Origin of the sequence: Kitasatospora sp. NPDC088264, from assembly GCF_040685715.1 — a bacterium.
Lineage (GTDB): Bacteria > Actinomycetota > Actinomycetes > Streptomycetales > Streptomycetaceae > Kitasatospora.
Window position 1 is genome coordinate 1 of record NZ_JBFBIR010000040.1, and the last position, 57,671, is coordinate 57,671.

Below are 57,671 nucleotides of genomic sequence, written 5' to 3' on the forward strand. Positions count from 1 at the left end.
CCCGGCGGTTTTGCCTCTTTCTCGGGCCGCCGCGGGGGTGCGCCCGGAGCGCGCCGCGATCGTTCTCCGGGCCCCGCCCCGCCCCCCTCCCTCCTCCCCACCCCCACCCCTTTCCCTTCCCCCACCTGATGGCTGGGAGGAGAGGAGGGCGGGGTCAGCCGGGCGGGGCTCGCGGGGTGTGCGAGCCCTGCCCGGTACGGGAGTCGGGCGCTCCGTCCGCAGCGCGCGAGCGGGGCTTGCGCGCCTCGTGCGCCGTCTGCGGGTGCACGGACACCCCGAGGACGGCCGGCGAGCCGCCCGTCACCGCGATGTCGCCCACCCGATCGGTGCGCAGCACGCTCGCGCCCAGCGCGCGCAGCCGGTCCACCGTCCGCACGGACGGATGCCCGTACGCGTTTCCCTCGCCGCACGAGATCAATGCCAGCCGGGGACGCAACGCACCGGTCAAGGCCCAGTCCTGATGCGCGGATCCGTGGTGCGCCACCTTCAGGACGTCCACCCGCCCCAACCGGCCCAGCAGCGCCGACTGGGCGGGCGGTTCGAGGTCCCCGAGCAACGCCATCCGCAGTCCGCCCGCCACCGACACCACCAGCGCGACGCTCGCATTGTTCGCCCCCGGTGCCTCGGCAGCCGCCCCGGCGTCGGGCCAGACCACCTCCCAGGACAGCCCCGGCCCCACCGAACGCCGTTCACCGCGCCCCGCGCGCAGCAGCGGGACTCCGGCACCAGCCGCCCAGCCCGCCACCCGGGCCGCCTCACCCGGTGGATCGTCCAGGGTCGTGCCCTCGATCGCTCCGACCCGGCGGCCCCGGAACACCCCCGGCACACCCTCGACGTGATCGGCGTGGAAGTGCGTCACCACCAACAACGGCACTTCCGTGACACCCAGATCCCGCAGGCACCTGTCGGCGGCGTTCGGATCCGGCCCCGCATCGACCACCACCGCACTGTCCTGTGCACCGGCCGCGAGCACCAGCATGTCCCCTTGGCCCACGTCGCACATCACCATCCGCCACCCCGGCGGCGGCCAGCCGGTCGCGATCCGGGTGAGCTGCGGTGGCCGCAGCAGCACGGCCAGCAGGACCACGAGCAGGACCCCCGCCACCAGCGCCCGCACCCACCGCCGCCGGGCGCGGACGGGCTTGCCGGACGGCGCCCGCCGTGGCAGCAGGAGCGGCATCACCCAGCAGACCGCCAGGGTGGCCAGCGCGACCGTCGCCGTCCCGAACCACCCGCCCGGCCAGGAAAGTTGGCTGCCCGGAAGTTCGGCACCGCGCCGCGCCACCAGGGCGAGCCAGCCGACCGGCACGCCGGCCGGCCCCGCGAGCAGCCGGGCCAGGTCCGGGAGGAGCGGCTGCAGCACGAGCACCCCGAAGCCGAGCAAGGTCGCCGGGGCCACCGCCAGTTCGGCCAGCAGGTTGCACGGGATCGCGACCAGGCTGACGTGCCCGGACAGCACCACCGTCACCGGCGCGCACAGGGCCTGGGCGGCGGCCGTCGCCGCCAGGGCACCCGCCAGGTGGTGCGGCCAGCGCCGGGACCGCAGCGCCTCGGCCCAGTGCGGCCCGAGGACGAGCAGCCCGGCCGTGGCGAGCACCGAGAGCAGGAATCCGAAGGAACGCGCCAGGAACGGGTCGAGCAGGACGAGCACCAGGACCGCCCCGGCGAGCGCGGGCACCGCCTGCCGGGGCCGGCCGGTGGCCAGCGCGAGCATGCCGATCAGCCCCGTCCCGGCCGCGCGCAGCACGCTGGGCTCCGGCCGGCAGACGGCGACGAAGGCCAGCGTCAGCGCCGTCCCGAGCAGCGCGCTGGTGCGCAGCGAGAGCCCCAGCAACGCGGCCAGCCCGCGCCGTTCCGGGGTGCCGGCCTGCCCCGGGGCGCCCAGCAGCGCGCCGAGGACGATCGCCAGGTTGGCCCCGCTCACCGCCACCAGGTGCACCAGGTCGGTGGCCCGGAAGGCGTCCTCAAGGTCATCGGGCAGTCGCGAGGTGTCGCCCACGACCAGGCCCGGGAGCAGTCCGCGCGCGTCCGGCGGGAGCCCGTCGCTGGCCGTGCGCAGACCGGCACGCAGCCGCCCGGCGATCCGCTGCGGCAGGCTCGGCGGCGCGAGGTGCCGGGGAGGGCCGTGGACGACCAGCAGCGCCGCGCACGAGGTGTCGTAGCCGTCTCCCGCGGGCCGCACCTCGGCCTCCACCGCCAGCCGCTCCGACGGGAGCAGCCCCTGCCAGGGCCCGGATTCCGCGCCCCGGACCATGACGGTCACCGGGGTCCGCGTCCGGGTGCTCCGCCCGTCCGGCAGGAGCGTGACCCGGTCGGCCACCGCGTCGACGGTGAGGAGGGTCTGCCCGCCGGTGGTCCCGCCCCGGGCCGCGTGGGCCTTCGGGTCCCCGGCGACGGTCAGCTCCACCTCCACCATCCGAACGGGCTCGCCCTGGGACCGCGGCGGGGCGTGCTCGGCCGCTCGGACGAGCTCCGGCAGCGGCCCCCGGTGCAGATCGGCGGTGTGCAGAGGGGTGGCCACCGCCGCGGCGGCTCCGGTGAGCAGGACGGCGGCCAAGGTCACCGCCGCTGCGCGTCGGCGCAGGAGCGCGGGCCTGACGAGCAGCAGGACGGCCGCCGGCGCGGCGGCACCCGCCAGGCCGAAGGCGAGGACGTCGTACCCCGGCTCCAGGCCGAGGAGCGCGGCCGTCACCACCCAGGCCGAGACGGCGGGAAGCAGCAGCCGGAAGTCGGCACCGGTGGAGCGGTTCGGCAGGTTCGGTTCGGTGGTGGCAGGCACGGCGGTACCTCCCTTCGGCGGGTGGCGGCGACGGACGAAGGACGACGGACGACGACGGACGGACGACGACAGACGGACGGGAGAACAGGCGGGCAAGGGGACGGACGGGGAGGTCAGAGGGTCAGCAGCGGACGGAGTTCCGCGAACGTGCGCGCCCCGATGCCGCTGACCTGCCGGAGCTGGTCGAGCGTGCGGAACGAGCCGTGCGATGTGCGGTAGGCGAGGATGCGCTGGGCGAGGGTCGGGCCGACGCCGGGGAGGGCGTCGAGCTGTTCGAGGCCTGCGCGGTTGAGGCTGACGGGCGGTCTGGACGTGCCGGCCGCCGGCGGTCCGTTGCCGGCTCCGGCGCCCGGGGCGGAGGCCTGAGCCGGCTCGCCGACCAGGATCTGTTCACCATCCGTCAGTACCCGGGCCAGGTTGAGGCTCCGGGTGTCCGTCTCCGGCAGCGGACCGCCCGCCGCCCGCAGGGCGTCGGCCACCCGCGAGCCGCCGGGCAGGGTGTGCAGGCCTGCGAGGTGCACCCGCCCGCCGATGTCGACCACGACGACCGCCCCGCCCCCGGCGCCGACGGGATCGGCCGCCGAGACCGAGTCCGGGCCCGGGCCCGAGGCCGGAGCCGGCACGGACGCGGATGTCGCCCCCGGTGAATCCGGTGAATCCGGTGAGACCGGGGCGGAGGCCAACGCCGGCACGGCCACCGCCTGCGGTCTGGCCAGCCAGAAGTGCTGCACGGCGTAGCCGACCGCGAACAGCAGCAGGACGGCCAACCCGGCCACCGCCCGCCGGTCGAGTGCCATCGCCGAGCCGAATCGAAGACCCGACCCGGCCTCCGGCTCCGGCGGATCCACGTCACCGCCCGCCCTGACCGAATCCAACGGCACAGGTGGCACAGGCGGCGCAGGCCCCGCCGGCGGAGGCCGTTCCCCCGCCCCGGACGGAACCGCGCCCGAAGGCTGCCCGGTCGACGCGAGCGCGCCCACCGCGGCACCGAAGCCCACCGGCCCGCCAGCCCCGACCCCGACCCCGACCCCTGCCCCACCGCCCACGGCGCTGCTGCCGCCGGTCGGCAGCAGCGCCGCCATCCGCAGCCGGACGGTCTCGTTGATCTCGTGGCGCTTCGCCGCGCCCAGGCCCATGGTCGTCATGCCGAGGACGGTAGGAGTCCTCGGCAGAGTGCGCAGAAATTACCGAACCCCTGTGGATAACTCGGGGGTTGTGGACAAAACAGATCACTCACACGAGTGATCGGTGCCGCGAAAAGTTGACCAGAGCCCGCGACGCGGCGCGACCGGCCCGCTCAGCGCGGCGCGACGACCACCGCGAGCAGCCCCGGCCCGACGTGCGCGCCGATCACCGCCCCCACCTCGCCCACGTACAGCTCCCGCAGCCCCGGCACCCGGGCCCGCAGCCGCTCCGCGAGCGGCTCCGCCCGTTCCTCCGCCGCCAGGTGGTGCACGGTGATGTCGACCTCCCCGCCCCCCGACCGCTCGACCGCGATCTCCTCCAAGCGCGCGATCGCCCGCGACGCGGTGCGCACCTTCTCCAGCGGTTCGATCCGCCCCCCGTCCAGGTGCAGCAGCGGCTTGACCGCCAGCGCCGACCCGAGCAGCGCCCGCGCCGCCCCGATCCGGCCGCCCCTGCGCAGGTGCTCCAGGGTGTCGACGTAGAAGAACCCGCTGGTCACGGCCGCCCGCCGGGTGGCGGCCTCGGCCGCCTCCGCCAGGTCCCGCCCGTCCGCGATCGCCTCGGCCGCCGCCAGCACCGCGTATCCGAGGGCCATGCCGACCAGCCGGCTGTCCACCACCCGCACGGGTACCGGCGCCTCGGCGGCCGCCAGCCGGGCGGCCTCCACCGTGCCGGACAGCTCGCCGGAGATGTGCACCGAGACGATGCCCTTCGCCCCGGCCTCGGCGGCGGCCCGATAGGCGGCGGCGAAGGCCTCGGGGTTCGGTCGGGAGGTCGTCACCCGCTGCTTGTCGCGCAGCGCCTCGGCGACGTCCTTGGGGGAGATCTCAACGCCTTCGCACAGGACCGCGTCACCGACCGCGACGCTCAGCGGGACCACCGTGATCCCGTACCGGTCGAGGGTCTCCTGCGGCAGGTAGGCCGTGGAGTCGGTGACAAGTGCGAGGTCAGAGGGCATGAGGCGGAGATTACTCCCCGTTCGTCCGGGAGGACAGCGCCCGGGTGCGAACCCCGAATGGCCCCGAGGGCGCCGCCGGGACAAGCACGCGGCACCCGCCGAAACACGGCCGCAGCACCCGACGCGGGGTGCTCAGCCCGCCGTGGGCCCCGCCGACGGCTTCCGCAGCCGCTGGGCCAGTTTGGCCAGCGGGTCGGCGAGCCCGAGCAGTTCCTCCGCGCTCGGGCGCCCCTTCCCGTCCGTCAGCCCAGCCCGCGCAGCACCGCCGGAGGCCGCCCCTGAACGCGTACCCGCAGACGCGGACGCGGAGCCAGAGGAGCCAGCGGAACCAGTGGCAGCAGCGGAACCAGCGCCAGCAGCGGAGCCAGCGGCGGCAGCAGAGCCTGCGGAACCGGCGCCGGCAGCGGAGCCACCGGAGGAGGGCGCGGACGACGACTCCCCCGAGGTGTCCCAGTGCCGCAGCGCCCCCGCCTCGCTCTCGCACTCCTGGCTGAGCCGGCTCAGCTCGTCGTCCGCGAACCGGTGCATCCGGTCCTGCGCGGCCCAGCGCATGGTCTCCGCAGAGTGGGTGATCCGTTCAGCGCGCTCGCGCAGCTCCGGCAGCTTGGCCGCGATCCGCGCGGTGTCCGGCTCCCGCTCCAGCATCCGCAGTTCGCCGTCGAGTTCGGCGGCGTGCGTGTCGAGCCTGCCGAGCAGGGCGAGGGACTCGCCGAGCTGGCCGTCCTGGGGGAGGCCGCTCTCCAGCACCTGCCGGGTGCCGTCGAGCGAGGTGCGCAGGCCGAGCCGGACGGCGGCGATCTGGCCGGGCGGTCCGACCTTGGTGAAGGTCTTCGCCTTGAGGGTCGCGTTCTCCACGGCACGCCGGGCGTTGGCCTCGTGCCGCCCGATCTTCGTGGCTACGGCCTTCGCCGCCTTGACCGTGCCGACCACGGCCAGGACGAACGCCGCGATCCCGAAGAGCAGGACCAGGCCGATCATCACGCCGAACGCGTCCATCGCGAGCCACCTTCCGCCACCGTTTCGGCCCCCACCGGACCCAACGCGGGCCGTACTGCCGAGGGTTCCACGGTAGCCGCCGGATCGGGCCCGGAGCGGACGGAACGGGCCCGGGCGGCGGAGATCAGGGACAGATCGGGGATCTCCCCGAGGGTTCGCGGGTCCTCCCGGGGCTCCGGGCACGAGCAAGGGCGGGCGTCCCGAAGGACACCCGCCCCAGCAGCCTCAGCCGACCGACTACCAGTCGACCGACCTGAGCCTCGGCCTCTCAGCCTCAGCCGGTAACGATGTTCACCAGCTTCGGCGCCCGCGCGATCACCTTGCGCACCGGCGCCTCGCCGATCGCCGCGACGACGGCCGGGTCGGCCAGCGCCAGCGCCTCCAGCTCGGCGTCCGAGATCGTCGGCGCGACCTCCAGCCGGGCCTTCACCTTGCCCTTGAGCTGCACCACGCAGGTCACCGTCTCGTCCACCACGTACGCCGGGTCGGCGACCGGGTAGTCGGCGTGCGCCAGCGACTCGCCGTGGCCCAGCTGGCGCCACAGCTCCTCGGCGATGTGCGGGGCCAGCGGTGCGACGACCAGGACCAGCTGCTCGGCCACGGCGCGCGGCGTGGAGCCGCGCTTGACCAGGTAGTTGTTCAGCTCGATCGCCTTGGCGACGGCCGTGTTGAACCGCAGCCCGGCCATGTCGCCGCGGATGCCGTCGATCGCCTTGTGCAGGGCACGCAGCGTCGCCTCGTCCGGCTCCTCCTCGGTGACGACCAGGTCACCGGTGGCCTCCGAGACGACGTTGCGCCACAGCCGCTGCAGGAAGCGGTACGAGCCGACGACGGCGCGGGTGTCCCAGGGGCGGGAGACGTCCAGCGGGCCCATGGACATCTCGTACAGGCGCAGCGTGTCGGCGCCGTACTCGTCGGCGATGTCGTCGGGCGCGACGGCGTTCTTCAGGGACTTGCCCATCTTGCCGGCCTCGCGCTTGACGGCCTCGCCCTGCCAGAAGTACTGGCCGTCGCGCTCCTCGACCTCGGCGGCGGGCACCGGGAAGCCGCGCTCGTCGCGGTAGACGTCGGCGGTGATCATGCCCTGGTTGAACAGCTTGTGGAACGGCTCGACGGACGAGACGTGGCCCAGGTCGTGCAGCACCTTGTGCCAGAAGCGCGCGTACAGCAGGTGCAGCACGGCGTGCTCGGCACCGCCGACGTACAGGTCGGCGCCGCCGGCCGGCTTGGTGGCCGTGGGGCCCAGCCAGTACTTCTCGTTGGCCGGGTCGACGACCGCCGAGGAGTTCGACGGGTCGACGTAGCGCAGCTCGTACCAGCACGAACCCGCCCAGTTGGGCATGGTGTTGGTCTCGCGCCGGTACGTGCGAACGCCGTCGCCCAGGTCCAGTTCGACGTTGACCCAGGCCTCGTTGCGCGACAGCGGGGTCTTCGGCGAGGAGGTGGCGTCGTACGGGTCGTAGGTGTGCGGCGAGTAGTCCTCGACCTCGGGGACCTCGACCGGCAGCATCGACTCGGGCAGGGCGTGCATGACGCCGTCCTCGTCGTAGACGATCGGGAAGGGCTCGCCCCAGTACCGCTGGCGGCTGAACAGCCAGTCCCGCAGGCGGTAGTTGACGGTGCCCTCGCCGATGCCGCGCTCGGCCAGCCAGGCGGTGACGGCGGCCTTGGCGTCGACGACGCTCAGCCCGTCCAGCGTCAGCCCGTCCCGGGAGGAGTTGACGATGACGGAGTCGTAGGTGTCGAAGGCGTCGTCCCAGGCGGCCGGGTCCTCGCCGCGCCCGTCGGTGGGCTGGACGACGCAGCGCATCGGCAGCGCGAAGGCGCGGGCGAAGGCGAAGTCGCGGTGGTCGTGGGCGGGGACGGCCATGATGGCGCCGGTGCCGTAGCCCATCAGCACGTAGTCGGCGATGAACACCGGGACGGACGCGCCGCTGACCGGGTTCACGGCGTAGGCGCCGGTGAAGACGCCGGTCTTGACCTTGGCCTCGACCTGCCGCTCGACGTCCGACTTGGCGGCGGCGGTGGCCCGGTAGGCGGCGACGGCCTCGGCGGGGGTGGCGGCGCCGCCGGTCCACTCGGCGGGCACGTCCACGGGCCAGGCGGCCGGGACGATCGAGTCGACCAGGCCGTGCTCGGGGGCCAGCACCATGTAGGTGGCGCCGAACAGGGTGTCGGGCCGGGTGGTGAAGACGGTGATCTTCTCATCGGAGCCGACGGCGAAGTCGACCCGGGCGCCCTCGGAGCGACCGATCCAGTTGCGCTGCTGCAGCTTGATGGCCTCGGGCCAGTCCAGCAGGTCCAGGTCGGAGATCAGGCGGTCGGAGTACGCGGTGATGCGCATCATCCACTGGCGCAGGTTGGACTTGAACACCGGGAAGTTGCCGCGCTCGGAGCGGCCGTCCGCGGTGACCTCCTCGTTGGCCAGGACGGTGCCCAGGCCGGGGCACCAGTTGACCGGCACCTCCTTGGAGTACGCCAGCCGGTACTCGCCCAGCAGTTCGTCGCGCTCGGCGGCGGACAGGTCGGCCCACGGGCGCCCGTCCGGGGTCGGCTTCGCGCCGGACTCGAACCGGGCGATCAGCTCGGCGATCGGCCGGGCCCCGCCGGCCTGCTCGTCGTACCAGGAGTTGAAGATCTGCAGGAAGATCCACTGGGTCCAGCGGTAGTACTCCGGGTCGATCGTGGAGATCGAGCGGCGCGGGTCGTGGCCCAGGCCCAGCCGGCGCAGCTGCTGGCGCATGTTGGCGATGTTGGCCTCGGTGGAGACCCGCGGGTGGGTGCCGGTCTGCACCGCGTACTGCTCGGCGGGCAGGCCGAACGCGTCGTAGCCCAGCGTGTGCAGCACATTGTGGCCGGTCATCCGCTGGTAGCGGGCGTAGACGTCGGTGGCGATGTAGCCCAGCGGGTGGCCGACGTGCAGGCCCGCGCCCGAGGGGTACGGGAACATGTCCATGATGAAGCTGTGCGGCTTCGCGGCGACGTCACCGGCCTCCGGGTCGGCCAGCGCACCGGCGGGGTTGGGGGCGTTGAAGGTGCCCTCCTTCTCCCAGAGGTCCTGCCAGCGGGACTCGATCTCCGCCGCCAGCGCGGCGCTGTACCGGAACGGCTCGGTCGCGGTCTCGGCCGTGCCGGACGCAGGGGTCGTCTCGCTCATGGTCCTTCAAGCTCCATCGATGTCAGTTGGCGAACCGCGCACACGGCCGGCCCGTGAACGGGGGCGGAAAACAAAAAATCCCCTCGCAGGAGGGGACGCCACGCCGACTCCGGCACCGCCCGAGGGCGTAACCGGTCCTGGTCAGCGCGGCCGGCTAAGGAGCAGGCGCACGGTTCGCATGGGCTCAGGGTACCGCAAGCAGATCAGCGCGCTCCCGGGTATCCGCCGGGGCCCGACGGCCCCGGGCCCGCCCCCGCACGGGCCTCACCGCCCCGCCGACGCCGCCGCCCGCGTCGCCGCGTCGAAGTCGCGCAGCGCCCGCGCCAGCCGCTCGGACTGCATGCCCGCCGCGAGCGCCCGGGCGAGCGACGCGGTGCGGGCGGCCTCCCGCTGGTCGCCGAGGCGCCGGTGGGTCTCGGCGAGGCGGACCATCAGCAGCGCCTTGGACCGCCCGCGGCCGGCCCCCAGCCCGGCGACGGCCTCGGCGAGCAGCGCCTTGGCCATCCGGTGCTGGCCGAGTGCCAGCCGCCCCTCCCCCACCATCCCGGCGAGTTCGGCGCGGGCCGCCTCCGTGCCGGGCACGCCGTCGAGTTCGGCGAAGGCCCGGGCGGCGGCGGCCTCGGCCTGCTCGGCCTCGCCCCGGCGGCCGTGCGCGCGGGCGATCCGGCCGAGTTGCCGGGCCCGGCCGGCGGGGCTCAGTACGGAGCCGTGCCGGGCCAGGGCCGTGTTGAGCGCGGCGACGGCGTCCAGGCCGCGTCCGCCGGCGCCCTGGGTGGCGAGCACCACCAGGCCGCCGAGCACGGCGACGCCGAGCCGGGCGTCGCCGCTGACGTGGGCGGCCCGCAGGGCGGCGACGAAGGCGCGCTGGGCGGCCGCGTCGTGGCCGAGGTCGTACGCGGCCCAGCCGGCCAGCCGGGCGAGCCGGCTGGCCGTGCCGTACAGCTCGCGGCCGACCCGTTCGTCGTAGGCGCCGAGTTCCAGCAGCTTGGCCAGCATGGCGAGTTCGGCCCGGGTGGGGCCGAGGACGAGTCCGCCGCCGCAGGAGCGTTCGAGCCGCTGCTTGCTGCGGTAGGACAGGCCGAGGTCGCCGACGAGGCCGGGGTCGATGCGCAGCGCCCCTTCGCCGCCCCCGACGGGCGGGGGCGGGGAGGCGAGCCGTTCGGCGGCCTGGTCGAGGTCGGCGCCGCGGAAGAGGTCGGTGAGGCGGACGGGCCCGGCGTCGGTGGCGGCCTCGCGCAGCGCGGTCTGGGCGGTGTCGGCGGTCCACGGGTCGGTGAGCAGCCGGGGCGAGAGGATCTTGGCGCCGCGGTGGCCGCCCATCCGGCCCCAGAGCTGTTCGTAGGTGACGGCGATGCCGAGGGTGCGGCTGAGCACTTCGCAGACGGTCTGGTCGTGCGGGCTGCGAGGCACCATGCCGCGGTCGCGCCACTTGTAGGGGGCGGTGGAGCTGATGGCCAGGCCTGGCGGCAGGGCGAGGCTCACCTCGCGGGCGAGCCGTTCCGGACTCCAGCCGAGCTGGTGCAGTATCCGGGCCAGTTCCTCGTTCCGCCTTCTCTCCAGATCGGCCATGGAACGACGGTAGCGGTCTTTCCCGCCGTTCCGCCGGTGGCATGCGCAGAACGCCGAAGGGCCGCCTCCCATTTCGGGAGGCGGCCCTCGACTGCTGTGGAGCTACGGGGAATTGAACCCCGGACCTCTTGCATGCCATGCAAGCGCTCTACCAACTGAGCTACAGCCCCTTGACCTGCGATGTCACCGGGGGCTTTCGACCGTTTCCGTCCGGTTTCCCTCGGCGACATCGACTACTTTACACGGTCCCGGGGGTGCTCCACGAATCCGCTCCCGGGGGCCCGCGTTCCCACTCCCTCGGACCCGCGCTCGCCCTCCCCGGAGCCCGCGCTCCCCCACCCCGGGCCCCGCACTGCCGCCCCCACTCCAAGCCCCGCACTGCCGCCCGCGCCCCGCCCCGGAGGCGGCCCGGCAACGCGAGAGGCCGCCACCCGGTGGGTGACGGCCTCTCAACTGCTGTGGAGCTACGGGGAATTGAACCCCGGACCTCTTGCATGCCATGCAAGCGCTCTACCAACTGAGCTACAGCCCCGCGACACGGGCGCTCCTGATCGAACAGGAGCGCTGGTGCGGAGTGGAGCTATGGGGAATTGAACCCCAGACCTCTTGCATGCCATGCAAGCGCTCTACCAACTGAGCTATAGCCCCGCAGTCGTCGGATCTCCCGCTTCCCTTCCGGGCCGCGTTCCTTCCCTGCGAACGAGGAAAACTCTAGCTGGTCAGGCCCGGAACTGCGAAATCCGCCCCCGCGGAGCCCCTGCAAGCCCCCTGCGAAGCCCCTGCACGCCCCTGGCGAGCCCCGGCAAGCCCCTGCGCGCCCGCAACCCAGCCCCGCCCCACCCCGCGACGCGCCCGTCGCTCAGGTGTCGTCGCCGATGACCGGCTGCGGGAGCGTGCCCGCGTTGTGCTCCAGCAGGCGCCAGCCGCGCGCCCCCTGCCCGAGCACCGACCAGCAGCAGTTGGACAGCCCGCCGAAGCACTCCCACTGGACCGGGTCCAGGTCCAGCAGTCGCCCGAGCATGGTGCGGATGGTGCCGCCGTGGCTGACCACCACCAGCGTCCCGTCCTCCGGCAGCTTGTCGACGGCCTCCAGCACGACCGGCACCGAGCGGTCGGCGACCTCGGTGGCCAGTTCGCCGCCGCCGCGCCGCACCGGCTCGCCGGCCGCCCAGGCCGCGTACTCCTCCGGGAAGCGGTCGCGGATCTCGGCGTTGGTCAGGCCCTGCCAGGAGCCCGCGTAGGTCTCCCGCAGGCCCTCGTGGTGCTGCACGTCGAGGCCGGTGACCTTGGCCAGTTCCTCGGCCGTGCGCTTGGCCCGGGTGAGGTCGGAGGAGATCAGCAGGTCGGGGCGCAGGCCGGAGAGCAGCCGGGCCGCCCGCTGGGCCTGGAGGACGCCCTGACCGGTCAGTTCGATGTCCGTGGTGCCCTGGAAGCGGGACTCCAGGTTCCACGAGGTCTGGCCGTGGCGCCAGAAGACGACGCGCGGCCCCCGCCCGTCCCGGCTCAGTGCAGGTCCTCGGGCTTGCCGAAGTCGTCGGCCGGGGCGACGACGTTGCCGGCCTCGTCGGTGTGGGCGTCGGGCCGGTTGCGCGTGGCCAGGGCGTCCTCGGGCAGCGGCAGCTCGGGGCAGTCCTTCCAGAGGCGGTCCAGCGAGTAGAAGGAGCGCTCCTCGGAGTGCTGGACGTGCACGACGATGTCCAGGTAGTCGAGCAGGATCCAGCGGCCGTCGCGCTCGCCCTCGCGGCGCACCGGCTTGATGTCCAGCTGCTCGCGCAGCTGGTCCTCGATCTCCTCGGCGATCGACCGGACCTGGCGGTCGTTGTTGGCGGAGGCGATCAGGAAGGCGTCGGTGATCGACAGCACCTCGCTGACGTCGAAGGCGATGATGTTGTGCGCGAGCTTGTCGGCCGCCGCCTGCGCGGCGACGGTGATGAGCTGCTGGCTGTGGTCGGTGACGGTCACGGTGTTCTTCCGGCTCGGCGGCTTGGGGGCGACCCCCGGCTCCTGGCCGGGGGTCGCCTTCCAGGATCTCACGCCGCCCGGGCGGCCCCGGAACGCTTTTCCGGGGCCGCCCGGGCCGGAGGCCGCAGCCTACTGGCTCTTCGGCGGCTGGTAGTCCTTGCCGAGCACGACCACCAGGTCCGCGTTCTGGGCGTCGCCGACCTTCTTCACCGCCGTGTCCGGCAGTCCGAGGCTGATCGCCAGCGACTTCGCCGCGGCCTGCCGGGCGTCGTCGGTGTAGCGGATCTCACTGGCGGCCTGCGCGGCGGTCTTGGAGCCGCCGGGCAGGAAGGTCAGGCCGGAGTTCACGATCTGGACCTGTGCGGCGGCCGCCGCCTGGTCGTTGCCGGTGGCGTCCTGGAGCGAGACCCGGGCGGGGGCGTCGGCGGAGGCCGCGGACTTCACGGTGCCGCCGAGCACGTCCTTGACCTGCTTGCCGGCGGTGGCGTCGTCCAGGCCGCCGTCCGGTTTGACGGTCAGCGCGGTGGTGCCGAGGTGGCCGTCCTTCGCCTGCTGGGCGAGCTGGGCGAGCACCCCGGCGAGGGCGTCCTCGGGCAGCGAGGGGTCGAGCACCGCGTTCATCCGGTGCACGTCGTCCTTGGCGTCCTTGAACTCGGTGGGCATGGCGCGCACCACCGCGTCCATCACCTGTCCGAACCGGGCCAGTTGGGCGTCCCGGTTCTCGCCGGACGCCTGGAGGGTGGCGTAGGCGACCGCGGCCTTCCCGTTCAGCAGGGTGTTCTTGCCGGCCGCGGACAGCAGCTTGCCGTCCGGCTTTCCGCCCTCGTGGGTCTCCGCGTTGGTGTCCACCCGGACGCCGCCGAGCTGGGAGACCAGCATCTCCAGGTAGGGGGTGTCCAGCCGCCAGGTGCCCGCGACCGGGGCGCCGAGCACGGTGGACAGGCCGTCGCGGGTCGCGGAGGCGCCGATGCTGTCCATGGCCTGGCCGACGGTGGTGACCGGCGGGTCGCCGGGGCCGGGCAGCCGCAGGGTGTCGGGCAGCAGGAGCACGGTGCCCTTCTTCCCGGTGGAGTCGTTGACCAGCAGCGCGCTGGAGACCTTGCCCTGGAGGTCGCGCAGGTGGACCACGTTGACCTGGCGCGGACCGGCCGCGTTCGCCGCGGTCTGCTTGTCGCCGGTGAACCAGAGGTAGCCGCCGGTGCCGGCCGCCGCGAGCGCCACCACCACGCCGAGGCCGATCAGCCGGTTGCGCAGCCGGCGGCGGCGCTCGGCGCGCACCTCGCTGCGGGACTCGGCGAACTTCAGCCAGTCGATGACGTCCTCGGACTCCTCCCCCTCCTCGTCGACGAAGGTGAACTCGTCCGTGGGGTAGCCGTCCTCGGCGGCCTTGCCTCCGGCCTTGCCGCCGGACTTCCCGGCCCGGGCCCCGCCGACCAGTTCGGACGGCGGCTCGGGCTTGGCGCCCGCCGCCTCGGCGGCGGGCCGGGGCACGCGCGGGCGCGGCGGCGCGGGGGCGACGGGCGCGGGCGCGACGACGGCCTCGGGCTCGACCGCCGCCTGTGCACCCGCCACAGGCGCGGCCGGGTAGGCCTGCTGCTGGTAGCCGCCCCCGGCCTCCGGCCCGGACGACCCCCATCCGCCGTACGCCGGGTCCTGGTAGCCGTAGCCCCCCTGCTGCTGGTACGCCTGCACGGGCTGCCCGTACTGGTCGTACTGCTGGTCGTACTGCTGCGGGGGCTGCTGGTGCGCCTGGTAGGGCTGCTGCTCCTGGTAGCCGCCGTACGGGTCCGCCGCGTACACCGGCTGCCCGTACTGGTCGTACTGCTGCTGGTCGTACTGCTGCTGCGGAGGTTGTTCAGGCTGCTGCTGGTAACCCTGGTACTGCTGGTACTGCCCGGTCGACCAGTCCTCCGGCTGCTGCTGGTGCCGCTGGCCTCCGCCGCTTCGCTCGGTCACGCCCGCTCCTGGTCAGGTCCGGTGCGGCGCGTAGAGCGCCCGCTTGTCGATGTAGCGGACCACGCCGTCCGGGACGAGGTACCAGACCGGTTCGCCCTTGGCGACCCGGTTGCGGCAGTCCGTGGAGGAGATGGCCAGCGCGGGGACCTCGACCAGGGAGACCCCGCCCACCGGGAGCCCGGCGTCCGACAGGGTGTGTCCCGGGCGGGTGCACCCGATGAAGTGCGCGAGCGAGAAGAGCTCGTCGGAGTCGCGCCAGGAGAGGATCTGGGCGAGCGCGTCGGCGCCGGTGATGAAGAAGAGGTCGGCGTCCGGGTGCTGGGAGCGCAGGTCGCGCAGGGTGTCGACGGTGTACGTCGGTCCCTCGCGGTCGATGTCGATCCGGCTGACCGAGAACTGCGGGTTCTCGGCGGTGGCGATGACCGTCATCAGGTAGCGGTCCTCGGCCGGGGTGACGTGGCGATCGCTCTTCTGCCACGGCTGCCCGGTCGGCACGAAGATCACCTCGTCCAGGTGGAACGCGCTCGCCACCTCGCTGGCGGCGACCAGGTGGCCGTGGTGGATCGGGTCGAAGGTGCCGCCCATCACCCCGAGGCGCTTCTTCACCGGTTCCGGTCCGCCGGGATTCCCGGCCTGCTCTCCCATGCCGCCACACCTTACGCGACGCCCGTTACGGTGCGGGAACGCCCGGGTGGGGGTTGTCCGAAGACGCGTGAGGGAGCGGCCGGCCGGTACGCCGGACGCTCCCCGAGCGGCCCCGGGAGGCGGCTCAGCGGTCCCGGTTGAAGCGGGTGGTCACGAAGAGCAGGAGCGCCAGGATGAACAGTGCGGCGCCACCCGTCAGGTACGGGTTCAGGCTCTCGTGATTGCCCCCCTCGCTCTCGGCGAGCAGGTTCAGGACGGGGAGTGCGGCGGCAGTGTTCATGGTCGGCGGGACCTTCTCGGCTCGGGTGAACGGACCAGGGGTTCTTCCGGGCCGGTGAAGGCCCACCTGTCATCGTACGGGGGCTTACCCGGCAACCGCTCGGCGGCCCACCGCCGCTGACCGGGCGTGAGCCTGAACCGGGGCGGCGGTGCTCAGTTGCCGCGGAAGGCCCGCGCCATGATCCAGACCAGCAGGCCGACGCCGACGAACGACGCCACCACGATGATCCGCAAGAACAGGCCCGGGCCGGCCTCGTTGGAGATGGGCGCGGCCAGGCTGACAAGCGCGTCGGTGGACATCTGCGGGGCTCCTCGAACTGCTCGGTACCGGGGCCGGGTCCGGTCTCGGTTCTCCAGGGCATTCAGGGTAGACCGGCCTCACACCGGCGGCGCCCACCGGCCCCTGCGGCGTGGCCCGGCCCGCGCGTACGCTGGCCGCGGGGACGAGTACGCAACCGCGGACGTTGCAAGGACAGTCGTTGCAGGCGTAGACCAGCGGGGGCCGGCCGCCGGGCCGGGGCCGCCGTCGACCAGGAGGTACTCAGACCATGACCGACCCGACCGCGAAGACCCCGAGCCGGCGCCGCCAGCGCTTCCCCGACATCTCCACCCGCGCCTGGGAGCACCCCGCGGACCGTTCCGCCCTGGTCGCCCTGCGCAAGCTCACCGGCTTCGACGACGTCCTGAGGAAGCTCGCCGGGCTGGTGTCCGAGCGCTCGATCCGGCTGATGTTCCTGGCCACCGCCGTGAAGACCTCCGAGCGCCAGTTCCCCGAGCTGTACGACATGGTGCGCGACGCCGCCTACGTGCTCGACCTGGAGCAGGTCCCGGACCTGTACGTCACCCAGGACCCGACGGTCAACGCGTACTGCATCGGCATCGACACCCCGATCATCGTGATCACCAGCGGCCTGATCGAGCTGCTCGACGAGGAGGAGCTGCGCTCGGTCATCGGCCACGAGGTCGGCCACGCGATGTCCGGCCACGCGGTCTACCGGACGATGCTGATGATCCTCACCAACATCGCCACCCGGGTCGCCTGGGTGCCGCTCGGCAACCTGGCGATCATGGCGATCGTCACCGCGCTCAAGGAGTGGTTCCGCAAGGCGGAGCTGTCCAGCGACCGGGCCGGCCTGCTCGCCGGGCAGGACGTCCAGGCGTCCATGCGCGCCCTGATGAAACTGGCCGGCGGGCACAACCTGGCCGAACTGAACGTCGACGCCTTCCTGGAGCAGGCCGAGGAGTACGACAAGGCCGGCGACCTGCGCGACGGCGTGCTCAAGCTGCTCCAACTGCTGCCGCAGAGCCACCCGTTCGCGGTGGTACGGGTCGCCCAGCTGAAGAAGTGGGCGGAGAGCGACGAGTACCGCTCGATCCTGGCCGGCGCCTACCCGCGTCGCACGGACGACCCGGACACCTCGGTCGGCGAGCAGTGGAAGGCCGCCGCCGACCACTACACGACCTCGGTGAAGGAGAGCAAGGACCCGCTGATGGGCCTGATCCGCGACGTGGCCGGCGGCGCCGCGACCGTCGGCGGCAAGCTCCGCGACACCTTCGCCGACACGTTCACCGGCGGCTCCCGCGGCGGCTCCGCCACCCGCGAGGACGGCCGCACCGACCGGGGCGAGCGCACCGACGGCTGACCCGCCGCACCCGCGCCGACGGCCGGTGCGCCCCGCCCGGGGTCACCGGCCGTCGGCCTGCCGGGGCCTACCCCGGCTGCCAGTGGTACACCGCCACCCCGGCCCCGTCCGCCACCCGCCGGTACCCGCCGCCGTCGACCAGGCCGGCCAGGAACCGCCGCTGCTCCGCCACCGGCACCGGGAAGGCGTCCGGCTCCTCCAGCACCGCCACCCACTCCGCCACCGGCCGCCCCCAGCCGCCCGGCCCGCCCACCCCGCCCGGCGGCGTCAGGTACGGGAACAGCGACACCGTGCAGCGCCCGGTCAGCTGCGGCGCCAGGCGGTTGGCGGCGGCCACCCGGGCGCCGTCCGGGACGACCGCCAGCACCCGGCGCACCTGCGCCGCCCGCCCGTCGCCCCGCCGGGCCTCCCCCGACAGCACGCCCGCCACCGGGCCGGTCGCGGTCAGCGCCACCGTGACGGCGAGCATCCCCGCCGCCACCGGCAGCCCCCGGCCCAGCCGGCCCAGCCGGGGCAGCCGGGGCAACAGCAGGCCCACCCCGTGCAGCCCCGCCGTGCACAGCAGCGGCACCAGCACCGCGTCGTAGTGCTGCCCGGTGCGCCAGAACGCCGGATTGACCACCCAGAACCGGGCCGCCAGCAGCACGCCCGCCAGCAGCACCAGCGGCGAGCGCAGCGCCAGCAGCAGCGTCGGCGCCAGCAGCAGCAGGACGGTCAGCGCCTTGACCTCCGGGAACAGCAGCCGGACCACCGGGTTCCCGCCGTCGAACTCCCCCATGTGCGCGTACGTGTACTCGCCGCCCGGGTTCACCGCCGGGATCACCACCAGGGTGACCAGCAGCCCGGCCGCCACCGCCACCAGCACGGTGACCGCCCCCAGCCGGCGCCGCCCGCGCCACCACACGTAGCCGCCGACCGCCGCGACCAGCAGCGCCTGGTCCTCCTTGACCAGCAGCAGCGGCAGCGCCCACGCCACCGCCGGGCCGTACCGCTCCCGGGCCAGCGCCACCACCGCGGCCGCCGCGAGCGGCACCGCGAAGGCCACCTCGTGGAAGTCGAACGCCACCGCACTCTGCAACCCCGCCGACAGCCCGTACGCGACCCCGGTGACCGCCCCGCCCGCCGGCCCCAGCACCCGCACCGCGTACGCCGTCACCGGCACCGCGGACAGCGCCACCAGCACCGCCTGCGCCACCAGCAGCGTGCCGGGGCCCGGCCAGAGCCGGTAGAACGGCGCCAGCACCGCCAGCACCGGGCTGAAGTGGTCGCCCAGGAGGTTGAAGCCCGTACCCTTCAGCGCGACCACCGGTGCTTCGAGCCGGGAGTAGGCGCGCACCGCCTCCTCGAAGATGCCCAAGTCGAAACCCGAACTCTCCAACCGGGCGTGCCGGGTGAGCGAGACCGCCGCGTACAGCGGGGCGAACAGGGCGGCCACCGACCACGGCAGCACACGTCGGAAATCCATGGTCCGGACGCTAGGAATTCCGCACTGAAGGGAAACTGAGGAAAGCTGAGGAAAACTTCAGTTCGGATATCCCGGGCAAGCCGGTCATGGCCGTTGCGGGAAAACTGAATTCCACCAAGGATGGGCGTCATGCGGCTACTGATCGTCGAGGACGAGGAGCGGCTCGCGCAGTCCCTGAGACAGGGACTGGCGGCCGAGGGATACGCGGTCGACCTGGCGGCCGACGGCGTCCAGGGGCTCGAACTCGCCCTCGTCGAGCCATATTCGGTGATCGTGCTCGATCTGATGCTGCCCGGCCTCAACGGCTTCAAGGTCTGCCGCGAACTGCGCGGCGCCGGGAATTCCGTACCGATTCTGATGCTCACCGCGAAGAACGGCGAGTACGACGAGGCCGAGGCGCTGGACTGCGGCGCCGACGACTTCCTCAGCAAACCGTTCTCCTACGTCGTGCTCACCGCCCGGCTGCGCGCCCTGCTGCGCCGCGGCGCCGTCGCCCGCCCACCGGTGCTCGCGGTCGGCGCGCTGCGGATCGACCCGGCGGCCCGCCGCTGCACCGCCGCCGACCGACAGGTCCGGCTCACCACCAAGGAGTTCGCCGTGCTGGAGTGCCTGGCCCACCGACCCGGCGAGGTGATCCCCAAGGGCGGCATCCTGGACACCGTCTGGGACGCCGCCTTCCGGGGCGACGTGAACATCGTCGAGGTCTACATCGCCGCCCTGCGGCGGAAACTGGACGTGCCCGGCATCGGCTGCCGGATCGAGACGGTGCGCGGCGCCGGATACCGGCTGGTGCCCGATGCGCGCTGACCGCCTCCACCCGCTGCTGCGCCCCTGGCACCGCTCCTCGCTCCGCATCCGCGCCGCCCTCGGCGCGGCCCTCGCCTCGGTGCTGGCCTTCTCGGTGGCCAGCCTCTGGGTCGGCGGCGCGGTCCACGACCAGTGGACGGCCGTCACCGAGAAGCAGGCCGAGCGCAGCATCCAACTCGTCACCCACGACATACCCGGCGGTTCACAGACCTGGGTCGAATCCCTGCAGGAGTCCTTCGTCCTGGTCCTGGCGGACGGACGGCTGGCGTTCCCGGTCCGCCCCTGGGACGCCGGCCGCGTCTGGAACGACACCCGCACGAACGCCTCCTGGGTCCAGGCCAGCACCCTGCTGGAGGAGTACGCCGGTCTGCCGGTCGAACCCTTCGCCAAGATGCCGTCCTACCCCCAGAACGCCACACCGGGCCGCACCGACCGGATCCGGATCCACCTGCCCGTCCACACCCGGCTGTGGCACCCGCCGCGGAGCGGCCCCGACCTCACCGACCGGGACGTCACCCTGCTCAAGCGGATCACCGACCAGGCGTCCTCGGAGGCGCTGGAGAAGTACACCGGCATCGCGGGCCTGCCGGCCCAGCGCGTCACCGTCTACCTGCTGGTCAACCCCACCGCCGCCGACCAGGCCGAGGACCGGACCACCGGCATCCTGCTGCGCTACGTACTGCCCGCCGCGACCCTGTTCACCGCCCTGATCGCCTGGCTGGTCACCGGCCTGGCGCTGCGCCCGGTGGAGTCGATCCGCCGGGGCATGGCCCGGATCGGCGCCGGCGCCTTCCACGAGCGCGTCCCGGTGCCGCCCTCGCGGGACGCCATCGCGCGGCTGGCCGAGACCACCAACACCACGCTCGGCCGCCTGGAACACGCGATCGACGAGCAGCGCCGGCTGGTCTCGGACGCCTCGCACGAGCTGCGCAGCCCACTGGCCGCACTGCGCAACTCGCTGGAGGTGCCGCTGGCCCACCCGGCGGGCGTGGAGTGGCCGCAGGTGGTGCGCGACGCGCTCACCGACACCGAGCGGCTGCAACTGCTCACCGACGACCTGCTGCTGCTCGCCGCCGTCGAGGAGCCCACCGGGCCGCTCGGCGGCGAGCCGGTGGACCTCGCCGACCTGGTCGGCGAGCAGCTCGGCGAACGCACCCACCTGCCCTCCGGCGGGCCCGCCTTCCTGGCCGTCTCCCTGGAGCCCGCACCCGTCCCGGGCAGCGAACTGCGGCTGGGCCGGCTGGTGCGCAACCTGCTCGACAACGCCGCCCGGCACGCCCGCACCGCCGTCGCCGTCTCGGTGACCGTCGAGGACGGGCACGCCGTGCTGACCGTCACGGACGACGGCCCGGGCATCCCGCCGGAGGACCGGGAGCGGGTCTTCGACCGGTTCGTCCGGCTGGACGACGCCCGATCCCGCGACGCCGGCGGCGCCGGCCTGGGCCTCGCCCTGGTCCGCTCGATCGCCCGCGGCGTCCACGGCACCGCCGCCTTCACCGACCCGCCGTCGCCCGGCCCGGGCGCCCGCGCGGTGGTCCGCCTCCCGCTCGCCGCCGGCGCCCCGGACAGGACCTGACTAAGGCGCGAGCACCCCGCACACCTGCCAGGCCGGCTGCGCGTGGTTGCCCGGGTCGATCGGCGCCGGCGGCGGGACCCGGGTGCCCTGCGGGGTGGCCAGCACCGGCTGGAGGAAGCCGGCCATCGAGGTGGTGCAGGGCTCCGGCCCGGCCTGGACCACCGAGTCCACCAGCCGCAGCTGGGCCGAGGCCAGGTCGACCCGGTCGAACTGGAAGGTCAGCTGCCGCCGGACGGTCTCCAGGGTCACCGGCGCACCGGCCGCGGCTCCGGCCGGCTTCAGCGCGTAGACGAAGGTGTGGTCGGTGGTGATCTGCAGCGTGCCGCCGTCGGCCTCGTCGATCCGCATCGCGCCGGTCACCTTCACGGTGTCGGCGGCCAGCGCGACCTGCGCCGGGTCGAAGCGCACCAGCCAGCCGGTCAGCGCGTGGTGCCGGTCGTCGACCGGCTGGGTCACGCTGGTGTCGAACTGGGCCTGCTCCCCGGGGGTGACGAAGGCCCGCACGTCGGCGGTCGCGCCCTGGACGAGGGTGGCCGGGGCCAGCGAGGAGGCCACCAGGTAGCGCTGGACGGTGTCGAGCGCCTTGGTCACCTCGACCCGGCTGAAGTGCTCGGTGGCGGCCCCGGTCGGGGTGCCCAGTCCGATCGCCCCGTCGCTGTACCCGACCGGCAGCGCGGCGAACGGGTTGGCCGGGTCGGCGACCGGCCGGACCACCGAGGCCGGGGTCAACGCGACCAGGCTGACGGTCAGTTGGCTGCCCTCGGGCCGGGCCGAGATCCGGTTCGGCGAGCTGACCCCGAAGTACACCGCGGCCCCGAAGGCCAGCAGCACGAGCAGCAGCAGCGCGAGCGCCTGCCGCGGCACGCTGCCCAGCGGGCCGAACCGCACCCGCGGGCGGGTGGCCCGGCCGAAGGACCCGGCCAGCCGCTCCCGGGCGGACAGCTCCTGGATCCGGGCAGCCCGGACGAAGGATTCGTCGAAGACGACGGACCGGTACTCGTCCTCATTGCCGGAACCACCGTCGGGCGCACCCTCAGGAGGCTCTCGCGGGTCACCCATGACACCAGGGTAAGGCGCGCCGTCGCCCCTCCACGAGGGTGCGACCGCAGATTCCCGGGAACGCCCCGCAACCGCCCGCCCCGGCGCGCACCACCCCTGCGCCACGCCCTACGACGTCACCCCGCAGGTGCCGTGACCACGAGCGACGGCTCGGCGGGCGCGGGCCTCGGGTCGGTCCCGGGGCTGCTGCTGCCGGACTCCGGGCGCCGGGGCGCGCCGGAGGAGCCGCCCACGCCCTGGTAGATCGCCGCGACCGCGACGGCCACCAGGCTCACGCCCATGATCACGGCGAGCACCCAGGCCACCGGCCGGTGCCAACGCTGCTGGGCCACGTACCGCCCGCGCCCGCGCGCCGGGTCGTAGCCGCGTCGGCGGCGGCCCGGGCGGCCGGGCGCCCGGCCGGGGCCCGACCAGGGATCGGAGTACAGGTGGTCGTCGTCGAGTCCGCTCGGGTGCGGGCGCAGCTCCAGCGGCAGCCCGTCCCCGGCGGTGACGTCATAGCCCCAGACCGGGCCCGCGGTGTCCGGCTCGAACCGGGCCTCGGCGGCGGCGAGCTGCCGCTCCTTGGCCGTCGGCTCGTGCACGGCGGCGGACCGGACGAAGGCCTCATCGAAGACCACGGTGGCGAACTCGTCGTCCGCACCACCGTGGTCGGCGCCGTCGGGGTACGGCGAGCCCCCCACATCGTCAGCCACGGCTTCAGCGTATTACCGGGCGGCCGATTTGTCTGTGGCTCATCGCAGTTGGTCCGTCACACGTGTGACGCGGGCCGCCGCGGACCGCCCCGGGGCCCGGCCGGCCCGCCGCGCGGGCCGCGCTCAGCGCACGTCCGCGTCCCCGCCCACGGTCTGCGTCGCCTCGCCGCGCACGTGCCCGTCACCAGTGACGATGTACTTGGTGCTGGTCAGCTCGGGCAGGCCCATCGGGCCGCGGGCGTGCAGCTTCTGGGTGGAGATGCCGATCTCCGCGCCGAAGCCGAACTCGGCGCCGTCGGTGAAGCGGGTGGAGGCGTTGACGGCCACCGTGGTCGAGTCGACCAGCCGGGTGAAGCGCCGGGCGGCGGCCTGCGAGGTGGTGACGATCGCCTCGGTGTGGCCGGAGGACCAGCGGCGGATGTGCTCGACGGCGGCGTCCAGCGAGGGCACCACGGCCGCGGCCAGGTCGTAGGACAGGTACTCCGCGCCCCAGTCCTCGTCGGTGGCGGGCACCACGGTGGCGGCGCCGCCCTCGGCGGCCTTGAGCACCGCGTCGTCGCCGTGCACGGTCACCCCGGCCTCGGCGAGGGCGGCCAGCGCGAGCGGCAGGAAGGCGTCCGCGACGTCCTGGTGGACGAGCAGCGTCTCGGCCGCGTTGCAGACGCTGACCCGCTGCGCCTTGGAGTTCAGCAGGATGCCGACGGCCATCGCCAGGTCGGTCTGAGCGTCCACGTAGACGTGGCAGTTGCCGGTGCCGGTCTCGATCACGGGCACGGTCGAGCCCTCGACCACCGTGCGGATCAGCGAGGCCCCGCCGCGCGGGATCAGCACGTCGACCAGGCCGCGGGCCCGCATCAGCTCCTGGACGGAGTCCCGGCTCTCGCCCGGGACGAGCTGGACGGCGTCGGCGGGCAGCCCGGCCGCGGCGACCGCGTCCCGCAGGACGGCGACCAGCGCGGTGTTGGAGCGGTAGGCGGAGGCCGAGCCGCGCAGCAGCACGGCGTTGCCGGACTTGAGGCAGAGCGCGGCGGCGTCCACCGTGACGTTCGGCCGGGCCTCGTAGATGATGCCGACCACGCCGAGCGGCACCCGCACCTGGCGCACGTCCAGGCCGTTGGGCAGGGTGTAGCCGCGCAGCACCTCGCCGACCGGGTCGGGCAGGCCGACGACGTCGCGCACGTCGGAGGCGATCGCGGCGATCCGCTCGTGGTCGAGGCTCAGCCGGTCGATCACCGACTCGGCGGTGCCGGCCGCGCGGGCGCGGGCCACGTCCTCGGCGTTGGCGGCGGTGATCTCGGCGCTGCGGGCCACCAGGGCGTCCGCGATCGCCAGCAGCGCGGCGTCCTTCGCCCTGCGCGGCAGCGGGGCGAGCGCGGCGGCGGCCTCCCGGGCTCGGCGCGCTACGGCGAGGACGGGGCTGTCGGCGGTGGCGAGGTCGCTGCTCATGCGCCAAGGGTAGCGACTGCGCAGGGCCCGCCGAGCGGCCATTTCGCCCGGTGAGACGGCCTGGCGGGACGGTTCTCCCCTGTGGCTCACCCGTCTCCGGGCCTCATTCCGGGGACCGCGCCCGGGGGCGTCCCCCTCAGTACGGGTGCACCCCGCCCAGGTGCGGCGGCGGATCGCCGAAGCCCTCCGCCACCCGCTTGTGGTACGTCGCCCGGTCGACCACCTCCAGGCCGACGATCTCCCACGGCGGCAGGTTCGCGGTGACCTTGTGCTCGCCCCACAGCCGCAGCGCTATCGCCGCCGCGTCGTGCAGGTCCCGGGCCTGCTCCCAGTACCGGATCTCGGCGTGGTCGGCGGCGTAGCGGGCGGTGAGGAAGAACGAGTGGTCGTGCGCCAGCCGCTCCAGCGAGGCCCGCAGCGAGGACAGCGGGGTGACCTGCCCGGACACGCTCAGCACCACGTGCCAGAGCCGGGCCTGCTCGGGCACGGTGGGCGGCTCCCCCGGGTCCGCGTGCTGCGACCGCGGCCTGCGCATCCCGCCGGGCCCCTGCGGCGGCGGACCGGCCGGCTCGGCGGGTCCGTCCCCGCGTCCGCCGTCGATGCTGGTCAGCCGCCGGCCCGCCGTCCCTGCGGTCAGCGTTGCCTCGCTTCTGCGTTCCACCGGCGGCCTCCTGTTCGGCGATGTCGTGTCGTCCCCCGCACCGGACCCGCCGGCCCGCGGCCGACCGGTACGGCTGCACCGCTCCTCGCCCGCGGCCGGGCCACTCCCCGTGCGGAGCGGCCCGCCCACCGCGCTCTGCCGATCGGCCGGTACCGGCACACCGGCCGGTCAGCCGCGCAGAACGACCAGGTCGTCGCGGTGGACGACCTCACGCTCGTACGCGGCGCCGAACTCCTGGGCCAGGTCGCGGGTGGACCGGCCGAGCAGGCGGGGCAACTCCCTCGCATCAAAGTTGACCAGTCCGCGAGCCACGATGTGGCCGTTTTCGGCAAGAAGGTCCACCGGATCACCCGCCGTGAACTCCCCGTCCACCTTGGTGACCCCGGCGGGCAGCAGCGAGGCGCCGCCGGAGACGACGGCCGTGACGGCGCCCGCGTCGAGGTGCAGGGCGCCGCGCGGGCTGCTCGCGTGGGCCAGCCAGAGCATCCGGTCGGAGGTGCGGCTGCCGGTGCGCAGGAACAGGGTGCCGGTGCGCCGTCCGGCCAGCGCGTCGGCGGCCTGGCTGGCGGCGGTGAGCACCACCGGGATGCCCGCGCCGGTGGCGATCCGGGCCGCCTCGACCTTGGTGACCATGCCGCCGGTGCCGACGCCGGCCTTGCCCGCGCTGCCGATCTCGACGCCGTCGAGGTCGTGCGGGCCGCTCACCTGGTCGATCCGGCTGGTGCCGGGCCGGGCCGGGTCGCCGTCGTAGAGGCCGTCCACGTCGGAGAGCAGCACGAGCAGGTCGGCCCGGACCAGGTGGGCGACCAGCGCGGCCAACCGGTCGTTGTCCCCGAACTTGATTTCGGCGGTGGCGACGGTGTCGTTCTCGTTGACGATCGGCATCGCGCCCATCGCCAGCAGCTGGTCGAGGGTGCGGTAGGCGTTGCGGTAGTGGGCGCGCCGGCTGGCGTCCTCGGCGGTGAGCAGCACCTGGCCGACCCGGATGCCGTACCGGGCGAAGGAGGCGGTGTAGCGGGCGACCAGCAGGCCCTGGCCGACGCTGGCGGCGGCCTGCTGACGGGCCAGGTCCTTGGGCCGCTTGTCCAGGCCGAGCGGGGCCAGGCCGGCGGCGATGGCGCCGGAGGAGACGAGGACGACCTCGGGTGCGTCCGGGCGGCTGCGCACCTTGGCGAGCGCGTCGACCAGGGCGTCGACCCGGTCGGCGTCCAGGCCGCCGGCCGCCGTGGTGAGGGAGGAGGAGCCGACCTTGACGACGATCCGCCGGGCGGTCAGCACCTCCTCGCGCAGTGAGTCCTCGCTCATCTCGCTGTACGCCCTTCCGGTGTGGTGCGGGTGCGGCGGGCCGGGCCCGGCCGTCACCCCCGAAATCTACGCGATCCGCGCAGGTCGCCCGCAGGGTGTTTCACCGTCCGGACCCGCCCCGGCCACGGCGCCGCCACGGCCGGATCGCCGGTCCGGACGGCCGGCGGGCCGGGGCCGGTACGGTCCCTGACCGTGGGCCCGACGAAAGTGACGTCCCGTCGGTTCCGAACGGGGGCCGGACACGCGAACGGCCCCCACCGCCCCGGAGGGTGGTGGGGGCCGTTCGCCCAGGCCGGCTCGGGACGCGTCCCGCCGGCCGGGTCACTCCTCGTCGTCGCCCTCGTCGATGGCGGCCGGGCGGGTGCTGGAGAGCGCCTCGAAGGCGAGGAACTCGGCCTCGGCCGCGTCCCGGCCCTTCTGCTTCTCGCGGCGGCGGTCGACCGCCGGGCGCGGGCTCTCCAGGCGGTGGTCCTCACCGCGGCGGCCGAGCATCTCGGCGCCGGCGGCCATGGTCGGCTCCCAGTCGAAGACGACGGCGTTCTCGTCCGGGCCGATGATGACGGTGTCGCCCTCGTGCGCCCCGACCTTCCACAGCTTGTCCTCGACGCCGAGGCGGGCCAGCCGGTCGGCGAGGTAGCCGACGGCCTCGTCGTTGGAGAAGTCGGTCTGGCGGACCCAGCGCTCCGGCTTGGTGCCGCGGATGCGGTAGGCGCCGTCCTCCTCGGTGATGGTGAAGCCCTCGTCGTCAACGGCCTTGGGCCGCAGCACGATCCGGGTCGACTCCTCGACCGGCTTGGCGGCGCGCGCCTCGGCGACGATCTGCGCCAGCGCGAAGTTCAGCTCGCGAAGGCCCTTGCGGGAGGCGGCGGAGACCTCGAACACCCGGTAGCCGCGCTCCTCCAGGGACTCCCGGGTGAGGTCGGCGATGTCCTGGCCGTCCGGCACGTCCACCTTGTTGAGCGCGACCAGGCGCGGGCGCTCCTCCAGACCACCGTACTCGGCCAGCTCGGCCTCGATGGTCTCCAGGTCGGTCAGCGGGTCGCGGCCGGGCTCCAGGGTGGCGCAGTCCAGCACGTGCACCAGCACCGAGCAGCGCTCGACGTGCCGCAGGAACTCCAGGCCCAGGCCGCGGCCCTGGCTGGCGCCGGGGATCAGGCCGGGCACGTCGGCGATGGTGTAGACGGTGTCGCCGGCGGTGACCACGCCGAGGTTGGGGATCAGGGTGGTGAACGGGTAGTCCGCGATCTTCGGCTTGGCCGCCGAGAGCACCGAGATCAGCGAGGACTTGCCGGCGCTCGGGTAGCCGACCAGGGCCACGTCGGCGACGGACTTGAGCTCCATCACGATGTCGCGGGCCTCGCCGGGCTCGCCGAGCAGCGCGAAGCCGGGCGCCTTGCGGCGGGCCGAGGACAGCGCGGCGTTGCCGAGGCCGCCACGGCCGCCCTGGGCGGCGACGAAGCTGGTGCCGTGCCCGACCAGGTCGGCCAGCACCTCGCCGTTGCGGTCCAGCACCACGGTGCCGTCCGGCACCAGCAGGACGAGGTCGCCGCCGTCCGCGCCGGTGCGGTGGCCGCCCGCGCCGGGCTTGCCGTTGGTGGCCTTGCGCTTGGGCGAGTGGTGGTACTCCAGCAGGGTGGTGATCTGCGCGTCGACGGTGAGGATGACGCTGCCGCCCTCGCCGCCGTTGCCGCCGTCGGGGCCGCCGAGCGGCTTGAACTTCTCCCGGTGCACGGAGGCGCAGCCGTGGCCCCCGTTACCCGCGGCGACGTGAAGTTCGACGCGGTCCACGAAGGTGGTCATGGTGTGCCTCCAGTGTGCGAAAGTCTGCTGCTACCTGCGTAAAGCATGAAGGGTGGACCGGAACATTCCGGCCCACCCTTCACTGTGAGTCTGGTGTGACTCAGGCCTCGGAGGCCACGATGTTGACGACCTTGCGGCCGCGGCGGGTGCCGAACTGCACGGCACCCGCGGTCAGCGCGAACAGGGTGTCGTCGCCACCGCGACCGACGCCCGCACCCGGGTGGAAGTGGGTGCCGCGCTGGCGCACGAGGATCTCGCCGGCGGAGACGACCTGGCCGCCGAAGCGCTTCACGCCGAGGCGCTGGGCGTTCGAGTCACGGCCGTTGCGGGTAGAGCTTGCGCCCTTCTTGTGTGCCATATCTCGCTATCCCCTTACTTGCTGACCGAGTCGATGCTGGTGATGCGCACCGCGGTGTGCTTCTGACGGTGACCCTGGCGACGGCGGTAGCCGGTCTTGTTCTTGTAGCGCAGGATGACGATCTTGTCGCCCTTGGTCTGGTCGACGACCTCGGCGTGGGCCTTCACACCGGCCAGGACCCACGGGTCGGACGTGACGGCTTCGCCGTCGACGATCAGGATGGTCGAGAGCTCGACCGAGTCACCCGGCTTGGCCTCGATACGGTCGATCTCCAGCACGTCGCCGACGGCGACCTTGTGCTGGCGGCCGCCTGCGCGAACGATCGCGTACATGCGGTACCTGCTTTCCTTACTCGGTCGGAACTCCCGACGCCAGCCACCTGGGTACGGACACAGGGGCCTCTCCCCGCCCGCTGCCGCGCGAACGCGGCGCTTCGGGAAGGTGATGTGCTCGGGAGCGTGTGGCGTAGACACGCCGAGGGTCAAGAATACGGACCGGCCGCCCGGGGGGCAAACCGGCCCGTACGGCCCGGGGCGGGAAGGGTCCCGCCCCGGGCGCGTGGGCACTACTCGGCCGCCGTATCACCTTCGGCGGCCGCCGCCTTCTTGGCCGCCGCGCTCGTCCGCTTGGTCGCGGTCTTGCGGGCGGTGGTCTTCTTGGCCGCCGTGGTCGTCTTCTTGGCGGCGGTCTTCTTCGCGGCGGTCTTGCGGGCGGCCCGCTTCTTGGGCGCCGGGGCCTCCTCCGCGGGCGGCTCCTCGGCCTCGGCCTCGGTGGCCGGGGCCTCCGCCGCCGGAGCCTCGACGACGGCCTCCGCGGTCTCGACGGCCTGGGCCTCCTCCGCGGGAGCCTCGACGACGGCCTCCACGGCCTCGACGGCCTCGGGCGTCACCACGGCCGGGGCGGCCGGGTTGGCGGCCTCCAGGGCCGCCTCCAGCGCCGCGTCGGCCCGCGCCTGGAGCACCACGATCTCGGCCTCGCCCGGCGCCCCGGCCGGAGCCGTCGCCTTGCGGACCGCGCGGCGGCGGGTGCGGCCGGCCGGAGCCGCCGGGGCGGCGGGGATCTCGACCAGGTCCGGCTGGGCGGCCGGGGCCTCCTCGACGGCCTCCGCCTCGACGCCCGGGACCTCCAGGGCCAGCTGGCCCTCGATCTCCTCGCGCACCGGCTCGCCCTCGACGACCACCTCGGCCACCGCGGCCTCGACGGCCTGCGGCTCCTCGACGGCCGCCCCGCCCTTGCCCCGGCGACGGCGCTTGCTGCTGCCCGCGGCCGCCTCGGCCGACACGGCCGGGGTGTGGACGTGGGCGCTCGGCTGCTCCATGTGAACGATCACGCCGCGGCCGTTGCAGTGCACGCACGGCTCGGAGAAGGACTCCAACAGGCCCTGGCCGACCCGCTTGCGGGTCATCTGGACCAGGCCCAGCGAGGTGACCTCGGCCACCTGGTGCTTGGTCCGGTCCCGGCCCAGGCACTCCAGCAGTCGGCGCAGCACCAGGTCCCGGTTGGACTCCAGCACCATGTCGATGAAGTCGATCACGATGATGCCGCCGAGGTCGCGCAGCCGCAGCTGGCGCACGATCTCCTCGGCCGCCTCGATGTTGTTGCGGGTGACCGTCTCCTCCAGGTTGCCGCCCTGACCGACGAACTTCCCGGTGTTGACGTCGATGACGACCATCGCCTCGGTGCGGTCGATCACCAGCGAACCGCCGCTGGGCAGCCAGACCTTGCGGTCCAGCGCCTTCATCAGCTGCTCGTCGATCCGGTAGGTGGCGAACACGTCCACCTCGGAGGTCCACCGCTGGAGCCGCTCGGCGAGGTCCGGGGCCACGTTGGAGACGTAGTCGTGGATGGTGCTCCACGCCTCGTCGCCGGAGACGATGACCTTGGTGAAGTCCTCGTTGAAGATGTCGCGGACGACCCGGACGGTCATGTCCGGCTCGCCGTACAGCAGCGCGGGGGCGTTGCCGGTCGCGGCCTTCTTCTGGATGTCCTCCCACTGCTGCTGCAGCCGCTGGACGTCGCGGGTCAGCTCGTCCTCGGAGGCGCCCTCGGCGGCGGTGCGCACGATGACGCCCGCGTCGTCCGGGACGATCTTCTTGAGGATCTGCTTCAGCCGGGCGCGCTCGTTCTCGGGGAGCTTGCGCGAGATGCCGGTCATCGAGCCCTCGGGCACGTAGACCAGGTAACGGCCGGGCAGCGAGATCTGGCTGGTCAGGCGGGCGCCCTTGTGGCCGATCGGGTCCTTGGAGACCTGCACCAGCACGGACTGGCCGGACTTCAGCACCGACTCGATCCGGCGCGGGCCACCGTGGCCCAGCGCACCGAAGTTGACCTCGCCGGCGTACAGCACGGCGTTGCGGCCCTTGCCGATGTCGACGAAGGCGGCCTCCATCGACGGCAGCACGTTCTGGACCTTGCCCAGGTAGACGTTGCCGACGTACGAGGTGGCCTGCTCCTTGTTGACGTAGTGCTCGACCAGCACGCCGTCCTCGAGGACGCCGATCTGGGTCCGCTGGCCGTTCTGGCGCACCACCATGACGCGCTCGACCGACTCGCGGCGGGCCAGGAACTCGGCCTCGGTGATGATCGGCACCCGGCGGCGGCCCAGCTCGCGGCCCTCGCGGCGGCGCTGCTTCTTCGCCTCCAGACGGGTCGAGCCCTTGATGGACTGCACCTCGTCCGGGTCGAAGGACGGCTCGGTGGAACGGCGGCGCGGCTCGCGCACCTTCACCACCGTGCGGACCCCGTCCTCGGTGGTCTCGGCGGTCTCGACGGCACCGGCCTCACCGCTGCGGCGGCGACGACGGCGGCGACGGCGGGACGAGGACAGGCCGGCGGCCAGGTCGTCGTCGTCCTCGACGTCCTCCTCGACGTCCGCGGTCGGCTCCTCGACGACGGACTGCCCGGTCTCGACGGCCTCGGCCTCGAACTCCTCGGCCTCGCCACGGCGACGACGGCGGCCGCCCCGACGGCGACGGCGCGACGGACGGTCGTCCTCCCACTCGCCCTCGGTCTCCGGACCGGCGACGGGGGCCTCGACGACGGGCGCCTCGACCGGCACCTCGACGACCCGCTCGACCGGCTTCGCCTTCTCGGCGGCCTTCGCCCGCTCGATGACCTTGGCCTTCTCAGCCTTCTCGGCCTTCTCGGCGGCCTTCCTCTCGGCGGCCTTCGAACGGCTCGGCGGCTGCACCCGCACCGAAGTGCGCACCCGGCGGCGGCGGCCGACGCCGCTGTACTCGAACTCGTCCTCCTCGCGCTGCGCGGCGACCGGAGCCTCCACCGGCGCCGGAGCGGCGGCGGGCTGCTGCGGCGCCTGCGGCTGCGCGGCGGGGGCCGGGCCGGCGGCGGGCTCCTGGAACACCGGAGCCTGGAAGATCGCGGTGGACGGGCGGACCGCACGGCGGCGCACCCGGTGGGTCGGCTCGGCGGCCGGCGCGGGCTGGACGGCCACGGGCTCCTCGACCGGCTCCTCCTCGACAGGCTCCTCCGCGACGGCGGGCTCCTCGACGGAGGGCTCGACGACCTGCGCGGCCTCGACCACGCGGCGGCGACGGGCCCGGCGGGCCGGAGCGGCGGGGGCCTCCTCGGCAGCCTCCTCGGCGGCGGGGGCCTCGGCCACCGGGGCGGCGGCAGCGGGCTCCTCGGCCGGGGTCTCGGCGGCGGCCGGCGCCCCGGCGGGCGCCTCGGCGCGCTTGCGGGTGCGGCGGGCCCGGACCGGCTTCTCGGCCACCGGCTCGGCGGCCGGCTCAGCGGCGTTCTCGACCGGCTTCGCGGTCGCCTTCGCGCTCGCCTTCGCGGTCGTCTTCTCGGCGGCGGCCGGCTCGGTGGCCACGACCGGGGTCGTCTCCGGCGTCCCGGCCGGAGCCTCGGCGCGCTTGCGGGTCCGGCGGGCCCGGACCGGCTTCTCGGCCACCGGCTCGGCGGCCGGTGCGGCCTGCGCCTCGGCGACGGGCGCCTCGGCCGGAATGACCGTCTCGGCCGTCTCGGCGGCCGCACCCTGCGGGGTGCCCGCCGGGCGGGACACCGCACGGCGACGGCGGCGCGGCGGCGCCGCGGAGGTGCCCTCGCCGCCGGTCGCGGCGGTCTCGTTCTGTTCCGTCGCCGCGTTCTGCTGCGGATCGGTGTTATCGAGCATGCGGGTGGATCTCCCGTCAGGCCCCCGGGCTCCACATCCGGGCACGGCACGGCACCCGTGGCCGGCCGGCATCGTGACGATGCTCGGGCCGGACCCTTTCACGGTGCCGCCGCGCGGACGCGAGGCCGCACAGGGGCTCGTAGTCTCGCTCGGCGCCCCGCCGCTCGGCGGGGTGTCGAAAGTCTTCTGGTCTGACCAGTCTTCTGTGGTTTTCCCAAGCTGCGCCGTTCCCCAACCCCGGGTGGCTCCCGGACGGGGTTCCCGGGCCCACCGACCTTCCTGGTCGGCGGGCCTCAGGTGGCCGGCCTGTGCTGCGACGACGCTCGCTCCCCTGGGGAGCCGCGGGAACCTGGAGGACCGTCGGGCCCAGTGAGGCACTGGGCCCGGCCTCCGCCCGTCAGGCGGACGCGGCCCCGCGAACCCCGGCGGCTGTCAGCCGGCCGGAGCCGCGGCGCGGTCGAGCGCCAGCGGGTCGGTCACCGTGCCGGACTCCTCGTCGAGCGGCCCCTGCGCCAGCCTGGTCACCTCTGCGGGGACCGGCGGCGCCAGGTCGGCCGTCACACGGAGACCGGACAATACGTCGTCGGGTCGTACGGCGGGTGTGGCGTGTCGTACTACCAGGCGCAGTATCGCACAGGCACGGCCGGTCCGAACATTGCGGTCCGCTTCGGCCGCCGTGTCCGCACCGTCGACGACCTGCGGCGCGGCGATCTCGAGCACCGCCACCGGACCGCGCGCGTCGAAGACCCGCACGCCGTTCTTGGTCACGCGTTCGACCTCGACCCGCTCCGCGGCGAGGAACACCGCGACCGCGCGGGCAGCCTCCTGCGGCTCGACGCCGTCCAGCCGGAGCAGCCACTCGGAGGCCTCCAGGCGCTCCACGAAGTTCGGCGTCCGGACCTCGACCGCGTCGATCACGTCCAGTCCGGTCGGCAGCGACTCGTCCAGTTGTGCCCGCAGTTCCTCCGGGTCACGGAGGGCGGCCAGGCCGATCTCCAGGTACTCCGCCTCGCTCGCCACCCCGGTCGGGGCCGCGTTGGCGTAGGACACCTTCGGGTGCGGGGTGAAGCCGGCCGAATAGGCCATCGGCACGGCGGACCGGCGCAGGGCGCGCTCGAAAGCACGCTGGAAGTCGCGGTGGCTGGTGAAGCGGAGCCGGCCGCGCTTGGTGTAGCGGAGACGGATCCGCTGCACCGTCGGCGCGGGCGGAGGACCGTCGGGCGTACGGCGTGCCAGGGTCGCTCAGTCCTTAGTCAGTTGTCCCCGTCCGGCGCGACGGCTGCCGCCGCTGTCCGGACTCTGTCACCTCAAAGGGTACGCGCCCCGCCACCCCCCTCGTCCCGCCCCTGGTCAGCCGCACCCCGACGCCCCCGGCCGGGACGCTCCGACCGAGGGGGCGGCGCCCGCAACCCCCCGGCCACCCACGGCGAGCACGTCCCCGCAGGTGGCGGGCCGTTCTGAGGCCCTCGTCCGGCGGCGGGAAAATTCCCGGAACATCCCTGATGCCGTTCCTCCGTGTTGGGACGCCCGCCCGCTAGGCAGGATTCGAGCCGTCCGAGTGCGACTCACCCGGACCCACCGACCGCACACCGGGGGTGTGCGGCATGAGGAAGGGAACCTCCATGCGCAAGATCCTCGCCGGCCTCGCAGTGACCGGCCTCCTGTTCGCGGGCGGCGTCGCCACGGCGGGCAGCGCGTCCGCGGCGCAGGCCGGCAGCTACTGCGGGACCACCTACACGACCTGGGAGCCGCTGCTGCGCGGCGGCGAGCACAACGACGCCGTCAAGGCCCTGCAGTGCGAGCTCAACTCCTCCCTGAACACCACCCCCCTGAACGTCGACGGCGCGTTCGGACAGGACACCCTGAGCAGGGTGCTGCGGTTCCAGGCCTGTACCGGCCTCTCCCAGGACGGTCAGGTCGGCGCGCAGACCTGGGCCAAGCTGGACTCCATCAGCACCTCGACCAACTGGGCCTGCTGATCCCGCATCCGGGCCCCGCCCGACGACCGGAGGACGCGGCGGCGATACCCGCCGGCCGGCGCCTCACGCACCGGCCGTCGTCCGCTCGGCGAACGCATGGAGCCCTCCCCGATTCCCGGGGAGGGCTCCATCCGTCACGTCGAGCACGTCACGCGGCCCGGACCCACCCGATCCGCGCCACCCGCGCCATCAACTAGCCCTGCGGGTCAGCCCCGTTGACCACGGCCAGCGGCAGCAGCTTCTTCCCGGTGGGACCGATCTGGATCTTGAGGTCCATCTGCGGGCACACGCCGCAATCGAAGCACGGGGTCCAACGGCAGTCGTCGACCTCGACCTCCTCCAGGGCGTCCTGCCAGTCCTCCCAGAGCCAGTCCTTGTCGAGGCCGCTGTCCAGGTGGTCCCAGGGCAGCACCTCCTCGTAGGTGCGCTCGCGGGTGGTGTACCAGTCGACGTCGACGCCGGTGCCGGCCAGGCCCTTCTCGGCGGAGGCCATCCAGCGGTCGTAGGAGAAGTGCTCGCGCCAGCCGTCGAAGCGGCCGCCGTCCTCGTAGACGGCGCGGATGACGGCGCCGATGCGGCGGTCGCCGCGGGACAGCAGGCCCTCGACGATGCCGGGCTTGCCGTCGTGGTAGCGGTAGCCGATGTTCTTGCCGTACTTGCGGTCGCCGCGGATCGAGTCGCGCAGCTTGGCCAGCCGGGCATCGGTGGCCTCGGCGGACAGCTGCGGGGCCCACTGGAACGGGGTGTGCGGCTTGGGCACGAACCCGCCGATGGAGACGGTGCAGCGGATGTCGTTCTGGCCGGTGACCTCGCGGCCCTTCTGGATGACGTTCTTCGCCATCGCGCCGATCTGGAGCACGTCCTCGTCGGTCTCGGTGGGCAGGCCGCACATGAAGTACAGCTTCACCTGGCGCCAGCCGTTGCCGTAGGCGGTGGCGACGGTGCGGATCAGGTCCTCCTCCGACACCATCTTGTTGATCACCTTGCGCATGCGCTCGCTGCCGCCCTCGGGGGCGAAGGTGAGGCCCGAGCGGCGGCCGTTGCGGGACAGCTCGTTGGCGAGGTCGATGTTGAAGGCGTCGACGCGGGTGGACGGCAGCGACAGGCCGATCTTGTCGTCGCTGTAGCGGTCGGCCAGGCCCTTGGCGATGTCCCCGATCTCGGTGTGGTCGGCGCTGGACAGCGACAGCAGGCCCACTTCCTCGAAACCGGTCGCCTTCAGCCCGCGCTCCACCATCTCGCCGATGCCGGTGATGCTTCGCTCCCGCACGGGGCGCGTGATCATGCCGGCCTGGCAGAAGCGGCAGCCGCGGGTGCAGCCGCGGAAGATCTCCACGGACATCCGCTCGTGCACGGTCTCCGCGAGCGGGACGAGCGGCTGCTTCGGGTAGGGCCACTCGTCGAGGTCCATCACGGTGTGCTTGGACACCCGCCACGGCACGCCCGGGGCGTTCGGCACGACGCGCCCGATCCGGCCGTCGGCCAGGTACTCCACGTCGTAGAACTTCGGCACGTACACCCCGCCGGTACGGGCGAGGCGCAGCAGCAGCTCGTCGCGTCCGCCCGGGCGGCCCTCGGCCTTCCAGCCGCGGACGAGCTCGGTGATGTCGAGCACGGCCTGCTCGCCGTCGCCGACCACCGCGCAGTCGATGAAGTCCGCGATCGGCTCGGGGTTGAACGCGGCGTGGCCGCCGGCCAGGACGATCGGGTCCTCGTCGGTGCGGTCCTTGGCCTCCAGCGGGATGCCGGCCAGGTCGAGCGCGGTCAGCATGTTGGTGTAGCCGAGCTCGGTGGAGAACGACAGGCCGAACACGTCGAAGGCCTTCACCGGGCGGTGCGCGTCCACGGTGAACTGCGGGACGTCGTGCTCGCGCATCAGCGCTTCGAGGTCCGGCCAGACGCTGTAGGTGCGCTCGGCGAGCACGCCCTCGCGCTCGTTGAGCACCTCGTAGAGGATCATGACGCCCTGGTTGGGCAGGCCGACCTCGTAGGCGTCGGGGTACATCAGCGCCCAGCGGACGTCGCAGGCGTCCCAGTCCTTGACGGTCGAGTTGAGCTCGCCGCCGACGTACTGGATCGGCTTCTGGACGTGCGGGAGGAGGGCCTCCAGGCGTGGGAAGACCGATTCGACAGTCATGTACTAGGAACCCTTACGACGTGATTCGGTGCCGCGCGCATCGGCAGGCGACGGCGGGGAGGGGTGACCCTCAAGGGTAGCCCAATCCGGGGAAAGGCCCGCTGGCTCACCCCCGGGCTCACCGACGCCCGGCCCGGGCACCCGCCCGCGCTCCGGCGCGGCCGCCCCTCCCCGGCCCGCCCCGGCACACGCAGTGCGCGCCCGCCGCCCGGCGCCGTCCGCCGTTGACATGCCCGGACCACCCATGCGGTACTGACAGGGCCCCGCCAGAGACCTCTGCACCCCTTCCGGACAAGGGAGTTGGGCCGTACGCTCAACCCTCGCCGACTCCCCCGGCGACCCGTCCCCGGCGCGCAGGGCCCCGCCCCCCCCCGGCCCCGCAGGTCGCGTCCGTCGGCGCCCCCGCGCGCCCCGGCGCCCCCGCGCGCCCCGGCGGCCCGACAAGCCAGGCGGCCGCGCGGCCACGCGGCCACGCGGCCACGCCCTAGGAGAGCCATGACCGACACCGACCGGCGGGTCCGCCCGCCCCGGCCCCTCGGCAGCCGGGCCGCCCGCTACCCCGCGCCGGCCCAGGCCGAGGCCGCGGCCCGGCGGCTCGCGCTGCGCCACCCGGAGCGGTGCCGGCTGCGCGAGGTGGGCCGCTCGCGGGCCGGGCGCCCGCTGCTGCTGCTGTCCGTCGACCGGGGCCCGCGCGCGGTGCTGGTCGTCGGCGGCCCGCACCCCAACGAGCCGATCGGCACGGCCGGCGCCCTGCGGCTGGCCGAGGTGCTGCTGGCGCGCCCCACCCGGCCCGGCCTGTCCTGGCACCTGCTGCTCTGCCTGGACCCGGACGGCGCCGCGCTCAACGCGGGCTGGCTGGACGGGCCGCTCACCGTGCGCCGGCACTACGAGCACTTCTTCCGCCCCTCGTTCGAGGAGCAGCCCGAACTGCTGCCGGCCGCCGACGCGGGCCGGCCCCCGATGCCGGAGAGCCTGGCGCTGACCGGCCTGATCGACGAGCTGCGCCCGTTCCTGCAGTGCTCGATGCACGGGGTGGACTTCGGCGGCGCCTTCATCCAGCTGACCGCTCCGGTGCCCGGGCTGCCCGAGCTCTTCGCCGCCTCGGTGCGCCGGGCCGGCATCCCGCTGGACGTCGACCCCTTCGACGCGGTCGGCTGGGCCAGCCCCTTCCCCGGCACCTATCTGATGCCCTCGGCGGACGGCGCGGGCCGGTCACGGGCGCTGCCGGACGAGCCGGAGCTGTCCACCTGGTCGTACGCCGGCCGTCACGGCGGGGTGACGGCCGTGCTGGAGGTGCCGATGTGGGCCGTGGACGCGGTCGGCGACGGCCGTCCGCACCCGGCGGCGGACCGGGCGGTCGGCGCCGCGGCCCGGACGCTGCGCGAGCGCGCCGAGGAGCTCTCCGGGCTGCTGGCCCACGTGCCCGCGCACACCCGGGCGGCGCACGGCGCGCTGGTGCGCGCGGCCGGGTTCACCCTGGAGTTCTGCCCGTCGGTGGCGGAGGAGTGGCTGGCCCGCTGGTGCGCCGAGCCGCTCACGGTGTCCCGGGTGACCACCGCCGAGATCGTCGCGGCCCGGATCCCGCTGCGGGTGGCGTCGACGGTGCTGCGGCTGCTGGCGGACACCGGCGGTCCGACCGTGGAGGCGGCCCGGGGCCGGGCCCGCGACATCGTCACCGAGGGCCTGGGCCTGCTTCACCACCGCTTCGGCGCCCGCTGGGTGCCGGTCCAGGAGCAGCTGGCCCACCAGGTCCGCGCGGCACTCACCGCCGCCGACCGCCTGCTCTGACCCGGGCCGAGGTCCGCCACAACCGGGCAGCAACTACCCACCCAAAGAGCCCAGTTGGAAACCACCGAGGGCCGACCCGAGAGATTCCCGGGCCGACCCTCGACGGACGGACGGACGCGCAGACGGACGCGCGGACGGACAGTCGGCTCAGGCCGCTATCGGCCGCTGGCTGCGGACCGCCTGGAGCAGCCCGATCGCGATCCAGACCGCGAACATCGACGACCCCCCGTAGGAGACGAACGGCAGCGGGATGCCCGCCACCGGCATGATGCCCAGGCACATCCCGATGTTCTCGAAGGCCTGGAAGGAGAACCAGGCGATGATCCCCGCGGCCACGATCGTCCCGTACAGGTCGGTCGCCTGCCGGGCGATCCGGCAGGCCCGCCACAGCACTACGCCGACCAGCAGGATGATCGCCAGCGCCCCGACGAAGCCCAGCTCCTCACCGGCCACCGTGAACACGAAGTCGGTCTGCTGCTCCGGCACGAACTGCCCGGTGGTCTGCGTCCCGTGGAACAGCCCCTTGCCGGTCAGCCCGCCCGAGCCGATCGCGATCCGGGCCTGCGCGGTGTTGTAGCCGACGCCGGAGGGGTCCAGCTGCGGGTTCGCGAAGGCCGCGAAGCGGTCGATCTGGTACTTGCTCAGCACCCCGAGCTTCCAGATCGCCACGCACCCGCCGGTGCCCGCCACCAGCAGCCCGAGCACCCAGCGGTTGGCCGCCCCCGAGCCGAGCAGGATGCCCAGCACGATCGCGGCCATCACCATCACCGAGCCGGCGTCCGGCATCAGCAGCACGACGCACATCGGCAGGAAGGCCCAGACCAGGCCGCGGAACACCGCCCGGTGCGAGGGGTACTCCCGCTCCCCCGCGTCCACCTGGTCGGACAGCACGACCGCCATCGCCAGCACGATCGCCAGCTTCGCGAACTCGGCGGGCTGGATGGAGAAGCCGCCGCCCAGCTGGATCCAGGAGTGCGCGCCGTTGATGGTCGAGCCCAGCGGGCTGAGCGTGGCGAGCAGCATCAGGATCACGCCGATGTACAGGAACGGCACGAGGGTGCGGAAGCGTCGGCTCCCTATCCCTATCACCACCGAGCACAGCACCAGCCCGACGACCAGGTTGGTCAGGTGCCGGTACAGGAAGTACTGCGGGTCGCCGTGGGTGAGCGAGTCCCGGCCGCGGGTGGCCGACCAGACCAGCAGGGAGCTGCCGAGCGACAGGGCCAGCGCGGCGAGCAGCAGTATCCAGTCCAGCCGCCACAGCGGCGAGTCCTTGGCCAGGGCCTTGGAGACCCCGCTGCGCTGCGGGCTCAGCCGCAGCTGCCGGTAGGAGCCGTAGGAGGTCATGCCCGCCCCCTTCCCGGGCCGCGGTTCGGTTCGAGTGCGGCCTCGGCCGCGGTGCCCGGGGCGGGCAGGTCGTTCGGCTGCGCCGGGTCCAGGAAGGCCGAGGCCGGGGCGGGCTCGCCCGGCACCTGTTCCAGGAAGGCCGGCGCCGGTCCGGGCACACCCTGCGCCTGGTCCGGCGACGCCAGGAGGCCTGGGCCCGCGACGGCCTGCGCCGGGTCGACGGTGTTGCCGGTGTTGCCGGTGTTGGCGGTGTTGCCGGTGTAGGCCGCCGGCTTGACGATCGCGGTGCCGTCCGGGTTGAACTTCGGCAGTTCGGCCTGCGGCGCGGGCAGCAGCGCCTTGCCGTTGTCGATGTTGCCCTTGTCGTCGACGCCGTACAGCGCCTGGTAGATCCGGCGGACGGCGTCGCCGGAGCCGCCGGAGCCGGTGCCGCCCTGGCTTATCGTCATGACGACCGCGTAGTCCTTGCTGTACGTGGTCAGCCAGGAGGTGGTCTGCTTGCCCTCGACCTCGGCGGTGCCGGTCTTGGCGTGCAGCTCGATCTTGTTCTGCGGCCAGCCGGCGCCGGAGAACTTCCAGGCGGCGGTACCGCCGGTGATGACGCCCGCGGTGGCCTGGTCGATGTAGCTCAGCAGCTTCTGCGAGCCGGGGAACTTGCCGTCCTCGTGCGGGGCGATCTCGCGGACGAGGTCCCCGCTCGGGCTTATCACCGCCTTGGCGACGGTCGGCCGGTAGAAGGTGCCGCCGTTGGCCAGCGCCGAGTAGATCCGGGCCATCTGGACCGGGGTGACGAGCGTGTCGCCCTGGCCGATCGCGAAGTTGACGGCGTCACCGGCGCGCATCTGGTAGCCGTCGACGCAGTTCTCCTTGGCGATCTGGTCGGAGAAGCTGGTGCCGCCCTTCTGCGCCTGCGCGCACCAGGCGTCCTTGTTGTTGTCGTAGAAGGACTGCTTCCACTGCCGGTCCGGCACCCGGCCGGTGACCTCGCTGGGCAGGTCGATGCCGGTCTTGGCGCCGAGGCCGAACTGGTGGGCGGTCTTGAAGAACCAGTCGCCCGGCTCCTTCTTCGGCTTGATGCCGCCGTCCTTCATCCACTGGTCGTACGCCAGGCCGTAGAAGACGGTGTCGCAGGAGACCTCCAGCGCCTTCTCCAGGGAGATGGAGCCGAAGTTCTCGCTCTCGAAGTTCTTGAACTCGCGGCCGCCGATGGTCATGCTCTTCGGGCACGCGTACGTCCCGTCCAGCGAGTAGCCGGCCTCCACGGCGGCGGTGGTGGAGACGACCTTGAAGGTCGAGCCGGGGGCGGACTGACCCTGTATGGCCCGGTTCAGCAGCGGGAAGTTGGAGTCCTTGCTGGTCAGCGACTGGTAGTCCTTGCCGGTGATGCCGCCCACCCAGAGGTTGGGGTCGTAGGTCGGCGCGCTGGCCATCGCGACGATCCGACCGGTGTGGACGTCCATCACCACGGCGGCGCCGGAGTCGGCCTCGTAGTTGCGGTTGGTGACCTTGTCGAAGGTCTTCCGGGCGTCGGCCATGGCCTGCGCCAGGTTGTCCTCGACCACCTTCTGCACCCGGGCGTCGATGCTGGTGACCAGGTTGTTGCCGGTCTGCGGGGCGGCGGTGCCGGCGGTGCCGATCACCCGGCCGAGGTTGTCCACCTCCAGCTGGGTGATGCCGGCGGTGCCGCGCAGGTCGCGGTCGTACACCGACTCCAGGCCGGCCCGGCCGATCTGGTCGGCCGGCAGGTAGCGGTCCAGGCCGGACTTGGAGGCGGTCTTGCTGACCTCCTCGTCGGTGACCGGCGAGAGGTAGCCGAGCACCTGGGCCATGTTGGCGCCCTCGGCGCCGGTGTAGCGGCGCACGGCGGTGGGCTGCGCGGTGACCCCGGGGAAGTCCTCGCGGCGTTCCATTATCTGCATCGCCTGCTGGGTGGTCGCCTCCTTGGTGACCGGGATCGGCTGGTAGGGCGAGCCGTTCCAGCAGGGCTGCGGGGTCTTGGCGTCGCAGAGCCGGGTCTTCTCCTGCACGTCCTTGGCGGGCATCCCCAGCACCTCGGCCAGCCGGCCGAGCACCGCCTTGCCGCCGTCCTTCTGCTGCAACAGCGAGGTGCGGCTGACCGAGACCACCAGCCGGGCCTCGTTGCCGGCCAGGATCCGCCCGGAGGCGTCCAGGATCTCGCCGCGGACGGCCGGTTCGACCACCTCACGGATGTGGTTGCCGGTCGCCTTGGCGGTGTAGACGCTGGCGTTGCGGATCTGCAGGTACCACAGCCGCCCGCCGAGAGTGGCGAGCAGCGACAGGACCAGGATCTGCAGCACCACCAGACGGATCGTCACCCGCCGGGTACGGCCGGTCTCGGGGATGTTGCTCACGTCTCGTGCGCTCCAGGATGCGGGAAGTCGGGAGGTCGGGGGCCGGGCCGGTTACGGGCGCCGGGCGAAGCCGGGCATGCGCCGCTTCTTGTAGGACGGGCCGGCCGAGGCCTCGCGCGTGGTGCGGTAGCGGGCCAGCGTGCCCAGACCGGAGCCGCCCTCGTCGTCATCGGTGGCCGCGGTCACCGGGTCGCGCCCGAAGCGGCGGCCGACCAGCATCACCAGCGGCACCACGAACGGCGCCAGCAGCACGTCGTACAGCAGGGCGCTGACCACCAGGCCGCCGAGGCCGACGTGCCGGGCCGCGGTGTCGCCGACCAGGGCGCCGACCATCGCGTACAGCAGGGTGGAGGCGACCGCCGCGGCGGCCACCACCATCAGCGCGCTGGACACCGACCGCTGGCGGCCGTGGTCCGGGCGCAGCAGCCCGGCGGCGTAGCCCATCAGGCAGAGCACCAGCGCGTAGCGGCCGATCGCGTGGTCGGAGGGCGGCGCGAGGTCGGCGAGCAGGCCGGCCGAGAAGCCGACCACGCAGCCGCCGGACGGCCCGTAGACCAGGGCCAGGCCGACCACGACGAGCAGCAGTATGTCCGGGGTGGCCCCCGGGAGCTGGAGCCGGCCGAAGACGCTGACCTGGAGGATCAAGCCGAGCAGGATCAGGCCGGCGGAGACGGGGATGCGGGCGAGGCGCATGGCTCAGTTCCCCCCAGTGGGCTTGGCGGGCGGGGCGGCGGGCGCGGCCGGGGCGGCCTGTCCCTGGGCGGGGGCCGGCGGCAGGACGGCGTCGCGCGGGTCGGCGCGCGGCGGCACGACCACCACGCCGACCAGGTCCAGCCGGGTGAACTGGACGAAGGGCTCGACCAGGATGGTCTTGGTCAGCTGGCCCGGGGTGGCCTCGACCTCGACGACCTTGCCGACCGGCACGCCGGGCACGAACGGGCGGCCGCTCTGCGAGCCGAAGGTGACCAGCCGGTCGCCGGCCTTGACCTGGGCCTTGCCGTTGAGCAGCGAGACCTTCATCGGGCTGGTGCCGCCGCCGGAGGCGAAGCCGATCTCGCCGCTGGCCTCCAGCCGGGTGCCGGCCGAGAAGCCGGGGTCGGAGGCGAGCAGCACGGTGGCGGTGGTCGGGGCGACGGTGGTGATCCGGCCGACCAGGCCCTGACCGTTGATCACCGTCATGTCGCGGGTGAGGCCGTCGTCGCTGCCGGCGTCGATGGTGATGGTCCAGGAGAAGCCCTGGGCCGGGCCGATCGCGATGACCTGGGCGGCCTTGACGGTGTAGCCGCCGGCGCCGGCGGTGCGCAGCAGGTCGTCGAGCTGCTTGGTGCGCCCGGTGGCCATGTCGGAGGAGGCGAGCTTCTGCCGCAGTTCGGTGTTCTCGCGGGCGAGCTGGTCGGTGCGGCCGTTGTTGGACGCGGCGTCGCGGAAGGCCCGGACGGTGTCGGCGACCGGGTCGACGACGGTGGCGGCGCCGCGCTCGACCGGACCGAGGACGCTGGCGGCGGCGTGTCGGGCACCGCCGAGGGGGGAGCTCTCACCGCCCTTGATGTCCACGGTGACGAGTGCGAAGGCGACGGCCACCAGCAGGATGAGCAGCAGCCGGCTCTCTCGTGTGTCCCTCACGGTGCTGGTACTGCCCCTTCGTACCTGGTCGGCCGCCCGGGCTGTGGGGCCCGGGCGGCAGCCCGTTCAGTTGAGTGTCGGATGTCTCGGTGGTGCTAACGGCGCGGGGAGGCGTCCAGTACCTGCTGGAGCGCCTCGAACTCCTCGACGCACTTGCCGGAGCCGAGCGCGACCGAGTCGAGCGGGTTCTCGGCGATGTGGATCGGCATGCCGGTCTCGCGGCGCAGCCGCTCGTCGAGGCCGCGCAGCAGGGCGCCGCCGCCGGTGAGCACGATGCCGCGGTCCATCACGTCGCCGGCCAGCTCGGGCGGGCACTGGTCGAGGGTGGTCTTCACGGCGTCGATGATCGAGTTGACCGGCTCGTCGATGGCCTCGCGGACCTCGGCGGCGGAGATGACCACGGTCTTGGGCAGGCCGCTGACCAGGTCGCGGCCGCGGATCTCGGCGTGCTCGTCCTTCTCGCCCTCCAGGCCGAAGGCGCTGCCGATGCTCATCTTGATCTGCTCGGCGCTGCGCTCGCCGAGGAGCAGCGAGTACTCCTTCTTGATGTGCTGGACGATCGCGTTGTCCAGCTCGTCGCCGGCGACCCGGATGGACTGGGCGGTGACGATGCCGCCGAGGGAGATGACCGCGACCTCGGTGGTGCCGCCGCCGATGTCGACGACCATGTTGCCGGTGGCCTCGTGGACGGGCAGCCCGGCGCCGATGGCGGCGGCCATCGGCTCCTCGATGATGTGCACCTGGCGGGCGCCGGCCTGCGAGGAGGCCTCGATCACGGCGCGGCGCTCGACCCCGGTGATGCCGGAGGGCACGCAGACCACGACCCGGGGACGGGCGAGGTAGCGGCGGCGGTGGATCTTGAGGATGAAGTAGCGAAGCATCCGCTCGGTGATCTCGAAGTCGGCGATCACGCCGTCCTTGAGCGGGCGGATGGCGACGATGTTGCCCGGCGTCCGGCCGATCATCTTCTTCGCCTCGGCACCGACCGCCAGGATGCCGCCGGTGTTGGTGTTCACCGCGACGACGGACGGCTCGTTGAGGACGATCCCCTTGCCCCTGACGTACACCAGCGTGTTGGCAGTTCCAAGGTCGATCGCCAAGTCGCGGCCGATGAACGACAGGTTGCTCGCCATGGGGTGTGGTTGCCTTCCCGGGCTCGGAGTTCATGGGGGTGGGACGAGAGCGCGCCCACGCTCGGGCGGAGCCAGCTGAGCTGCCTTACCGGGCCCTTGAGTCGCGTCCATCGTAGTCACGCGGCGCGGTACGGACGTCGATGCGGGGCATACCGTCCATTGTCCGGAGCGTGTTCGCTTCTCCGGGCATTGGGACGCCGTGTCGGCGCCACTGGTTGCTTATTTCACGATAAAAGTGCCCCGGCCGGGCCAATGGTCCCGACCGGGGCAGTGCCAAGGTCCCTCGGGCGTGTCGCCCGGCTGGACTCAGGCGTGCGCCGGGAAGAAGATCTTGATCTCGCGCTCGGCCGACTCCGGGGAGTCCGAGGCGTGGATCAGGTTCTCGCGGGTGATCGTCGCGTAGTCGCCGCGGATGGTGCCGGCCCCGGCCTCCAGCGGGTTGGTCGCACCGGCCAGCATCCGGATGCCGCGGACGACCTCCTCGCCCTCGACGATCAGCGCGATCGACGGGCCGGAGGTCATGAACTCCAGCAGCGGCTCGTAGAACGGGCGGCCGACGTGCTCCGCGTAGTGCTGCTCCAGCGTCGCCCGGTCGAAGGTGCGCAGCTCGACGGCGGTGAGCCGCCAGCCGGCCTTGCGCTCGATGCGGCTGATGATCTCGCCGGCCAGGCCACGCTGGACGGCGTCGGGCTTGAGCAGGACGAGAGTGCGCTGGGACACGGTGCGTCTCCTGGGGATTCGGTACGGCAAGGCAGTCGGGCCGACGGGCGGGAGCCGACACGGCAGAGATTACCTTGCGTGTGCGGCGTGTCGGCCCGCCGGGCCGGGCCCTAGACCGGTACGGCGGCCGCCTCGGCGGCGGCCCGGGCGGCCTTGAACTCGTCCACCTTGCGGCCGTAGTGCACCGAGCACCACCACAGGCCGGCGAAGACCACACCGAGGCCGAACATGGTCGGCAGGATGAAGCCGCTGGCGATCAGTCCGATCTGCAGCGCCCAGCCGACGGCCACCGCACCAGGGCGGTTGATCATGCCGCAGAGCGCGATGCAGAGCGCCATGACGATCCCGGTGACGATCCAGATCGTGGCCGTGGAGACGCTGGACAGCTGCATCGCGACCAGCGCGGCGAACATGGCCAGGAGCGCCTCGCCGATCAGGGTCGAGGAGCAGAGGGTCCTCATGTCACTTCCTCCCGAGCAGCAGGCGGGCCTCGCCCACCGTGATGACCGAACCGGTGACCAGCACCCCGGCGCCGCCGAGGTCGCCCTCCTCCTCGGCGAGGGTGACGGCGGCCGCGATGGCGTCGTCGAGCCGGGGCTCGACCTGGACGCGGTCCTCGCCGAAGATGTCGACGGCCAGCGCCGCCAACTCGTCGACGTCCATCGCGCGGTGGGTGGAGTTCTGGGTGATGACGACCTCGGCGAGGATCGGCTCGAAGGCCTCCAGCACGCCGGCCACGTCCTTGTCCCCGGAGGTGCCGATCACGCCGACGAGCCGGGTGAAGCCGAAGGACTCGCCCAGGGCGGCGACGGTGGCGCGGGCGCCGTGCGGGTTGTGCGCGGCGTCCAGGACGATCGTGGGGCTGCGGCGGACGACCTCCAGGCGGCCGGGCGAGGAGACGCCGGAGAAGGCCTGGCGGACCTTGTCCACGTCGAGCTGCCCGCCTCGGGCGCCGCCGACGCCGAAGAAGGCCTCGACCGCGGCCAGCGCCAGCACCGCGTTGTGCGCCTGGTGCTCGCCGTGCAGCGGGATGAAGACGTCCTCGTACTCCTCGCCGCCGAGCCCGCGCAGCGTCACCAGCTGGCCGCCGACGCCGAGCTCACGGCGGATCACACCGAACTCCATGCCCTCGCGGGCCACCGTGGCGTCGACCTCGACGGCGCGACGCAGGATGTTCTGGGCGGCGTCCAGCTGCTGCTGGGCGACGACGGCGACGGCTCCGGACTTGACGATCCCGGACTTCTCGACCGCGATCTCGCCGGTGGTCTCGCCGAGCTTGTCGGTGTGGTCCAGCCCGATCGGGGTGATCACGGCGACGGCGGCGTCGATGACGTTGGTGGCGTCCCAGGAACCGCCCATGCCGACCTCGACCACGGCGACGTCCACCGGGGCGTCGGCGAAGGCGGCGTAGGCCATGCCGGTCAGCACCTCGAAGAAGGACATCGGCACCGGCTGCGCCGCGTCGACCATCTGCACGTACGGCTCGACGTCGCGGTAGACCTCGACGAAGCGCTCGGGGGTGATCGGGGCGCCGTCCAGGGTGATCCGCTCGGTGACGCTCTCCACGTGCGGGCTGGTGTAGCGGCCCGTGCGCAGTTCGAAGGTGTTGAGCAGCTGCTCGATCATCCGGGCGGTGGAGGTCTTGCCGTTGGTCCCGGTGATGTGGATGGAGGGGAAGGACCGCTGGGGCTGGCCCAGGATGTCCATCAGCGCCTCGATCCGGTCGAGCGAGGGCTCCAGCTTGTTCTCCGGCCAGCGCTTGGAGAGCTCCACCTCGACATCGCGCAGGGTGTCGTCGGTGTCGCCGTCGGCGGGACGGAGGGTGTACGGGTTCGGGTCGGCCTTGTCACTCACGACCACAGTCTACGGAGGGTTGGCGGGCCGTCCTCACGGGGTGAGAACGACCACTTTGGTCGGGGTTTCCAATTTGCCCCCTTTACTATCTCTTTGGCGAGTTTGAACCGCAATGAAGCATCGATTCGCACCCCCTGGAGCCGCACCGCCTTTGATCATGAGGAGTACCACGCCATGCCCGACGCCCTGCACGACTGGATCGTGCTCCGCCAGGACGCCGTCGTCTGGTTCGCCGGACTGGTCTCACTGGCGCTCGTCGGCTACATGGCCTTCGTCTTCGGACGCTTCCTCCTGTACTGGGCCGGCTCCCGGCACGCCTTCCGGCACAACCGGCCCGCCGAGCCCGGCGACCCGGCCGCCTTCCAGTGGCACCTGGTGATCCCCTGCCGCGACGAGGAGGCCGTGGTCACCCAGACCCTGGCCGGCCTACGCGAGAACGCACCCGAGGCCCACCTGTGGGTGATCGACGACGACAGCGAGGACGCCACCCGCGACCTCGTCCTCGCCGCCGCGGCCCACGACGACCGCGTCCACCTCGTCCAGCGCCGCCGCCCGCACGCCCGGATCGGCAAGGGCGCCGCCCTCAACGCCGCCTACCGCGAGATCACCGCCTGGCTGCCCGGGGGCACCGACCGCTCCCGCGTGGTGATCGGCGTCGTCGACGCCGACGGACGGCTCGACCCCGGCACCCTCCCCCAGGTCTGCAACGACAAGGCACTCGGCCGCCCCGACACCGGCGCCGTCCAGATCGGCGTGCGGATGCGCAACGCCGACGACGAACTCCCGCTGCCCGGCCGAGGCCGCGCCGCCAACGCGTTCGCCCGCGCCCTGGTCCGGATGCAGGACGTCGAGTTCCAGGCCAACAACGCCGGCATGCAGCTGCTGCGCCGCCGCACCGGCAGCGTCGGCCTCGGCGGGAACGGCCAGTTCGTCCGCCTCACCGCCCTCGACTCGCTCACCGCCGAGGAGGGCCGGGCCGGCCGCCCCTGGCCCGAGCGCGCCCTGCTGGAGGACTACGAGTCCGGCCTCGACCTGCGCCTGGCCGGCTGGCGCCTCACCCACGTCACCGAGACCCAGGTCTCCCAGGAGGGCCTGATCTCGCTGCGCCGCTTCCTCACCCAGCGCACCCGCTGGGCCCAGGGCAACATGCAGTGCCTGCGCTACACCGGCCGGGTGCTGCGCTCCCCCTTCTACACCTGGTCCGGCAAGGCCGAGGTGCTGTACACCTTCCTCCAGCCCGTCGTCTGCGTCCTGCTGGTCCTGCTGTTCCCGCTCTCGCTCGGGATCACCGCGGCCGGGCTGGTGCTCTTCCCCGCCGAAACCGCCGACTTCCACGTCAGGTTCGGCCCGTGGATGCTGCTCGCCTTCGCGGTCGCCACCCTGCCGATGATGCTCTGGGGCTTCGCCTACCGCCGGCTCGTCCACCCCAACCGCGGCCGGCTCACCGGGCTGCTCTGGGGCGTCCTGATCTGGCTCTACGCCTACCACCTCTTCGTGGTCGCCACCCGGGCCGCCGCCCGGATGCTGCTCGGCCGCAACGGCTGGGCCAAGACCCGGCGCAACGCCGAGAAGGTCGCCCTCGGCGCCCCCACCGCCCTCGAGTCCTGAGCCTCGGTCCTGAGCCCCGCGCCTGAGCCCCGCGCCCGAGCCCCGCGCCCGAGCCCTGAGCAGCCCCACCCCCTCGGAGCCTCCCCATGAGCATGTGCCTTCCCCCCGCCAGCGTCGCCGTCGTCCTCGGCACCCGCCCCGAACTGGTCAAGCTCGCCCCGCTGATCCACGAACTCGGCGACGCCACCCGCCTGGTGCACACCGGCCAGCACTGGGACGAGGCGATGTCCGGCCGCTTCCTGCGCGACCTCGACCTGCCCCGCCCCGAACTGCTCACCGGCGTCGGCGGGCGCCCCCGGGCCGGCCAGATCGCCCAGTCCCTCGGCCAGCTGGACGCCGCCTTCGCCGAGGACCGCCCCGCCGCCGTGGTCGTCCAGGGCGACACCAACGCCACCCTCGCCGGGGCGCTGGCCGCCAACGCCCGGGAGATCCCGCTGGTGCACGTCGAGGCCGGGCTGCGCAGCTTCGACCGGGCGATGCCCGAGGAGCACAACCGGGTGATGGTCGACCACGTCTCCGACCTGCTCTGCGCCGCCACCGGGGACAACGTCGCCAACCTGCGCGCCGAGGCCCTCGCCGAGGAGCGGATCGCGCTCACCGGCAACACCGTCGTCGAGGTGGTCCGCCGCCAGCTGCCGGCCGCGGCCGACCGCGCCGCGCTGCTCGCCGCGCACGGGCTGCGCCCGGACGGCTACGTGCTGGCCACCGTGCACCGCCCGGAGAACACCGACACCGCCGAGGCACTGGGCGCCGTGCTGGCCGAACTGGACCGGATCGCCCGGGCGGGCACCCCGGTGCTGTTCCCGATGCATCCGCGTACCCGGGCCGCCGTCGAGCGCTTCGCGCTGGACGCCCTGCTGGAGCACCTGGCCGTCACCGGGCCGGTCGGGTACGCCGACTTCCTGGGCCTGGCGAGCCACGCCGCGCTACTGGTCTCCGACTCCGGCGGCGTGCAGGAGGAGTGCACCGTGCTCGGCCGCCCGCTGCTGGTGGTGCGCCGCTCCACCGAGCGTCCGGAGGCGGTGGCGGCGGGCTTCGCCGCGCTGGTGGGCCCCGACGAGGACCTGGGCGCGCTGGCCCGGACCTGGCTGGCCGACACCCCCGAGCGGCTCGCCCGGCTCGCGGCCACCCCGAGCCCGTACGGCGACGGCCTGGCCTCGGCGCGGATCGCCGCGCTCACCGCCGCGGTCGCCGAGCCGGCCGAGCCCGGAGCAGCCGACTCCAGGGCACGGCCGTCGGCCGCCTAGCGCCCTCTTGACAGCCGGATTGGTCTACTCCACCTTGTGAGTCAAGTCTCCTCCCCCGACAGGGACTTGAGTTGTCGGTAGCTCCCGCACGCGCACCATCGACACCCCGGACGGCGCTCCACCCCCACCACCCAGGCGCGCCGCCGGGCCTCCCCCACAGGAGATGGAGTCATGCCACCTGCCCGACACCGGCGCCCACGCGCCGCCCACACCCTGCTCGCCGGGGCCTGCGCCATCGCCCTCGGCCTGAGCGGGCTCGCCCTCGCCACCGGCACCGGCGCCCAGGCCGCCGACCCCGACCTGATCACCAACGGCGGCTTCGAGACCGGCACCCTGTCCGGCTGGTCCTGCGGCAACGGCGCCGTCCAGAGCGCGACCGTGCACTCCGGCCGCTACGCCCTGCAGTCCACCCCGGGCTCGGGCGACACCGGCGAGTGCACCCAGACCGTCGCCGTGCAGCCCTCCTCGACGTACACGCTGAGCTCCTGGGTCCAGGGCTCGTACGTCTACCTGGGCGCCCGCGGCACCGGCGGCACCGACCCCGGCACCTGGACGAACTCCACCGGCTGGGCCCAGCTGAGCACCGGCTTCACCACCGGCCCGGGCACCACCAGCGTCACCGTCTACCTGCACGGCTGGTACGGGCAGCCCGCCTTCCTCGCCGACGACGTCTCGCTGATCGGCCCGGGCGGACCGCAGCCCTCCCAGAGCCCGACCGCCACCACGTCCCCGAGCCCCACCGGCACCGGCAGCCCCTCCCCCACGGACACCGGCACCGCAAGCCCGACCGCCACCTCGACCGGCAAGCCTCCCGGCCTGCCCAAGCACATCCTGACCGGCTACTGGCAGAACTTCGACAACGGCGCCACCGTCCAGCGGATCAGCGACGTCCCGGCCGCCTACGACATCATCGCGGTCTCCTTCGCCGACGCCACCACCACACCGGGCGGGCTGGGCTTCACCCTGGACCCCGCCCTCTCCTCCCGCCTCGGCGGCTACACCGACGCCCAGTTCAAGGCCGACATCGCGGCCAAGCGGGCGGCCGGCAAGAAGGTGGTGCTCTCGGTCGGCGGGCAGAACGGCACGGTGTCGGTGAGCGACCCGACCTCGGCGGCCAACTTCGCGAGCACCGCGTGGGCGCTGATGCAGGGCTACGGCTTCGACGGGGTCGACATCGACCTGGAGAACGGCGTCAACGCCGCCTACCTGGGCCAGGCGCTGCACTCGCTGGCGGCGAAGAGCGGCAGCGGGTTCGTCCTCACCATGGCGCCGCAGACCATCGACATGCAGTCGACCGGCATGGAGTACTTCAAGCTGGCGCTGAACGTGAAGGACATCCTCACCATCGTCAACATGCAGTACTACAACTCCGGTGCGATGAACGGCTGCGACGGCAACGTCTACTCGCAGGGCACCGAGGACTTCCTCACCGGGCTGGCCTGCATCCAGCTCAAGGGCGGGCTGCGGCCCGACCAGGTGGGGCTCGGCGTGCCGGCCTCCACCAGCGCGGCGGGCGGCGGGTACGTCAGCCCGAGCGTGGTCGACAACGCGCTGGACTGCCTGGCCGCCGGCACCAACTGCGGCAGCTACAAGCCCGACACCACCTGGCCGGGCATCGGCGGGGCGATGACCTGGTCGACCAACTGGGACGCCAAGGCGGGCAACCCGGTCGCGGGCACCATCGGCGCGCACCTGCACGCCATGCCGTGACGCCCCCTGCCCGGACCGGGGTTCAGACCCCGGCCCGGGCCTCCGGGACGTGTGCCGCGGGCCCGCCGTGCCGGCGGCGCAACTCGGCCGTGATCTCGGCCAGTTCGCCCTCGGGCAGCAGCGGCAGCATCATCGCGACGCCCTGGAGCAGACCGCCGAGCAGGAAGGTGGTGTCGGCGGTCGAGGCGACCAGGCCGCGCACCTCGGCCACCTCACCGGCGGCCACCGCCTCGATCAGCCGGGCGGCGTCCGCGCTCTCCTCGTCCACCGCGACCGCGCCGTTGTCGGCCGGGGCGCGCCGGGCCATCGCCCGCAGTACCCGGTCGCCGACCTCGGGCGCGTACGCCTTGCGGACGGCCTCGGCGGCGATCCAGGCGAGCAGGGTGGTCACCTCGCGCTCGGCGCGCTCGGCGAGGAGCAGGTCCAGCTCGTGGTCGAAGGCGAGCTGGTTGCCGTGGCGGAACGCCAGCAGCAGGGTCGCCGCCCTGGCCTTGGCCTCCTCCACCGCCTCGGCAGGAAGTTCTTCGGCCAATTCCTCGGTCACCACCACGCCATGCCCTCCCGTCCGTCGGCTCAGCAGGAACGCTCAGCAGAAACACCCGTCAGAAACTCCGTGCACACCGTACACATCCGACCTGCAAACTTCCGCGAACCCGCGCGGGCAAGACCGGAATGAATTCGGAAGGAATAGGACCTCACCCGGTCCAGGATGAATATTCGCCGGAAGGGAGCAATGTTGCTGGGCTATTAGGCGTAGCAAAAAGAACACCGCCGCCGTGCCCGGCCGAGCCGCCCGGAAACGCCGGAGGGGCCGCACCCCGCGCGTCGCGGAGTGCGGCCCCTCACGGACCGGTACGGGCTCAGCCCTGCGGCAGCGCCGCGAGCTGGGCGGTGATCCGGGCGATGTCGGCCTCGGCGGCCTCCTGACGGCCCCGGATCTTGGCGACCACCTCGTCCGGCGCCTTCGCGAGGAACGCCTCGTTGCCGAGCTTGGCCGTGGTCTGCGCCTTCTCCTTCTCGGCGGCCGCGAGGTCCTTGGCGAGGCGCTTGCGCTCCGCCGCGACGTCGATGGTGCCGGAGAGGTCGAGCGCGACGGTGGCGCCGGCGACCGGGAGCGAGGCGGTGGCCGCGAAGCCCTCCTCGGGGACGGTCAGCCGCAGCAGCGAGCGGATCGCGTCCTCGTGGACGGCCAGCACGGTGCCGTCCAGCTCCAGCTTCGCCGGGACGCGCTGGCCCGGCTTGAGGCCCTGGTCCGAGCGGAACCGGCGGACCTCGGTGACCACCTGCTGCAGCGTGGCGATCTCGGCCTCGGCCTCGGCATCGCGGTAACCGCTGTCCGTCGGCCAGTCGGCGATGACCAGCGACTCGGCGCCGGTGAGCGTGGTCCACAGGGTGTCGGTGACGAAGGGCACGATCGGGTGCAGCAGCCGCAGCGTGACGTCCAGGACCTCGCCGAGCACCCGGCGCGCGGCGTCGGCCTGCGGGCCGCCCTTGGCCAGGGTGGTCTTGGACAGCTCGACGTACCAGTCGAAGACCTCGTCCCAGGCGAAGTGGTACAGCGCCTCGGACAGCTTGGAGAACTGGTAGTCCTCGTACAGCGCGTCCACCTCGGCGACGGTGCTGTTCAGGCGCGACAGGATCCAGCGGTCGGTCGCGGTCAGTTCCTCCGGCGCGGGCAGCGGGCCCTCGACGGTGGCGCCGTTCATCAGCGCGAAGCGGGTGGCGTTCCAGATCTTGTTGGCGAAGTTGCGGGCCGCCTGGACCCAGTCCTCGCCGATCGGCACGTCGACGCCCGGGTTGGCACCGCGCGCCAGCGTGAAGCGCAGCGCGTCCGAACCGTACTTGTCCATCCAGTCCAGCGGGTTGACCACGTTGCCGAAGGACTTCGACATCTTCTTGCCGTTCTGGTCACGGACCATGCCGTGCAGCGCGATGGTGTGGAACGGCGGGGTGCCGTCCATCGCGTAGAGGCCGAACATCATCATCCGGGCGACCCAGAAGAACAGGATGTCGTAGCCGGTGACCAGGACGGAGTTCGGGTAGAACTTCGCCAGGCTCTCGGTCTGCTCCGGCCAGCCGAGCGTGGAGAACGGCCACAGTCCGGAGGAGAACCAGGTGTCCAGGACGTCGTTGTCCTGGTGCCAGCCCTCGCCGGTGGGCGGCTGCTCGTCCGGGCCGACGCAGACGACCTCGCCGTTCGGGCCGTACCAGACCGGGATGCGGTGGCCCCACCACAGCTGGCGCGAGATGCACCAGTCGTGCAGGTTGTCGACCCAGTCGAAGTAACGCTTCTCCATCTCCTGCGGGTGGATCTTGACCTTGCCGTCGCGGACCGCGTCGCCGGCGGCCTTCGCGAGCGGGCCGACCTTGACCCACCACTGCATGGACAGCCGCGGCTCGATGGTGGTCTTGCAGCGCGAGCAGTGGCCGACCGAGTGGACGTACGGGCGCTTCTCGGCGGCGATCCGGCCGTCGGCGCGCAGCGCGGCGACGATCGCCGAGCGGGCCTCCAGCCGGTCCAGGCCGAGGAACGGGCCGTGCACGGTGATGACCGCGTGCTCGTCCATGACGGCGACCGAGGGCAGGCCGTGCCGCTGGCCGATCTCGAAGTCGTTCGGGTCGTGCGCGGGCGTCACCTTGACGGCGCCGGTGCCGAACTCCGGGTCGACGTGGGCGTCGGCGACCACGGGGATCCGACGGCCGGTCAACGGCAGCTCGATCTCGGTGCCGACCAGGTGGCGGTAGCGCTCGTCGTCCGGGTGGACGGCGACCGCGGTATCGCCCAGCATCGTCTCGGCGCGGGTGGTGGCGACGACGATCGAGGCGTCGCCCTCGCCGTAGCGGATCGAGACCAGCTCGCCGTCGTCGTCCTGGTACTCCACCTCGATGTCCGAGATGGCGGTCAGGCAGCGCGGGCACCAGTTGATGATGCGCTCGGCCCGGTAGATCAGCTCGTCGTCGAAGAGCTTCTTGAAGATGGTCTGGACGGCCTGGGACAGGCCCTCGTCCATGGTGAATCGCTCGCGGGACCAGTCCACACCGTCGCCCAGGCGGCGCATCTGGCCGGAGATCTGGCCGCCGGACTCCGCCTTCCACTTCCAGACGCGCTCGACGAAGGCCTCCCGGCCCAGGTCGTGGCGGGACTTGCTCTCCTTGGCGAGCTCGCGCTCGACCACGTTCTGGGTGGCGATGCCGGCGTGGTCCATTCCGGGCTGCCACAGCGCCTCGTAGCCCTGCATCCGCTTGCGGCGGACCAGCGCGTCGATCAGCGTGTGCTCGAAGGCGTGGCCCAGGTGCAGGCTGCCGGTCACGTTCGGCGGGGGGATGACGATGGTGAACGGGGGCTTGTCGCTCTTGGCGTCCGCGGTGAAGTAGCCACGCTCTACCCAGCGCTCGTACAGCTCGCCCTCTACGTCCGCGGGGGTGTAGGTCGTCGGGAGAGTTGCTGCTTCGTCCCCGGCAAAGGTGCTCACGGGGTGCTGGTTCGTCGTGTCGGTCACGACGCACAGTTTACGTAACCGCGGGCACGTGTTACGAACCGCTTTCGCCGCGCGGACGCGACCCGCCCGATCGGCTCGGTGGCGGACACCGTACGGTACCGTTCCCGGGCACTCGTCCGGTGTCCGCACGGACCCCGGGACGACACGACGACAGGCCGCGGGTGCGGCGGGGGAGCACGGACGCAGATGTACGGCCAGGGCCAGCAGTATCCGCAGGGACAACCGCAGGGACAGCCTCAGCCGTACGGGGGCCAGCCCCCGTACGGCCCGCCGCAGCCACCGCCGCCCTACGGCGCCCCGCAGCAGCCGCCCCAGTACGGCTACCCGCCGCAGGACGGCCAGCCCTACGGCGCTCCCCAGCCGCCCTACGGTGCCCCGCAGCCCCCGTACGGCTACCCGCCGCAGGCCCCGTACGGCCAGCCGGGCTACCCGCCGCCGCCGAAGAAGGGCCGGACCGGCCTGGTGGTCGGCCTGGTCGTGGGCGCGCTGGTGCTGGGCGGCGGCGGCTTCGCCGCGTGGAAGTTCCTCGGCGACGACCAGGGCGGCCAGTACAAGATCTCCGCGCCGCAGTCGCTGCCGGACGGCTACACCCAGAAGTCCGCCAAGGAGGAGGCCGTCGACCCGGCCAAGCCCGAGGCGGCGAAGTTCGGCAAGAACCTCAGCGTGCTGGCGGCCAGCTACAGCAAGGGCTCCGACGCCCTCGACACGCTCTCCGTGGTCGGCGTCTACGGGGAGCTCAACGACCCCGGCCAGATCATCGACGACTCGAAGAAGGACACCGGCGGGCTGACCTGGACCACGCCGCTGACGGACTTCCCGGCGCAGGACGGCCACAGCTCCTCGGCGAAGCTCGCCTGCGGCGTGGCCGGCGTCATCGCGGGCAAGGCCGGGCCCACCGTCTGCGTGTGGGCGGACAAGTCCACCACCGGCCGGATCACCTTCAGCAAGATCAGCCTGACCGGCGGCGGCCAGGGCCTCACCCCGGCCCAGGCCGCGGACAGGACCCGGGCGATCCGCGACGCCATGGTCGTCGCCAAGTAACCGAGCACCGCCCCGCCGCGTCACCACACGTCAGCACCACGTCCCCGCCGCCACCGGCCGCGCCGGGCGGCACCCGGGCATCGCCATCAGAGAGGCCTCGCGTGACCGAGCAGAACCCCTACGGCCCCCCGCCGCAGCCGGGACACGACGCACCGCCGCCCCCGCCGGCCCCGCCGGGCTACGGCGGCATCCCGCCGCAGAGCCCGCCGCCCGGCTACCCGCCGGTCGGCGAGCCGGGTGCCTACCCGGGGTACGGCGCCTACCCGCCGGTACCGCCGCCGCGCAAGTCCCGCAAGACGCTCTGGACCGTGCTCGGCGTCGTCGGCGCCTTCGTCCTGCTGGGCGGCGGCACGCTCGCCTACTTCGTCTACGACGTCGCCAGCAACGCGGGCACCCAGAAGATCGTCCTGCCGGCCACGTTCAAGGACCTGCGCCAGAGCGACGACCCCCAGGTCGCCGACACCCTGGAGAAGGGGCTCACCTCCAGCTTCGGCAAGGGCGACGGCAACTGGAACCCCACCGGGGTGGGCGCCCTCTACCAGAACGCGCAGTCGGAGCCTCAGCTGGTCGTGTTCGGGGGCTACGGCAAGGTCCTGGCGCCGAAGCAGGAACTGGACCAGGCGTTCCAGGGCATGGCGTCCACCGGTCGCAAGCTCAGCGACCGGCACGTGGTGGACGCCGGCCCCAAGGGCGGCGCGATGGAGTGCGCCGCGGTCGTCGGCGGCGAGAGCGAGGCCGGGACCACGATGGGCATCTGCTCCTGGGCCGACAGCAGCGGCCTGGTGATGGTCATGACGGTGGCCGACCCGAGCGCCAAGCCGGACCTGGACAAGCTCGCCGCCGACACCCGCGACCTGCGCGCGGTCGCCGAGGTCCCCAAGTAGTCCACCGGGAACCGTCGGTGACCCTCCGGGCACCGGGAAACGCCGAAGGGCCCCGCACCGGTCGGTGCGGGGCCCTTTCGGATACGGCGGGCGCGGGTCAGGCGCTCTTCTCGCGCCGCTCGCGCTTGATCATGTCGCGCGGGACGAGGGTGGGGATGGCGTGCTTGGAGACCACGTCCCCGGTGACCACCACGCGGGCGACGTCCTGACGCGAGGGCACCTCGTACATCACGGACATCAGCACCTCCTCCATGATGGCCCGCAGGCCGCGCGCGCCGGTGCCGCGCAGGAT

45 protein-coding genes and 3 tRNA genes (1 of these 48 running past the window's edge) are annotated in these 57,671 nt (G+C 73.3%); 10 read left to right on the forward strand and 38 right to left on the reverse strand.

What is annotated here, in order from left to right; genetic code table 11:
• Positions 1-154: 154 nt before the first annotated feature.
• The 15 genes from AB0O82_RS26200 to AB0O82_RS26270 form a co-directional block, all read right to left on the reverse strand.
• Positions 155-2,779: a ComEC/Rec2 family competence protein gene (locus tag AB0O82_RS26200; protein ID WP_363586401.1), complete on the reverse strand. Its 2,625-nt coding sequence runs from the start codon at positions 2,777-2,779 to the stop codon at positions 155-157.
• A 113-nt stretch (positions 2,780-2,892) separates the two neighbouring features.
• The gene (locus AB0O82_RS26205) at positions 2,893-3,576 is read right to left on the reverse strand and encodes a helix-hairpin-helix domain-containing protein (RefSeq protein WP_363586402.1); all 684 of its coding nucleotides are present in this window, start codon (positions 3,574-3,576) and stop codon (positions 2,893-2,895) included.
• 500 nt (positions 3,577-4,076) lie between these two features.
• Entirely contained in the window at positions 4,077-4,922 is an 846-nt protein-coding gene (locus tag AB0O82_RS26210) for a DegV family protein (RefSeq protein WP_363586403.1), read from the reverse strand.
• A gap of 132 nt (positions 4,923-5,054) precedes the next feature.
• A complete protein-coding gene (locus AB0O82_RS26215; RefSeq protein ID WP_363586404.1) occupies positions 5,055-5,918 on the reverse strand; it encodes a hypothetical protein in 864 nt (287 codons plus the stop codon).
• 274 nt (positions 5,919-6,192) lie between these two features.
• Complete coding sequence (leuS, locus tag AB0O82_RS26220; protein ID WP_363586405.1) at positions 6,193-9,075, reverse strand: leucine--tRNA ligase; 2,883 nt, start codon at positions 9,073-9,075, stop codon at positions 6,193-6,195.
• 264 nt (positions 9,076-9,339) lie between these two features.
• A complete protein-coding gene (locus AB0O82_RS26225) occupies positions 9,340-10,644 on the reverse strand; it encodes a hypothetical protein (protein WP_350878238.1) in 1,305 nt (434 codons plus the stop codon).
• A gap of 97 nt (positions 10,645-10,741) precedes the next feature.
• A tRNA-Ala gene (locus tag AB0O82_RS26230) sits at positions 10,742-10,814 on the reverse strand.
• Positions 10,815-11,103: 289 nt separating this feature from the next.
• Positions 11,104-11,176 (reverse strand) — tRNA-Ala (locus AB0O82_RS26235).
• A 43-nt stretch (positions 11,177-11,219) separates the two neighbouring features.
• Positions 11,220-11,292, reverse strand: a tRNA-Ala gene (locus tag AB0O82_RS26240).
• Between the two features lie 211 nt (positions 11,293-11,503).
• Complete coding sequence (locus AB0O82_RS26245) at positions 11,504-12,151, reverse strand: histidine phosphatase family protein (RefSeq protein WP_350878282.1); 648 nt, start codon at positions 12,149-12,151, stop codon at positions 11,504-11,506.
• The gene (gene rsfS, locus AB0O82_RS26250; RefSeq protein ID WP_063347541.1) at positions 12,148-12,606 is read right to left on the reverse strand and encodes a ribosome silencing factor; all 459 of its coding nucleotides are present in this window, start codon (positions 12,604-12,606) and stop codon (positions 12,148-12,150) included. Before rsfS ends, AB0O82_RS26245 begins: the two co-directional genes overlap by 4 nt.
• Positions 12,607-12,735: 129 nt before the next feature.
• A complete protein-coding gene (locus AB0O82_RS26255; protein WP_363586406.1) occupies positions 12,736-14,562 on the reverse strand; it encodes an LCP family protein in 1,827 nt (608 codons plus the stop codon).
• 12 nt (positions 14,563-14,574) lie between these two features.
• Complete coding sequence (gene nadD, locus AB0O82_RS26260) at positions 14,575-15,207, reverse strand: nicotinate-nucleotide adenylyltransferase (RefSeq protein WP_363586407.1); 633 nt, start codon at positions 15,205-15,207, stop codon at positions 14,575-14,577.
• A gap of 124 nt (positions 15,208-15,331) precedes the next feature.
• Positions 15,332-15,487 carry a hypothetical protein gene (locus AB0O82_RS26265; RefSeq protein WP_167745857.1) on the reverse strand — a complete coding sequence of 52 codons (156 nt, stop codon included), beginning with the start codon at positions 15,485-15,487 and terminating at the stop codon, positions 15,332-15,334.
• A 152-nt stretch (positions 15,488-15,639) separates the two neighbouring features.
• Complete coding sequence (locus AB0O82_RS26270; protein ID WP_159398425.1) at positions 15,640-15,786, reverse strand: hypothetical protein; 147 nt, start codon at positions 15,784-15,786, stop codon at positions 15,640-15,642.
• A 248-nt stretch (positions 15,787-16,034) separates the two neighbouring features.
• Between AB0O82_RS26270 and AB0O82_RS26275 the strand changes: the two genes are divergently transcribed.
• Positions 16,035-17,129 carry a M48 family metallopeptidase gene (locus tag AB0O82_RS26275; RefSeq protein ID WP_063347544.1) on the forward strand — a complete coding sequence of 365 codons (1,095 nt, stop codon included), beginning with the start codon at positions 16,035-16,037 and terminating at the stop codon, positions 17,127-17,129.
• 67 nt (positions 17,130-17,196) lie between these two features.
• Here the strand turns inward: AB0O82_RS26275 and AB0O82_RS26280 are convergent, their stop codons facing one another.
• On the reverse strand, positions 17,197-18,594 hold the full coding sequence (locus AB0O82_RS26280; RefSeq protein ID WP_363586408.1) for a DUF2079 domain-containing protein: 1,398 nt from the start codon (positions 18,592-18,594) through the stop codon (positions 17,197-17,199).
• A gap of 129 nt (positions 18,595-18,723) precedes the next feature.
• Here AB0O82_RS26280 and AB0O82_RS26285 point away from each other — a divergent pair, with 129 nt between their 5' ends.
• Together AB0O82_RS26285 and AB0O82_RS26290 are read left to right on the forward strand one after the other, a co-directional pair.
• A complete protein-coding gene (locus tag AB0O82_RS26285) occupies positions 18,724-19,401 on the forward strand; it encodes a response regulator transcription factor (protein ID WP_363586409.1) in 678 nt (225 codons plus the stop codon).
• Positions 19,391-20,977, forward strand: a complete 1,587-nt coding sequence (locus tag AB0O82_RS26290) for a HAMP domain-containing sensor histidine kinase (protein ID WP_363586410.1) — start codon at positions 19,391-19,393, stop codon at positions 20,975-20,977. The genes AB0O82_RS26285 and AB0O82_RS26290 overlap by 11 nt, the downstream gene beginning before the upstream one ends.
• On the opposite strand, the gene AB0O82_RS26295 is transcribed toward AB0O82_RS26290, so the two are convergent.
• The 10 genes from AB0O82_RS26295 to AB0O82_RS26340 all read right to left on the reverse strand — a co-directional run bounded on the left by AB0O82_RS26295 (position 20,978) and on the right by AB0O82_RS26340 (position 33,630).
• Positions 20,978-22,036, reverse strand: coding sequence for a hypothetical protein (locus tag AB0O82_RS26295; RefSeq protein WP_363586411.1), 1,059 nt, complete (start codon positions 22,034-22,036; stop codon positions 20,978-20,980).
• Positions 22,037-22,152: 116 nt separating this feature from the next.
• On the reverse strand, positions 22,153-22,731 hold the full coding sequence (locus tag AB0O82_RS26300; RefSeq protein ID WP_363586412.1) for a hypothetical protein: 579 nt from the start codon (positions 22,729-22,731) through the stop codon (positions 22,153-22,155).
• Between the two features lie 123 nt (positions 22,732-22,854).
• Entirely contained in the window at positions 22,855-24,177 is a 1,323-nt protein-coding gene (locus tag AB0O82_RS26305; protein ID WP_363586413.1) for a glutamate-5-semialdehyde dehydrogenase, read from the reverse strand.
• A 136-nt stretch (positions 24,178-24,313) separates the two neighbouring features.
• Positions 24,314-24,712: a hypothetical protein gene (locus AB0O82_RS26310; RefSeq protein ID WP_363586437.1), complete on the reverse strand. Its 399-nt coding sequence runs from the start codon at positions 24,710-24,712 to the stop codon at positions 24,314-24,316.
• A 294-nt stretch (positions 24,713-25,006) separates the two neighbouring features.
• Positions 25,007-26,143: a glutamate 5-kinase gene (gene proB, locus AB0O82_RS26315; RefSeq protein ID WP_363586414.1), complete on the reverse strand. Its 1,137-nt coding sequence runs from the start codon at positions 26,141-26,143 to the stop codon at positions 25,007-25,009.
• 321 nt (positions 26,144-26,464) lie between these two features.
• Positions 26,465-27,943, reverse strand: a complete 1,479-nt coding sequence (gene obgE / locus AB0O82_RS26320) for a GTPase ObgE (protein WP_363586415.1) — start codon at positions 27,941-27,943, stop codon at positions 26,465-26,467.
• Positions 27,944-28,043: 100 nt separating this feature from the next.
• Complete coding sequence (rpmA, locus tag AB0O82_RS26325) at positions 28,044-28,301, reverse strand: 50S ribosomal protein L27 (RefSeq protein ID WP_360211510.1); 258 nt, start codon at positions 28,299-28,301, stop codon at positions 28,044-28,046.
• 14 nt (positions 28,302-28,315) lie between these two features.
• On the reverse strand, positions 28,316-28,633 hold the full coding sequence (rplU, locus tag AB0O82_RS26330) for a 50S ribosomal protein L21 (RefSeq protein WP_280677087.1): 318 nt from the start codon (positions 28,631-28,633) through the stop codon (positions 28,316-28,318).
• A 233-nt stretch (positions 28,634-28,866) separates the two neighbouring features.
• The gene (locus AB0O82_RS26335; RefSeq protein WP_363586416.1) at positions 28,867-32,436 is read right to left on the reverse strand and encodes an Rne/Rng family ribonuclease; all 3,570 of its coding nucleotides are present in this window, start codon (positions 32,434-32,436) and stop codon (positions 28,867-28,869) included.
• A gap of 432 nt (positions 32,437-32,868) precedes the next feature.
• Positions 32,869-33,630, reverse strand: coding sequence for a TIGR03936 family radical SAM-associated protein (locus AB0O82_RS26340; RefSeq protein ID WP_363586417.1), 762 nt, complete (start codon positions 33,628-33,630; stop codon positions 32,869-32,871).
• Positions 33,631-34,040: 410 nt separating this feature from the next.
• Between AB0O82_RS26340 and AB0O82_RS26345 the strand changes: the two genes are divergently transcribed.
• Positions 34,041-34,415, forward strand: a complete 375-nt coding sequence (locus AB0O82_RS26345; RefSeq protein WP_363586418.1) for a peptidoglycan-binding domain-containing protein — start codon at positions 34,041-34,043, stop codon at positions 34,413-34,415.
• Positions 34,416-34,608: 193 nt separating this feature from the next.
• Here the strand turns inward: AB0O82_RS26345 and AB0O82_RS26350 are convergent, their stop codons facing one another.
• Positions 34,609-36,552 (reverse strand): TIGR03960 family B12-binding radical SAM protein, encoded by a 1,944-nt coding sequence (locus AB0O82_RS26350; RefSeq protein ID WP_363586419.1) that lies wholly within the window; start codon positions 36,550-36,552, stop codon positions 34,609-34,611.
• 495 nt (positions 36,553-37,047) lie between these two features.
• Here AB0O82_RS26350 and AB0O82_RS26355 point away from each other — a divergent pair, with 495 nt between their 5' ends.
• Entirely contained in the window at positions 37,048-38,340 is a 1,293-nt protein-coding gene (locus AB0O82_RS26355; protein WP_363586420.1) for a M14 family zinc carboxypeptidase, read from the forward strand.
• 147 nt (positions 38,341-38,487) lie between these two features.
• Here AB0O82_RS26355 and rodA read toward each other — a convergent pair whose 3' ends face one another.
• The 8 genes from rodA to AB0O82_RS26395 all read right to left on the reverse strand — a co-directional run bounded on the left by rodA (position 38,488) and on the right by AB0O82_RS26395 (position 47,389).
• Complete coding sequence (gene rodA, locus AB0O82_RS26360) at positions 38,488-39,687, reverse strand: rod shape-determining protein RodA (protein ID WP_363586421.1); 1,200 nt, start codon at positions 39,685-39,687, stop codon at positions 38,488-38,490.
• Positions 39,684-42,059 carry a penicillin-binding protein 2 gene (gene mrdA, locus AB0O82_RS26365; RefSeq protein WP_363586422.1) on the reverse strand — a complete coding sequence of 792 codons (2,376 nt, stop codon included), beginning with the start codon at positions 42,057-42,059 and terminating at the stop codon, positions 39,684-39,686. Before mrdA ends, rodA begins: the two co-directional genes overlap by 4 nt.
• Positions 42,060-42,110: 51 nt before the next feature.
• Positions 42,111-42,752, reverse strand: coding sequence for a rod shape-determining protein MreD (gene mreD / locus AB0O82_RS26370; protein WP_363586423.1), 642 nt, complete (start codon positions 42,750-42,752; stop codon positions 42,111-42,113).
• Between the two features lie 3 nt (positions 42,753-42,755).
• A complete protein-coding gene (mreC, locus tag AB0O82_RS26375; protein WP_363586424.1) occupies positions 42,756-43,682 on the reverse strand; it encodes a rod shape-determining protein MreC in 927 nt (308 codons plus the stop codon).
• A gap of 95 nt (positions 43,683-43,777) precedes the next feature.
• Positions 43,778-44,803: a rod shape-determining protein gene (locus tag AB0O82_RS26380; protein WP_031076009.1), complete on the reverse strand. Its 1,026-nt coding sequence runs from the start codon at positions 44,801-44,803 to the stop codon at positions 43,778-43,780.
• A 318-nt stretch (positions 44,804-45,121) separates the two neighbouring features.
• Positions 45,122-45,535 (reverse strand): nucleoside-diphosphate kinase, encoded by a 414-nt coding sequence (gene ndk / locus AB0O82_RS26385; protein ID WP_063347562.1) that lies wholly within the window; start codon positions 45,533-45,535, stop codon positions 45,122-45,124.
• 110 nt (positions 45,536-45,645) lie between these two features.
• Complete coding sequence (locus AB0O82_RS26390; protein ID WP_063347563.1) at positions 45,646-45,996, reverse strand: DUF4233 domain-containing protein; 351 nt, start codon at positions 45,994-45,996, stop codon at positions 45,646-45,648.
• 1 nt (position 45,997) lies between these two features.
• Positions 45,998-47,389, reverse strand: a complete 1,392-nt coding sequence (locus tag AB0O82_RS26395; protein WP_363586425.1) for a folylpolyglutamate synthase/dihydrofolate synthase family protein — start codon at positions 47,387-47,389, stop codon at positions 45,998-46,000.
• Positions 47,390-47,563: 174 nt separating this feature from the next.
• Here AB0O82_RS26395 and AB0O82_RS26400 point away from each other — a divergent pair, with 174 nt between their 5' ends.
• The 3 genes from AB0O82_RS26400 (at position 47,564) to AB0O82_RS26410 (ending at position 51,954) form a co-directional block, all read left to right on the forward strand.
• Positions 47,564-48,997, forward strand: a complete 1,434-nt coding sequence (locus tag AB0O82_RS26400) for a glycosyltransferase family 2 protein (RefSeq protein ID WP_363586426.1) — start codon at positions 47,564-47,566, stop codon at positions 48,995-48,997.
• 92 nt (positions 48,998-49,089) lie between these two features.
• Positions 49,090-50,244 carry a UDP-N-acetylglucosamine 2-epimerase (non-hydrolyzing) gene (gene wecB, locus AB0O82_RS26405; RefSeq protein ID WP_363586427.1) on the forward strand — a complete coding sequence of 385 codons (1,155 nt, stop codon included), beginning with the start codon at positions 49,090-49,092 and terminating at the stop codon, positions 50,242-50,244.
• Between the two features lie 171 nt (positions 50,245-50,415).
• Positions 50,416-51,954: a glycosyl hydrolase family 18 protein gene (locus AB0O82_RS26410; RefSeq protein WP_363586428.1), complete on the forward strand. Its 1,539-nt coding sequence runs from the start codon at positions 50,416-50,418 to the stop codon at positions 51,952-51,954.
• 22 nt (positions 51,955-51,976) lie between these two features.
• On the opposite strand, the gene AB0O82_RS26415 is transcribed toward AB0O82_RS26410, so the two are convergent.
• Positions 51,977-52,498 (reverse strand): hypothetical protein, encoded by a 522-nt coding sequence (locus AB0O82_RS26415; RefSeq protein ID WP_363586429.1) that lies wholly within the window; start codon positions 52,496-52,498, stop codon positions 51,977-51,979.
• A 316-nt stretch (positions 52,499-52,814) separates the two neighbouring features.
• A complete protein-coding gene (locus AB0O82_RS26420) occupies positions 52,815-55,427 on the reverse strand; it encodes a valine--tRNA ligase (RefSeq protein WP_363586438.1) in 2,613 nt (870 codons plus the stop codon).
• Positions 55,428-55,640: 213 nt separating this feature from the next.
• Between AB0O82_RS26420 and AB0O82_RS26425 the strand changes: the two genes are divergently transcribed.
• Entirely contained in the window at positions 55,641-56,495 is an 855-nt protein-coding gene (locus AB0O82_RS26425; RefSeq protein ID WP_363586430.1) for a hypothetical protein, read from the forward strand.
• Positions 56,496-56,596: 101 nt separating this feature from the next.
• Positions 56,597-57,379, forward strand: coding sequence for a hypothetical protein (locus AB0O82_RS26430; RefSeq protein WP_363586431.1), 783 nt, complete (start codon positions 56,597-56,599; stop codon positions 57,377-57,379).
• A 97-nt stretch (positions 57,380-57,476) separates the two neighbouring features.
• On the opposite strand, the gene clpX is transcribed toward AB0O82_RS26430, so the two are convergent.
• Positions 57,477-57,671, reverse strand: the 3' portion of a protein-coding gene (gene clpX / locus AB0O82_RS26435; protein ID WP_063347569.1) for an ATP-dependent Clp protease ATP-binding subunit ClpX. The gene runs 1,095 nt beyond the window's last position; 195 of the gene's 1,290 nt are visible here — the last part of the coding sequence; its start codon lies beyond the right edge, outside the window — the gene reads right to left on this strand; its stop codon occupies positions 57,477-57,479.

Coding starts and splice junctions, on each gene's coding strand:
- AB0O82_RS26205 (WP_363586402.1), bottom strand. CDS start 3,576: ATGGCACTCGACCGGCGGGCGGTGGCCGGGTTGGCCGTCCTGCTGCTG.
- AB0O82_RS26210 (WP_363586403.1), bottom strand. CDS start 4,922: ATGCCCTCTGACCTCGCACTTGTCACCGACTCCACGGCCTACCTGCCG.
- AB0O82_RS26215 (WP_363586404.1), bottom strand. CDS start 5,918: ATGGACGCGTTCGGCGTGATGATCGGCCTGGTCCTGCTCTTCGGGATC.
- leuS (WP_363586405.1), bottom strand. CDS start 9,075: ATGAGCGAGACGACCCCTGCGTCCGGCACGGCCGAGACCGCGACCGAG.
- AB0O82_RS26225 (WP_350878238.1), bottom strand. CDS start 10,644: ATGGCCGATCTGGAGAGAAGGCGGAACGAGGAACTGGCCCGGATACTG.
- nadD (WP_363586407.1), bottom strand. CDS start 15,207: ATGGGAGAGCAGGCCGGGAATCCCGGCGGACCGGAACCGGTGAAGAAG.
- AB0O82_RS26265 (WP_167745857.1), bottom strand. CDS start 15,487: ATGAACACTGCCGCCGCACTCCCCGTCCTGAACCTGCTCGCCGAGAGC.
- AB0O82_RS26270 (WP_159398425.1), bottom strand. CDS start 15,786: ATGTCCACCGACGCGCTTGTCAGCCTGGCCGCGCCCATCTCCAACGAG.
- AB0O82_RS26275 (WP_063347544.1), top strand. CDS start 16,035: ATGACCGACCCGACCGCGAAGACCCCGAGCCGGCGCCGCCAGCGCTTC.
- AB0O82_RS26280 (WP_363586408.1), bottom strand. CDS start 18,594: ATGGATTTCCGACGTGTGCTGCCGTGGTCGGTGGCCGCCCTGTTCGCC.
- AB0O82_RS26285 (WP_363586409.1), top strand. CDS start 18,724: ATGCGGCTACTGATCGTCGAGGACGAGGAGCGGCTCGCGCAGTCCCTG.
- AB0O82_RS26290 (WP_363586410.1), top strand. CDS start 19,391: ATGCGCGCTGACCGCCTCCACCCGCTGCTGCGCCCCTGGCACCGCTCC.
- AB0O82_RS26295 (WP_363586411.1), bottom strand. CDS start 22,036: ATGGGTGACCCGCGAGAGCCTCCTGAGGGTGCGCCCGACGGTGGTTCC.
- AB0O82_RS26305 (WP_363586413.1), bottom strand. CDS start 24,177: ATGAGCAGCGACCTCGCCACCGCCGACAGCCCCGTCCTCGCCGTAGCG.
- AB0O82_RS26310 (WP_363586437.1), bottom strand. CDS start 24,712: ATGCGCAGGCCGCGGTCGCAGCACGCGGACCCGGGGGAGCCGCCCACC.
- proB (WP_363586414.1), bottom strand. CDS start 26,143: ATGAGCGAGGACTCACTGCGCGAGGAGGTGCTGACCGCCCGGCGGATC.
- obgE (WP_363586415.1), bottom strand. CDS start 27,943: ATGACCACCTTCGTGGACCGCGTCGAACTTCACGTCGCCGCGGGTAAC.
- rpmA (WP_360211510.1), bottom strand. CDS start 28,301: ATGGCACACAAGAAGGGCGCAAGCTCTACCCGCAACGGCCGTGACTCG.
- rplU (WP_280677087.1), bottom strand. CDS start 28,633: ATGTACGCGATCGTTCGCGCAGGCGGCCGCCAGCACAAGGTCGCCGTC.
- AB0O82_RS26335 (WP_363586416.1), bottom strand. CDS start 32,436: ATGCTCGATAACACCGATCCGCAGCAGAACGCGGCGACGGAACAGAAC.
- AB0O82_RS26345 (WP_363586418.1), top strand. CDS start 34,041: ATGAGGAAGGGAACCTCCATGCGCAAGATCCTCGCCGGCCTCGCAGTG.
- AB0O82_RS26350 (WP_363586419.1), bottom strand. CDS start 36,552: ATGACTGTCGAATCGGTCTTCCCACGCCTGGAGGCCCTCCTCCCGCAC.
- AB0O82_RS26355 (WP_363586420.1), top strand. CDS start 37,048: ATGACCGACACCGACCGGCGGGTCCGCCCGCCCCGGCCCCTCGGCAGC.
- rodA (WP_363586421.1), bottom strand. CDS start 39,687: ATGACCTCCTACGGCTCCTACCGGCAGCTGCGGCTGAGCCCGCAGCGC.
- mreD (WP_363586423.1), bottom strand. CDS start 42,752: ATGCGCCTCGCCCGCATCCCCGTCTCCGCCGGCCTGATCCTGCTCGGC.
- AB0O82_RS26390 (WP_063347563.1), bottom strand. CDS start 45,996: ATGAGGACCCTCTGCTCCTCGACCCTGATCGGCGAGGCGCTCCTGGCC.
- AB0O82_RS26400 (WP_363586426.1), top strand. CDS start 47,564: ATGCCCGACGCCCTGCACGACTGGATCGTGCTCCGCCAGGACGCCGTC.
- wecB (WP_363586427.1), top strand. CDS start 49,090: ATGTGCCTTCCCCCCGCCAGCGTCGCCGTCGTCCTCGGCACCCGCCCC.
- AB0O82_RS26410 (WP_363586428.1), top strand. CDS start 50,416: ATGCCACCTGCCCGACACCGGCGCCCACGCGCCGCCCACACCCTGCTC.
- AB0O82_RS26425 (WP_363586430.1), top strand. CDS start 55,641: ATGTACGGCCAGGGCCAGCAGTATCCGCAGGGACAACCGCAGGGACAG.